Origin of the sequence: Acutalibacter sp. 1XD8-36 (assembly GCF_009917525.1) — a bacterium.
GTDB lineage: Bacteria > Bacillota > Clostridia > Oscillospirales > Acutalibacteraceae > Acutalibacter.
The window spans coordinates 166,739-222,012 of the sequence record NZ_QZDU01000001.1 but is presented as its reverse complement, the minus strand read 5'-3'; the positions used below and the strand labels follow the sequence as shown (position 1 = coordinate 222,012).

Here is a 55,274-nt window from a genome sequence, read left to right as displayed (position 1 = left end):
CCCGGCTCAACTGCGACTACAACTATTGGGGCTTTGAGGCTCCGGACAGTCTCTACAGAGAGCTGACCGACTGCAAAATCTCCTGTACCTACTACGCGGAGGACATCTACCGCAGGCTCTACGCAGTCAACATTCGCGCCTACAATGGGCGCTATGCGGGACATGAGGAACCCGCCGACGAGGAGGCCCCGACTATTGATGGCAGCAAGTACATCGTACACCATAGACCGGAGTACCGGGAGCACGGCTTTGCTGTCTGCCCGTGGCACTACCAACTCGCAAAGCTCCTCGACTGCTGGCTCTACCAGACAGCGGAGGACGCCACCTACAAGGACCCACTTCGGCTTGCTATGAAAGAATTCCGGGATGGCCTCTACTATTTCATTGTGATGAACAGTCCGCAATACGTTGATGTGCAGTGGGGCGAACTCCCGCATTTGGCAGAGAAGGAGGAATAGAAACGTGACCCTGATGGAGCGACTGCTGGCCGCCGGTTATCCGAGAGACCAGATATTCAGCCATGAGTCCGACCTCTACGTTTTCGTGACGCCGCTCACGAAGCGAGTAGTGGACGAGTGGTGCAAGGAAAATGGGTATAGTCTCCATTGGCACTGTCCGATATTCAGAGACCAAGTGACCAATAGGCCAATGTTTGATTGTGCTTTCGCTTACACCCCGTATTTTATAAAAGTCGGGAAGAAGGAGGGGGCGTAACATGGACGAACGCCAAAAGGAAATGTATAACGTGTTGACCAAACTCAATGGTGAGACGGTGGCTCGCCTGTTCACTGACTGGCATGGTGATCAGCTACTTGATGATGGATTCTTCGGACACCTTGTGGACGAAGGGTACATTGAGGAGCCGGATGTGGAAGAAGAGGAAGACAACTGCGAGAATGAAACGTATAATTGCGATTCCTGTTCTTTGAACGGAGATTGTCCTCAGCAGGGAGTTGACGGCAAGCCAAGGTGGATGGAGGATGTGGGCTTCGACGAGTTTTGCGGTCGGTTCCCTCTTTGTGAGGGATGCCCCATTCGAGACATCCCCGGAGAATGTGAGGACGAAAACTGGCCCAAATGGAAGGAGGAACATGCTAATGCATGATAAGTACGATACTCTTCAGAAAGAGTTGCGTCTGTATGGGTTGCAAAACGGCTCATCTATCGGTCGGCATATGGGGCTCATGGATGAGGCTGCTGATGCCATTGAACATCTGAATAACAGCATTCCGATTTTGGCTGAGTTCGAGTTTCTTACCGGCTATGTGGCCGAGAGCTGCTTCGATGAGGAAATCTGCCGGGACCGCCTGCGGATGCTGTGGACGGCGTTCTGCCTGCACCACGACCTTGACGCTGACACCCACGTCTACGACTGCTACTTGATGGAGCTGTGGAAGCGGTTGCAGGAGACCGGCGATGGTACATCTGAGTGGGCCGACTTCGATGATTTTGAGCGGTTCATGTGTAGGTATTTGGTGTGAGGAGGGGAAGAGAATGAGCGGAGCGCAAAGCCTGCTGTGCGAGATGCTGTCCTGCGGCAGCATGGATTTGGAGATTATCGACCGCATCGGCTACGGCTGGGACGAGATTCTGGACCAGATGGATTGGCCCCGTGAGGGCCTCGACTTCAACGATGTGCTGAGGGGCGCTGTCAGCATCGGCATCATCAACCTGAAGAAAGCGGTCAGCGAGAGGATTCTCGTGCTGGAGGCGGAAGAGAGCATCCACGGCAAGCTGGAGCCGGAGGAGGCCGAGGAGCTGGATGCCCTCCGCCTCCTGAATCCAGACGATGACATCGGCGGGGATTTCAACTTCCTTGCCACGCACGTCTGGTTTGAGAAGAACGGCTCCACCTATCGGCGGTATCTGCCGGAAGCGGTGGACGAGTTCGAGGACAACGTGGGTTTCTTCCTGACGGGAGGTGAGGGGGAGTGAACGTAGACGAGGAGAAAAGGTTTGCGGCGGCCTGTGAAGATGGCACCCTTTGCGACCCGCAGTATTGCCCGTATATGCGGGGCGAGACTTCCCGGCTCGGCGCCTGCGAGGGAGATTATTGCGAGGAGGCGTGGAAGGAGTTCTGCGAGCAGAATGAGAGGGATGACCCGTGATTATGATGGAACCCAGAACGCCGTGCAAACTGTGCAGCATCAAGACATCCATCCTCGGAGACGGAAGCTACTACCAGAGCGATAGCCAAACCCTCATCGCTGAGGGTGGATGGTCTGGGCTGTACTTCGGGGCTGAGGCCGATGGACGACTGTTTATGGCGGCGGTTGGAGACGGCGAGACGGACCACTACTACCCGAAGTTTTGTCCTGAGTGCGGTCGCCAGCTCGGTCAAGGGGGTGAGGAGGGATGACCTGCCCGTATGCGGCGAGAAGCTACGCCCGAACAAGGGATGGGCCGCCATGTTCTATGACGGCTACTGCAACACCTGCGATATGCCGGTGGAGAACGGAGAGGAGGATGAAGACTGTGAAGAGAATCAAATCGACTGAGGCTCTGGTAGCTTCTTCCGCCCGTCAGGGCGTGACCATCTGCGGCACGGAGGCCGAGATAGTCCTTGCCTACATCAAAGTCCACGGGTATGAGCTGCTGACGGACGATGACTACAAGCTCTACCTGCACGACGAGAGCGCCGGTGAGGACAATAGCCACGATGAACCTCAGACAGTCCGGGACATCGTGGAGCTGTGCAAGGAGCTGAACGAGAAGATGCTGCTGGACAGCTACTCCGAAGAGTCCCCGGACTATGACGACCAGCTCGAACTTCGGAAGGACACGCTCATTCTGGAGACCCTGCTGACGAAGGCGGAGAGGGTCATCCCTCCCACGGTGCGCCGGTACAACGTGGTCATCGTTGAGCATCGGAAGAAACTGGTGCCGGTGCTGGCGGCGAGCTGGGCTGAGGCCGAGGAGAGAGTGCGGGAGATGTGGGAGAACGGGGAGGTGGTCATCGGCCAGAGCGACTTCACCGGGATTATGATTAGCAGCGGAGGATGATACCATGGCAAAGAACGGCTACCTTGCCCGGCGGAAGGTTCGGGACAGTGTTCTTCAGGACGCCACCCGCCAAACCTACCAGCAGTACATGACGGACACGCTCATCCTAACATTGAATGACCCGGAGGTCATGGGGAAGGATGTGTTCGGATATGAGCGGCTGAAGAAGGTGCTGGAAGCGTGGGGCAGATATTACGATGACTTCTTCGACGCCCTGACGAGGAACCCGGAGGCGGACTACGCACGAGAGAAGATGGACGCAGCCATGAAGCGTATCTGCGGTAAGAGCGGCGACTTCGTGCCGTTTGAGAAGCGGTACGAATGGCTGCCAGAAATCACATACGGGCAGAAGAAGTAAAAATCTTATCAGGCTGTCCCAAAATCTGATTGCATATCGGGCGAAAATCTGATAGAATAAGAATAGAAAGCGGGGTGTTTGATATGCCAGTGTTGAGTATGTTCTTCGGAATCATCGTCCGTATGTATCGGGAGCAGGGCGGGAAACACAATATGCCCCACATCCACGCTGAGTATTCCGGCGAGGAGGTCGTGGTCGCTCTGGATGGGACGGTTCTCGAAGGAGAAAAGAATTTTCCGAGGAATAAGCTGAAGATGCTGGAAGTCTGGATGGATATACACCATGAGGACCTTGAAGCGAACTGGAAGTTGCTGTCCAACGGTGAGCAGTTCTTCCGCATTGACCCGCTGAAGTAAAGGAGGTGGCGTCCATGTTGCAGCCGAGATTGGTGAAAGCGGAGCCGGTAGACCACCTGAAGCTCCGACTCACCTACGAGACTGGGGAGGTCAAGCTATTTGACGTTTCCCCTTATGCCAGCGGCCCTTGGTATGGCGAGCTGAGAGACGAGTCCTACTTTAGAACGGTCCGTATGCTTCCGGGCGGAACGGGCATCGAGTGGAGCAACGGTCAGGACATCGCTCCCCATGAGTTGTATGAGTGCAGCGCCCCGGCCTAACCGACCAAAAGCCCCTATAAGGGGCTTTTTTACTGAGACAATACTTTTCCCACCCGAAGGTATTGGGCGGCGTCCCGCAGCCTTCAGGGGCTTCTAAGCCCTTGATTTGTAGCACTTTTTAGGGTGCTTGCCGGGGTGGTATCGGGTCTCCCGTGGTCATGGGGGATGCAATGTTTATATCCTGACATAAATCGGCCCAGGCTTCACAGCCCGGGTCATAATTTATGCCTTTTTTCTATATACCATCACGGCAACAATAGCCATAATAAGCACCAAAGCACACACTCCAACCATAGCCAATCCGCTTGTGTCAAGCGTGTCGGCCTCGCCCGGATGTCGTTCTTCAACCCCTATCTGCTGTCTGATGTCTGGGGCTTCGCCGCCTTCCGGGATATCTGGCGGCCCGCCCTGGTTCCTGCCTCCAAAGTCGTTGTTCATAGTACCCATATCAGCGATATTGACATTAGAACCATCCACAAGCGCGGACGTATTTTCAGCCTGCTCATCAGAGGTTGACGGTATTGAGCCGTCCAACTGACCGCTGACACTCTGAGCGCGCAGCAAGCAGAAATCCTTGAGTGCCGCCACTCCCTTCTGGAAGTCCTCATAGGTGCAGAAGCTGGTGGGGTCCTTCTCGACATATGGGGCGATAAGAGCTTGGACGCGCTCAAGCTCGCTGGAAAATGTGCCGCTGTCGAAATAGCTTGAGATAAACTCCGCAAAATACTGGTGATACAGCCGTGTATATTCATCATTTGAAAATATCCAGGCCAGCATAGGCCTGCTGTCAACTGTCCCGCCGGAGACAGGCGTGTCAATGGGATAGTTTATCAGAGCAGTTGCGTCTTGGGCGCCCATAAAGCCGCCGAATGCCAGATTGTAATCCCATGGTATCATAGAGAGTTTACCGTCAGCTTCATACAAATAATAGTTGTGTACTATTGAGCCAGTATAACTGTCAAAATTGCATACAAAATTGTGTACAACAAAGTAGCGTATCACGTTCTCAACATCAACTGTACTGTCGATATCCCGGCAAAGATTTAGGCTTTCCAGGGAGGAGATGAGCCGGTCTTTATCCTGGTTTGTGATATCTGTTTTTGCATTATCGAAAATGTTGCTGTAGCTGGAGTAGTCATCATCTGTATAGATAAGCGACACGTCGCTGCTTGCCGAGCCGCCAAAGCCGCCGAAACCATCAAAGTTTCCGGGAACCTTAAAATCCCCCGTGTCAGGAGCATCACCGAATTCCATGTCATCTTCAGGCATGTCGGGTATGCCAAATTCGGCGTTTTCAGGTCGCTGCTTAAAGCCTTCTTTGTTTCCTTGAATATCTCTGCCGCCGAAGTTCTGGCTTTCGGGCTTATAAAGCTCTCCATAGTCAGCGCCGTAATTGCGCTGCAAAAAGGATTCCTCCACGCCCTCAACAGCTAAATATAATCCCCAGTCTTCGCCGTTAACGCGAATATATACATAGCTGCAAAGAGGGGAGACCGCCCCAAACTCGGCCATCATCTGATAGGACAAATAATCCTTCATGTATGTGTTATCTTGAATGATATTGTTAAGGCTAAGCTTATCAAGTCCGTAGTAGCTCTGGCTGTTTTCGTAGTGGTCAAATTCTATTTTAAAGCTGTACCGGTTATTGCCATAGCTCTCAACCTGGGTAAGAGAGGTGTTGCCCTTGGCGCGTATGCCCACGTTCCTGAAGGACTCACCGTCGATAGCGACAGAGCAGGGAGAGTATTCCTCGTTAGTACAGGTGCTGATAAAGCTGTCCCAGTCGTCCATTACGATATCAAGAGTGTGGACTATGCCGGTATCAAAAAGCCGGTTCTCGTAGCCCATAGGTTGAGGGGTATTTTCTGAGCTCATTCCCTTCGCGCTTACAAAGAGGACTGTCAGGATTAGGGTTAGGGCCAGTATGATACAGCATATCCTGTCAATATTTCTATGTGTAGACATGCGGCTTCTCCTTTCTCAGCCCATATAATCCCCGTTATAGCTCACCAGCACCGCATGGTCGATGCCGTTCATCTCGGAGAGAATATTTACAAGTTCGGTGCTTTCATCTTTCATACGGACCTCAAGATTAAGCTCTATGGCCCCTTGCTGCGCGGTCTTGCTCTTTACCACACAGCGCTTGACCTGGCCCTGTATAAAGCTCATGGCCTGCCTCTCACTCTCGTGGTCCCGGCAGTGCAGGACAAGGATGAAGGGGTTCATATGTGGTTTGGCATTGGCAAACACCAGCAGCACCGCACCGATGACAACGCTTCCGAACACCGCCAGAGGTATTAGTCCGGCGGCTAAAACAATACCGGCTCCTATGGCCCAGAACAGGAACGCTATGTCCAGCGGCTCCTTTATAGCCGCTCTAAAGCGCACAATAGACAGCGCGCCAACCATACCCAGGGAAAGAACCACGTTAGAGGTGACCGCGAGTATTACCAGGGTTGTTATCATAGTCATTGCAACAAGGGATACGCCGAAGCTGGAGGAGTACATTACCCCTGCAAAAGTTTTTTTGTAGACTAGAAATATAAGCATACCGATACCAAAGGCAAGTACAAGGGCAAGGGCCATATCGAGAATACTTACGCTGGAGACCTTTTCCAGAAAGCTTGACTTGAATATATCCTGAAACGACATAAATCTGCTCCTTTTTTGAAATTAGTATTTTAACCATATATCCGGCAGGCGGCATATTTTGAAAAAGCTGCGGTACGTGTGCCGGGATTTTGCACCAGGTCCTTGATAATAGAGGGGAGGAAGCTATCCCATTTTACCTCCAGCACTGCCGGATTGTTGGGAATAGGTATCGTACAACAGTCTGGGTTAAGGAATTCGTTGGAGATAGTTCCAGTTCGGATGTGGTAGTCGAGGGTTACCCGCACGTTACCCGGAGCGTACACAAACGGCTCGCGGGTATACTGCACAATAGTCCTGGGCCTCAGCCCATGCATGGCCATCTTTTGGTACAGCTCAAGCAAAAGTGGCGGGCTATTCCTCTCAAAAACCTTGTACTTACCATGTACCAGCGCCAAAGTGTCTTCCAATGTTAATTCAGTTTGGAGCTTTGCGCAGAGACCGCCTGTTTTTAACTTTTTCTCAAGCAGAACCACCGATGTGTCACTGTTATAATACCTGAGCCGAAATTTCTCCCTGCGGCTAATACCGTTGATTTTCTCTCTCAGAGCCCTGTTGTCGGGAGTGTCGAAATACAGACTGTTCACGGTATAGCTTCCATTTTGTGCATATGAATCTATGCACATTACAGCTGACAGCCTTGACCTTAGATACTGCACGTCTCCAAGGGATATTTCATGCTTCCATTCATGACGAAAATCCATTTTGTTTCACCTCTTTCGTGTTTAGTTCCATAAAATAATAACAGCTGAACCTTAGAGCAGATTTAGAAAAAGAGAAGCGCCCAGTGAACATTCCGGGACGCTTCTGTGAAAAATATGTGAATACCCCTGCTAATGTCTAAACTTTACTGTAAAACAGACCTTGTTCGGCATGATATACTTTGCAGAAATAACCGCGCGGCTTGCCTCTGCCAAAGAGCGTGCCACAGCCAGCCCGATACCGTACCCGCCGCTTTTCTGTGTGCGTGCAGTGTCGGCGCGGTAAAAGCGGTCGAAGAGTTTGTCAGGCGGCACGTCTGGCAGTGTGGTGCAGGTATTTTGCAGGCGCAGAATCACCCGGCTCTCAGCTTTTTCTAGAGCTACGGTGATTTCGCCTCCGTCATTTGTATATTTTACGGCGTTGTCAAGTAGAATCGAAATAAGCTGGCGCGTCTGCTTTCGGTCGGCATGAATGGTGATACCTCCAGGAATATTTCTGTTAAGCATGATACTTTTATCATCTATAGGTTGAAAGAAGCCATCAAGCGAGCTCTCAAACAGCTCACTGAGGGAGAAATCGCTGGGCTCTACCTGTACTGTGCCCTCGTCCATTCGGGCCAGCAATAGCAGGTCTTTTACCAGGCCGCTCAGCCTAGAGGTCTGCTCCTTGATATTTCGGCTCCATTTGTTTTCGCCGTTATATAGCTCCATGGCCTCGGTGTTGGACTGTATGATAGCCAGAGGAGTTTTAATCTCGTGTCCCGCGTTTGTTACAAACTGTTTCTGACGTTGAATATTTTCAGCGATTGGTCGGATGGCCCTTTTTGACAGCAGCACCACAAACGCCAGCATCAGTCCCCATCCCGCAAGACCAATACCTGCTGAAAGCAAAAGCACACGCCAGAATGAGCCGCTTTCTCTGGACGTATCAAGAAATACCGCCACAGTATTGTGCATTGGCACATCCTTAATGAGGTAGCGAAACTGTCTGTATTCGCCCCGGCTGCAGCCCCGGTCCAACACTTCGCTGGCAAGCTCCAGGGCTTCATTCTCACTGATAGCATAGAGGCTGCTTACATCCACGAATATAGGCTCCCTATCTGCCCCGAAGCGTACCACAAAGAAGTTTGAGGATATAAAGGCGTTGTAATCGCCATTGCGGTCATTATGCGCTCCGAAGGGGAATGGTCTGCCGTCTGGCGCGGGCTTCGGCATAGGCGGCGGGCTGCCGGTATCGCCGACGGTATCACAGAGCAGCTCCAGGGTGCGGTCTACGCGCTGGCTTATAAGTACCAGGTTTGCGGCGTTTATTGCCCCGAGCAGTAGGAGTATCAGCCCGGTTATGGCAATCATTGCAGCGATTACAAATCTCCTTTGGAGTGACCTTATCATTCCGGCACCTCCAGGGTGTAACCCACGCCGCGCTTGGCGGTTATGGCGACATTTGCGCCCAGAGCTGAAAGCCGCTTGCGCAGGTATGATATATATACCCACACAACGCCCAGCTCTGCGTTGGTATCATAGCCCCATACCCTGCACAATATGTCTTCTGTGGAGAGGTATATGCTTCTGTTCAGCATCAAAAGCTCCATTAATCGGTACTCAAGCTTTGACAATACAAATGACTGTCCGTTGCAGGAAAGCTCGCAGCTTTTCTGATTCAAGGTAATGTTACCGCAGTTTAGCAGGCTTGGAGTATACCCGGCCCTGCGCCGGAGAAGGGCGCGTACCCTGGCTAAAAGCAGCTCCATAGGGAAGGGCTTGGGAAGATAGTCGTCTGCGCCAAGGTCCAGGCCCTGGATTTGGTCCTCTGTCTCGGACTTGGCTGTGAGAAGCAGTACCGGAGTCTGACACCCGGCGCTTCTGAGCTTTTGAAGCACCTCAAGCCCGCTGAGAACAGGCATCATAATATCGAGTATTATGCCGTCATACTGCCCGCTAAGGGCATAGTCCAGGGCAGACTGTCCGTCATATACCGGCTCGACGATGTACTTATGGTAGGTCAGGATATCGACTACGGCCTCGGACATGGCAGGCTCGTCCTCTGCGTAAAGTAGCCTCATAGCTATCACCTCATCCTGTATTATAGGCCATAAAGCTTAATTTTGCCTTAGCTTATTTTATCAGACATATATGCTTATTTCAATAAATAGTTGAAATAAGCTGGAATAACGTGTATAATAGCCAGAGAAAAAACAGATGGAGGTTTCAATGTACCGACTGATAAAAACTGAGGGCGCTGCCCGCCGGGGGGAATTTGTCACTGTGCACGGCACGGTGCAGACCCCTGGATTTATGAATGTTGCAACGGCAGGGGCCATAAAAGGCGCTGTCTCAGCCTGGGATTTAAAGGAGCTGGACTGCCAGGTGCAGCTCTGCAATACCTATCACCTGCACCTGCGCCCGGGAGACGAAACTGTAAAGAAGCTCGGCGGCATAAGGAAGTTTACCGGCTGGGAGGGTCCGGTGCTTACGGACAGCGGAGGGTTCCAGGTGTTTTCCCTTGCCAAACTTCGCAATATCAGGGAGGAGGGAGTTACCTTTGCCTCCCATATCGATGGGCACAAGATATTTATGGGACCGGAAGAAAGTATGCGCATACAGTCTAATCTGGGCTCAACCATTGCAATGGCTTTCGACGAATGTGTGGAAAACCCGGCAGAGTATAGCTATGCAAAGATGTCCTGTGCCAGGACAACCCGGTGGCTGGAAAGATGTAAGGCTGAAATGACAAGGCTCAATGCCCGGGAGGACACGCTTAATCCAAAGCAAATGCTCTTTGGCATAAACCAGGGCTGTACCTACCGCGACCTGCGGGTGGAGCATATGAAACAGATAGCCAGTATGGACCTGGACGGCTACGGCATAGGAGGCCTTGCGGTGGGAGAGCCTGCCCAGGAGATGTACGCGGTTATCGAGGAAATAGAGCCTCATATGCCAAAGGATAAGATACGTTATTTAATGGGCGTGGGCACACCGGCAAACATTCTTGAGGGCGTGCGCCGGGGCGTGGATTTGTTTGACTGTGTTATGCCAACCAGGAATGCCAGGCATGGGCACGCATTTACCATGGAGGGCTGCCGGAATATGCTTAACGCCAAGTATACCCTGGACGAGTCCCCGCTGGACGAACAGTGCGGCTGCCCGGTCTGCCAAAGATTCACCAGGGCTTATATCCACCACTTGTTCAAAGCCGGAGAGATGCTCGCCATGCGCCTTACGGTTATGCACAACCTGTATTTCTACAATAACCTGCTAAAAAAGATACGCGGTGCTTTGGACGAGGACCGTTTTGAGGCGTTTTATGCGGAGAATATCGAGGCGCTCAGCCGAAGGATATAGCCCTAAAAAATAAATGCTTGCAAGTTTGCGGGTTTCCTGATATAATCAGTAGTAATCATTGGAAGGGATGTGTTCACAAACAATGTACAACCTTAATTTACTGGACGCTTCAGCAGCCCAGGGCGGCGGTGGCATGAGCCTTATTGTAATGCTTTTAGTCTACGGCCTTTTCTTCGTGGCGCTGTACTTTATTTTCTTCCGTCCTCAGAGTAAGAAGAAGAAAAAGGAAGCAGAAATGCGCAAGAACGCCCAGGTCGGTGACGAGATTACCACTATCGGCGGTATTTGCGGGCGTATCGTTGCGGTAAAGGACGAGTCCGAGTCGGTCATTATTGAGACAGGCAGCGACAAGTCCAAGCTCCGTGTCAAGCGCTGGGCTATCGGCAGCGTTGACACCGTGCATGAGGACGACGCCTGATTTTTGGCAATATTCTAGAATAAAAAGACTTCGCAGCCCATATTATGTATTACACATACTAAGAGCTGAGAGGTCTTTTTGTTATGAAATGGGTAAGAGCTTTGATACTTTCCACGGTTGTCACCACCGGAGCCAGCCTTGTGCTTCTGTCGGCTATAGCCTTTTTTGTGTGCCGTTCCGGGTCATTGCCCAGAGGCTCAGTTACGATTATCACCACGATTGCCACCTGCGCCGCGGTGTTTTTGGGAGGCTTTCTGTCCACGATATCTGTGCGCGAGAAGGGTCTGCTGCTAGGCCTGGGAGCGGGAGCGGTATTTCTTATATGCGCGGGAGCCGTATCTGTGCTGGTTTTTCAGGTGGAATTAGGCCCTGCCAGCGCGGGAAAAATTGCCGCGCTGCTGCTCAGCGGAGCCATCGGCGGGGTACTTGGGGCAAACAGGAAAAGCAAGGTGAAATTCTGAGGCTTACAATCCTGTAACCACAGGTTACAGTTGCGATATATCCGTTGAAATATACAATATCTCTTGATATAATATAGTAAACTATATTAGAACAGGAGGTCAGGATATGAAGCACACAGGAAAAATAGTTTTAGCCCTCAGCCTTGCAGTAGTAATTTTGCTGAGTCTTGGGGCCTGCGGCGGAGGCAATAAAAGCTACTCAGCCAGCAACTCCACATCTTCTGGTGAGAGTACTTCAGCCGATATGGAGATGTCTGAGGAGGGCTTTGATGAGGCGGCTGAGCCTGGTGGCATAGAGGTGGTACGTCCTCAGGACAGGAAGCTGATAACCACAGTTGACATGCAGGCCGAGACCAGGGAATATGATTCCTTTATGTCCTGGCTGGAGTCCCATGTAGCCGGGACAGGAGGGTATATTGAGTCATCGAATATGTATGCCTATAGCCAGCATGAGCGCAGCAGCGATTTGACCCTGCGCATCCCTGCGGACAAGCTGAGCGGCTTTTTACAGGAGATAGGCGAGACCTGCAATGTCCTCCAGCGCTCAGTACAGGAGGAGGACGTTACCCTCAGCTATGTGGACGCGGAGAGCTATAGAGACGCCTTGCTGGTGGAACAGGAGCGCCTTATGGAGCTCCTGGAGGAAGCTGATAACCTGACGGATATTATGAGCATTGAGGACAGGCTTACGACTGTGCGGTATCAGTTGCAAAACTATGAGTCGACGCTGCGGGTTTTTGATAATCAGATAAACTACAGCACTGTACATCTGTCTGTACATGAAGTGGGTGAGCTCACCGAGCCGGAGCCGGAGAGCTGGGGCAGCAGGGCTATCCGGGGCATGAAGGACAACGCTAAAGATATCGGCAGGTTCTTCCAGGAGCTGGGACTGTTTATTGTGACCCATCTGCCAACGCTCATGCTGCTGGGTTTAATAGTTATTATAATCCTGCTGGCAACGGCTAAAAAGCGCCGTGAGGCTAGGGAACGCCGCAGACAGCAGAAGGAGCTGATACGCACTATGCATGAGCAGAAGAATTCTGGTGAAAATTCAAAAGAGTGAGCTATACTCTATAGGCATATTAACCTATGCGCCAAAGGTATTTGCATTTTTTAGAAAAGTGGAGTATAATGGTAGACATTAGAAAAGCTACCTGCTTTTGGCATAAAGGAGTATAGTAATATGACAGTAATTGAGAACAAAACATTCGACGAGGAGCGCGCATTCTATGGGAGCGCAGAGGTTACGGTAAAACACTGCAGGTTTGACGGACCCGCCGATGGCGAGAGCGCTTTTAAAGAGTGCCGTGATGTTAGGGTGGAAGACTGCTTTTTCAACCTGCGGTATCCGTTCTGGCATGACGAAGGGGCGTCTATTGACAACTGTGAGATGACGGAGCTCTGCCGTGCAGCGCTCTGGTACTCCAATCATGTGGAGATAAACGAAAGCAAGCTCCATGGTATTAAGGCCCTTAGGGAATGCTCAGACATCAAGATGCGGGATTGCCATATTGTCTCGCCGGAATTTGGCTGGTCTGTCAATGGCATTGAGATGAAGGACAGCTTTGCGGAGAGCGAATACTTTATGATGCGTTCAAATAAGCTCCGCTTCGACAACGTGACCCTCAAGGGGAAATATTCTTTCCAGTACATTGAGGATTCAGTTTTTGAGAATTGCAACTTTGACACAAAGGATGCGTTCTGGCACGCGAAAAACGTCACTGTCCGCAACAGCGTTATAAAGGGAGAATACTTGGCCTGGTATTGTGAGAACGTCACCTTTGAGAACTGCAAGATAATCGGGACTCAGCCTCTATGCTACTGCAAGTGCCTGAAGCTAATCGGCTGTGAGATGATAGATACAGACCTGAGCTTCGAGCGTTCCGAAGTAGAAGCGACTCTGACGGCGCCTATCGTCAGCATTAAGAATCCGCTTTCTGGGCATATTTCAGTGCCCGGAGTGGGAGAGATTATCAGAGATAATCCAAATTCCAGGGGTGAGGTCATAGTGACTAAGAACTGCTGCTGCGCGTAAACACTGTATATTTATACTTTGGCTGGCAAGAATACACATAAACTGTGGGGCCACTATGCCCATATGAGTGTGAAAAATGGAGACCTCATATTTTTGGGAAACTGAATACACTTTGCCGCCTGATGCCCCGGGTTTTTCCCACTTCTGCCCGGGGCATATTGTTTGGCTTGGAAGCGCTGTGCTACTTTGCGCAGTCATTTGCGCCGTTTACAGAAGGCTTAGGGAAAATGAGAGGCTGACATTCCGCAAGGTGCTGGCGGTGCTTTTGATATGCGATGAATTGTTCAAATATGGCATAGCCATATATAGCGGGGACTTCCGGCCCTCGTTTCTGCCGCTGCACCTGTGCAGCATTAACATTTTTCTCATAGCAGCTGACGCTATAAAGCCAAACGAACTGCTGCAGGAGGTGCTGTATGCAGTGTGCCTGCCAGGAGCGTTTTTTGCGCTTGCATTTCCTGGCTGGAACTATCTGCCCCTTTGGAACGCACTGTGTATTCATAGCTTTACGGCACATATCCTGCTACTTTTATATCCCCTTCTTCTGATATCAGGCGGATTTCAGCCCAGCTTTAAGAGGTTTATTCGTACACTTCCAGCAGCGCTGGTTGTGACGGTACTTGTAGCCTGTTTTAACATGGCTTTTGGCACAAACTTTATGTTCCTGGCACGGGCGGGGGAGGGCAACCCGCTAAGCTGGTTTGAGCGCTTTCTGGGCAGCCCAGGTTATCTTATTGGAATACCTCTAATAGCGGCTGTCTGCTGGGCGGTGCTGTATGGTGTTCCGAAGCTGAGAGAAAAAACTTGACATAGCCAGCCTATGGTGCTATAATGCAAAAAATCAACATTGAGGAGCTATTGCTGATGATATCACTCACGGCAAAACTGAATGCCATGTTCCAGTGGCCTACCTTCACCTATTGGTGCAGGAGTAGGTCTGTGTTGCTGTGTGTGCTATTGGCCGGGTGATATATTTTCCAGGCAAAGCCAGCAGTGCAGACGGGGTAATACCCACTGCACTGTTTTTTGTTGGTTTAAATTTTATTGGAGGCGCTAATATGCAGACAAAGGACTATCTTGACAGGTACTATGGCGGCTATGACGAAGACAGCAGGCTGGAGCCAAAGCACGGCAGGGTTGAGTTTATTACCACTATGAGGTACATTAATAAGTACCTGCATCCCGGTATGCGCGTGCTGGAAATTGGCGCGGGAACAGGCCGATATAGCCATGCGCTGGCCCGGGATGGGTACGAGGTTGACGCGGTGGAGCTTTTGGAGCGCAATATTGAGGTATTCAAGAACAATACTCAGCCGGGTGAGCCAGTCAAAATTACTCAGGGCGACGCAAGGGAACTGATAAATTATACTGACAGCACCTATGACGTGACCCTGCTGCTGGGGCCGATGTACCATCTGTTCACCCGGGAGGACCAGGAGAAGGCCCTGGCTGAAGCGGTCAGGGTGACAAAGCCTGGAGGAGTGATATTTACGGCATACTGTATGGGCGACCCCAGCATTATTGGTTTTGGATTTATCAAGGGCAATATACGCCAACTCATGGATAAGGGTATGCTGGATATGGAAACCTTTACGCCCCGCTCGGACCCATGGGATATCTTCCAGCTGTACCGAAAGGAGCATATCGACAGCCTGCGTGAAATGCTGCCGGTGGAGCAGATCCATTTCATTGCTGCCGACGGATTTACTGAGCATATGCGCGAAACTGTAGACGCGATGGATGATGAGACCTATGAGCTGTATCTAAGGTATCACCTGACGATATGCGAGCGCCAGGATATGGTGGGCTGGTCGCACCATACGCTGGATGTGTTCCGAAAGAAATGAGTTTGTGATTGACATTACACACCTTTTCCTGTACAATAATAGTGATATATAAAATTTTCCAATAAGGAAAGGAGTTTCCACCACCATGCCAGAAGACCCTGACGGTACTACCGCCATATTACTGATACTGACTATTATTTTTATGTTCCTGTCAGCTTTCTATGCTGCCGGAGCCTCGGCTGTATACAGCTTGTCATTTTCTAGGGTGAAGCGCGACGCCGAATCCGGGGATAAGAAGGTGAAAGCTCTTTTAAAGATTATCGAGGCCCAAGAGACCGTTGTGTCGCCTTTGCAGTCGGGCCTTCTCCTGTGCGGGCTTTTTGGACTTGCCTTTTGTATTACGGCCTTGCAGCGTCCAATAGCCGGACTATTCCCGGATACGATGCAGGCTGGTCTGCGCTGGTGCCTTGGCAGCCTGCTGTCTGCGCTGGGATATATTCTGCTGTTTTTTATGCTGTGCGACCTTCTTCCGAAGAAAATCGCCCGACATTGGGCCCAGAACTTTGCATACCGGCACGCTAAGCTCATCGGCAGGTTGTCATATGCTGCTATGCCGTTCCTTGCGGCGACTAATGTCATTGTAAACGGCATACTGCGACTGCTGCGCATAGACCCACATAGCCTTGACGACGCAGTAACCGAAGAGGAGATACTGCAGATGGTAGGCGAGGGCGAGGAGAAGGGCGTTATTGAGGAGACAGAGAAGGATATGATAGCCAATATCCTGGACTTTAACGATACTGCCGCCGGAGAGATAATGACTCACCGCACAGATATTGCCGCCGTACCTGACGACGCTGACATCACCCAAATTGTAGCTGTGGCCCTGGAGCACGGCTGTTCCCGTGTGCCTGTGTACCATGAGGATATCGACTCGGTAGTGGGCATATGCTATGTGAAGGACCTGCTGCCGTATGTGGGAGTAACGGTGCCCAAGGTGGTTTCCGTTACTAAGCTCATGCGCCCGGCATATTTTATTCCTGAGACGAAAAAGTGCAGCCAGCTCTTTACCGAAATGACTGAGCGCAAGGTGCAGATAGCTATTATAGTGGATGAATATGGCGGTACTGCCGGACTGATAACCCTTGAGGACCTGATGGAGTCCATAGTAGGGAATATCCAGGATGAGTATGACAACGAGGAGGAGGAAATACACCGGGTCAGTGAGACCGAGTTTACTGTGGACGGTACAGCGTCTATTGACGAGATATCGGACCTGACCGATGTAGAGCTTCCTGAAGGAAATTATGACACCATCGGCGGACTTGTAACAGAGCTGCTGGGGTACATCCCCAAAGAGGGGGAGCAGCCCCAGGTGGAGGTGGCCGGACTGAGCATAAAGGTACTGGGAGTAGAGGACAGACGGCTGTCCAGGCTGCTTATTATTAAACTGCCGCCCAAGGATGAAGACGAAAGTGAGGAGGATGAATAGCCTTGAGAGACCAGGCAAAGGTTAAGAGGGAGCAGGACCTTGGCTCTGACAGTATAGGTCGGCTTATGTTCACCCTGGCTGTTCCGGCGATAACCGCCCAGCTGGTGAATATGCTGTATAATATTGTGGACCGCATCTATATCGGGCATATCCCGGAAATAGGCTCAAATGCGCTGACAGGTGTAGGAATCTGCTTTCCGATAATCATTCTGATAATGGCATTCAGCTCGCTGGTGGCAATGGGCGGCGCTCCGCAGGCCGCTATAGCAATGGGCCAGCAGAATAACGAGAAAGCAGAGAGGATACTCGGTAACTGCTTTACAAGTCTGCTTATAGTGGCAGTTGCGCTAACAGCAGTATTTCTTATATTTGGTGAGCCTATCCTGTGGGCTTTTGGAGCCAGTGAAAACACCATAGGCTATGCCAATGATTATCTGCAGATATATATAATCGGAACAGTCTTTGTGCAGATAGCCCTTGGCATGAACATGTTTATCACCACTCAGGGCTTTGCAAAGACAAGTATGCTAACCGTAGTCATAGGCGCGGCGTTGAACATAATCCTGGACCCGGTGTTCATTTTCATGTTTAACATGGGTGTACAGGGTGCGGCTCTGGCGACAATCATCTCCCAGGGAGTTTCAGCGGCCTGGGTCATCAGGTTTTTGACCGGGAAGAGAACCAATCTGCATATAAAAAAGCACTGCATGAGAATAAGCCCGCAGATAATGCTGCCGGTACTGGCGCTGGGGGTATCGCCATTTATTATGCAGAGCACTGAGAGTCTGCTGAGCGTTGTGCTAAATACATCCCTGCTCAAATATGGGGGAGATATTGCAGTAGGGGCGTATACCGTGCTGGGGAGCGTCATACAAATTGTCAATCTGCCGATGCAGGGACTTTTTCAGGGCGCCCAGCCTATTACAAGCTACAACTATGGCGCGCAGAAGTTTGACCGCGTAAAAAAATCAGTCCGCCTGCTGACCATCACCGCCGTTACCTACGGCACTGTGTTCTGGCTGGCGCTTATGCTGGTGCCTCAGGTATTCGTGGGCATGTTTACGAGCGACGCCGCGCTGACAGAGACGACCGTATGGGCAATGCGTATTTTCCTTGCCGGTGTATTTGCTTTCGGGTTTCAGGGGTCATTTCAAAATTCCTTCCTGGCCCTGGGACAGGCCAAGGTCTCGCTATTGATGGCACTGCTTCGGAAAATAGTTCTGCTGATACCGCTGATATTTATAATGCCGGTATTTTTTGAGAACAAGCTGTTTGGCGTTTTCATTGCAGAGCCCATTGCGGATATACTTGCCGCTATCGTCACAACTATAGCCTTCATTACATGGGCCCGCAAGAATCTGAATAAACCTAAAAAGGACACCTGATTGGAAACCTTATTTATTTAATGCTATTCATAAATCTGTCATATGTCTTACAATTTTGTAAGGGCTCTTGCCTAGAGCCCTTTTACTGTGCTAAGATATGGCTTAGATGTCTGTGAATAAGAGAAAGGGGTTTATTTATGCTGTCAATTAGCGGAGTAACAAAAAAGTACGGTAAGAACATAGCAAACGACAATATAAGCTTTGCTGTTGGAGACGGACAGATAGGAATTTTAATGGGGCCTAACGGTGCGGGGAAGTCCACAATTATTAAATGTATAACTGGCCTTCTGCGATTTACCGGGCGTATAGAGATAAACGGCGCGCTGAATAATACAGTTGAGGCCAAGCGTCAGCTGGGATATATCCCGGAAATGCCCGCGGTGTATGACCTTCTCACAGTGTCCGAGCATCTGGAGTTCATCCGCAGGGCATACAAGGTGCAGGATGAGGCCTATTCCCAGCAGCTTCTAGAGCGTCTGGAACTCTGGGACAAGAAGGATAAGCTGGGTAAGGAGCTGTCTAAAGGTATGCAGCAGAAGCTGTCTATCTGCTGTGCCCTCTGCCATAAGCCCCGCGTTGCCGTGTTTGATGAGCCGATGGTTGGCTTGGACCCGCACGCTATAAAGGAGCTGAAGAATATCTTCAGGGAGCTCAAGGATGACGGCGTTTCCGTGCTCATAAGCACCCATATGATAGACAGTGTCGAAGACTATTGGGACGTGGCTAATATCATGATGAACGGCCGCTTCGCCGCAACCATGCTCAACGACGGCAGCGAAGGGGAGAGCCTTGAAGATTTGTTCTTCCAGATAACAGAGGGAGGTGCACAATGAGAAGCCCTCTGGTATATCTCACAGTAGTTAAGCTGAAAAACCAGCTGAAAGAGGCAGTAAAACACCCGGCGAAGCTGTTTTATGTGGTATTTCTGGCGGCAATGCTGGCAATTACAGTTATAGGCGGGCGGGACACTCACATGGAGCCCCGGCCTCTATATGAGCTGACGGCAATTATGGTCCTGTTCTACAGCCTTATGTTCCTTATGACCTTTATTAACGGCCTAAATGGAGGGGCTGGAAATTACCCAATGTTCACACTTTCCGACGTGAGTATGCTGTTTCCGTCGCCGCTAAAACCCAACAAGGTCCTTTTCTATGGCCTCACGCGGCAGCTGGGCCTTTCCCTGCTGCTGGGCTTTTTCCTGCTGTTCCAGTACAGCTGGCTCCATGCGGCCTACGGCCTTGAATACGTGCACCTGATACTGATAGTGCTGGGCTATGCCATGTGCCTGTTTTTGGGACAGGTCTGCGCCATGGCCGCCTATACCCGCACCAGCGGTAATGACAGTGCCCGGCGATTGGTGCGTTATTTCGTTTACGGCGTGACCGTGGGTTTTGTGGCCTGGCTGCTCTACAACTGCGCTCCCCGGGTCACCGTGGGAGCCAACTCCGACGATATGTTCTCGTTTGCGCTGTACGGGGTATTGGAGGCCGGGGCTGACTTCCTCTCCAGCATAGGCGTGTTCTTCCCGGTGTCCGGCTGGGCCGCGGGGGTCATCGGCGGCATCTTTACAGGGGATTACGCCATGGTAGGCATCTGCGCCCTGCTGATGGCAGCCGCCTTTGCCGCAGCACTCCTGCTGGTAATAAAGAACAAAAACAACTATTATGAGGATGTGCTGCAGACCGCAGAGGTAGCCCAGTCAGCCATCACCGCCAAGAAAGAGGGCCAGCCTGCTGAGGTTACCCCCAAGAAGGTGCGCGTAGGCAAGACCGGCCTGGGGAAAGGCAGCGGCTCCAGCGCCTTGTTCTACAAGCATTTGCTGGAAAACCGGCGCTCAGGGGTATTCCTGTTCTCAAAAATGACTATGATATTCATGCTTATAATCATCGGCAGCGCGGTGATGTACAGCTTTATGTTCTCGGACGAGGAGAGCAATACCGCTGCGTTTGTGGCAGTATTCACCATGAGCACATATATGCAGATGTTCTCTGAGAGCATGGGCAGATTTAACTGGGAGATATCCAAGCCGTATATTTATCTCATACCGGAGCCTCCGCTTAAAAAGCTGCTCTGGGCTACAGCCGAGACCCTGGTGTCAGACTGTGTAGAGGCGGTATGCCTGTTTGTGCCCATCGGACTGATTCTAAATATGAGCCCGCTGGAAACAGTTCTGTGCATATTGGCGCGGATATCCTTCTCCCTGCTGTTCACATCTGGAAATATGCTGGTGGAGAGGGTGTTCGGCACGGTGCGCTCCAAGGGGTTGATACTGTTTTTCTATATCATCTCCCTGATGGTGATGGCTGTGCCCGGAATTATTTTGGGTGCGTTTGCCATGGGCATGGAGCTTCTGCCCGGGGCTGTTGGAATGCTGCTGGGTATGATAGCTGCCAATGTACCCATCGCGCTATTAGTGATGTTCCTTTGCCGCAATGTCTTGCAGTATGCGGAGCTGAACGGAAAATAACATACCTATTATAGAGGAGGGGTATTATGTTTGAAAATGAGGAGGCTATGGAGCGGGCACTGCTGGTGGCCCTGGATACTGGGGAGTATGACGCGGAGGCCTCTCTCGCAGAGCTTGGGGAGCTCACTGAGAGCGCCGGAGCTGACCCGGCCTTCACCCTGATGCAGAAGCGTCCGGCCCCGGATTCAGCTACATGTATCGGCTCCGGCATGGCTCAGGAGGCCGCGGAGCTCATAAAGCGGGAAAAACTGGACCTGTGTATCTTCGACAGAGAACTGAGCCCCACCCAGATACGCAACCTGGAGGAGCTTTTTGGTGTGCGGGTGATTGACCGCACAATGCTGATTCTGGACATCTTCGCCCAGCGGGCAAGAAGCCGTGAGGGCAAGCTCCAAGTTGAGCTTGCCCAGCTTCGCTATATGCTGCCAAGGCTCACGGGCCGGGGTACTGCCCTCTCAAGGCTAGGCGGAGGCATTGGCACCAGAGGCCCTGGTGAGACCAAGCTTGAGACAGACAGAAGGCATATACGGCGCAGGATAGGCAGCCTAAAGGAGCAGCTCGACGAGGCCGAGGCAGCCCGGGTCGTTACCGGGAAGCGGAGAAAGAAAAATTCAGTGGTATCTGTAGCGCTGGTGGGCTATACCAACGCGGGTAAGAGCACCCTTATGAACAGGCTTACACAGGCTGGGGTGTTGGCAGAGAATAAGCTGTTCGCCACGCTGGACCCGACTGCCAGGGCCCTAAAGCTGCCCTGCGGCAAGACAGTGATGCTCATTGACACGGTTGGGCTTATACGCCGGCTGCCGCACCACCTGGTTGAGGCGTTTAAGTCAACTCTTGAGCAGGCGGCAACGGCGGATATACTCCTGAACATCTGTGATGCGTCCAGCCCCGAGGCTAGGGAGCATTTACAAGTGACCGAGGACCTTCTGCGCAGCCTGGGCTCTGGGGAGCGTCCTGTTGTACCGGTGCTGAACAAGTGGGACGCGGTGAAGGACGAGGAACTGGCACCGCGCCTGCCCGGGGCGGTGCGTATAAGTGCGCTGAACGGCGACGGTATTGACAGGCTTCTACAAGCTGTTGAAGATAGCCTGCCCGAGAAGACCTTCGAGGTGGAGTTGCTGTTGCCCTTCGCAAAAAGCGGCCTTGCGGCAAGGCTCCGGGAGGAGGGAGCTGTGCTAAGCGAGGAATATGTGGAGGACGGCCTAAGGCTGACAGCTAGGGTGGATGAGCGGCTGTACGGTCCTGTAAAGGAGTATGACCTGAACTTAAGAGAGGAGGAGTAGCCATGTTCTATCACGCCAGCCCTGTTCACTGTATTGAGGTGCTGGAACCCAGGGTCTCAAATCATGGAAAACCGTTGGTGTATCTGTCAAAAAAGAGAGAAAATGTGCTGCCATACCTCTCCAACGCCATCGAGAAGTACTGCAAGGAGACGGGCTTTCCGATAGAAGGAACCATGCGCAAGTGGGGCAGCTACGGCTTTTATAACGGCCTTGTGCGCATGGACGAATACTGGCCGGGGGCTCTGGAGGACACCTATAAGGGGGTTCCTGGCTATATCTACGCCGCGGGCGAGGTGTCCGGCATGGAGGAGCTCCCGGACATCCCGGACGCTGTGATTACCTCAGAGTCCGTGCCGGTCCTTGGCTGCGAATACGTGCCGGACGCCTATGAGGCCATACTTACCGCCGCCGGGGAGGGGCGGATACTTATACGCCGGTATGAGGAGCTTCCGGAGAAAACGCTCGCCTGGATAGACAGCTGCATCAAGGAGCAGTATGAGGAGGCTCGGGATATCCCCACATACAGGCATTTCCTTAGGGGCAAGTTTCCCGAAATTACCGCCGGACTTGAATAAGTGTATGTCAAAAGGGCCAAAATGAATAATTATTCATTTTGGCCCTTGATTTTTTGGAATTTCGTTGTATAATAATGTAAGAAAGAAAACTACGAGAAAGGGATTTTAACTATGGCTAAGGAAATAAAAAAAGTTGTGCTGGCATACTCAGGCGGTCTCGATACATCTATCATCATTCCATGGCTAAAGGAGAACTATAACAACTGTGAGGTTATTGCAGTTTCAGGTGACGTAGGGCAGGGTACCGAGCTGGACGGCCTGGAGGAAAAGGCTAAGAAGACCGGTGCTTCAAAGCTCTATGTACTGGACCTGAAAGAGGAGTTTATACAGGATTATGTATATCCCACGGTAAAGGCCGGAGCTGTATATGAAAACAAGTATCTGCTTGGTACGTCTTTTGCAAGGCCAATTATAGCCAAGGGTATTGTAGAAATAGCCAAGAAGGAGGGCGCCGACGCCATCTGCCATGGCTGCACCGGCAAGGGCAACGACCAGGTGCGTTTCGAGCTGGCAATAAAAGCCTATGCGCCGGACATGACTGTTATCGCCCCCTGGCGTATCTGGGACATCAAGTCCCGCGAGGAGGAGATAGAGTACGCCGAGGCCCACAATATTCCCTTAAAGATAAACCGTGAGACCAACTACTCTAAGGACAAGAACCTCTGGCACCTGTCCCATGAGGGCCTGGACCTTGAGGACCCCTCCAATGAGCCTCAGTATAATAAGCCTGGATTCCTGGAGCTGGGAGTATCTCCCGAACAGGCCCCGGACGAGCCCACCTACATCACTCTCCACTTTGAGAAGGGCGTGCCCACCTCGCTTGACGGCGAGACCCTCTCCTGCACTGATATGGTGACGAAGCTCAACGAGTTGGGCGGTAAGAACGGTATTGGTCTTGCGGATATTATAGAAAACCGCTTAGTAGGTATGAAATCCCGCGGTGTTTATGAAACTCCCGGGGGCACTATACTCTACCATGCCCACAATAAGCTTGAGGAGCTCTGCCTTGATAAGGAGACATATCACTATAAGCAGCAGATTGCTCTGAAATTTGCCGACTTGGTATATAACGGCCAGTGGTACACGCCATTGCGTCAGGCCCTGTCTGCTTTTGTAGACAGCACCCAGGAAACTGTTACCGGTGACGTAAAGCTAAAGCTATATAAGGGCAATATCATTGACGCTGGCGTGACCTCAGCTTATTCTCTTTATGATGAAGATATTGCTACCTTTGACGAGGACGAGGTATATAATCAGGCCGACTCCGCAGGTTTCATCAACCTGTTTGGACTGCCCATCAAGGTACAGGCAAAGAAGGGTTTGACATACGATAAGTAAAGGGTATTGCAAATGGAACTGATAGACATATATGATAAAGATGGAAGGGCTACTGGCATAGTAAAGGATAAGAAAGCACCTCTAGGGCCTGAAGAATACCGCATGGCTGTGGGCATTTGGATAATGGACAGCAGCGGGCATATATTCCTCACCAAGCGCAGCATGGACAAAAGCTATGCCCCCGGCAAATGGGAAAATCCCGCCGGGCACGTGCAGGCCGGAGAGGGCCCTGAGCACGCGGTTATTCGTGAGCTCTTTGAGGAGACCGGCCTGACGGTATCTGAGGAGCAGATAACCCTGCTGGGCTGCTCCTGCAGCTGGCCTTATATAGGCCGGGATTTTGGTGTGCGCATGGATGTGGATTTGAGCAATGTACGGTTCCAGCAGGGCGAGACTTGTGACGCCAAGTGGGTGACCTTTGACGAGTTCATCACGATGGCCCGGGATGGAGAGTTCGCCCCCTCTCTTACGGACCATATGCGCGACTACCGGGAAGCGTTTTTAGACTTTGCCGGATGCTCAGGCAGCAGGGAACTTGATTTCTTGACGGTGGAGGAACAGAGATGAAGCTATGGAAAGGGCGCTTCAAAAAGGAAGCTGACCCAAGGACCAACGATTTCAACTCCAGTATCGCCTTTGACAGCCGCATGTACAGGCATGACATAGAGGGCAGTATAGCCCATGCCACAATGCTTGGGCGGCAGGGTATTATCGGCGCTGAGGAGAGCGAAAAAATATGTGCTGAGCTGAAGAAAATACGGAATGATATAGACAGCGGAGCGCTTGCTATTGACCCGGACGCTGAGGATATCCATACCTTTGTTGAACAGGAGCTCACCGCAAGGCTCGGCGACACCGGCAAGCGCCTGCACACCGGCCGAAGCCGCAACGACCAGGTGGCTCTGGATATCCGGCTGACTCTGCGGGAGGACTGTTTGTCACTAATAGAGCAGCTTCGAGGACTGCTCCGGGTGCTCTGCAAAAAAGCCGGGAAGTACAGTGCGGCAGTTATGCCCGGCTATACCCACATGCAGCGCGCCCAGCCGGTCACCTTTGGGCACCATCTGCTGGCCTATGCCGAGATGCTGATACGGGACATTTCCAGATTTGAGGACGCATTGAAGCGTATGAACAAGTGTCCCCTTGGCAGCGGCGCCCTGGCAGGGACAACGTACCCCCTGGACCGTGAGCTGACTGCGGAGCTGTTGGGTTTCCCGGCGCCCACAAAGAACAGTTTGGACGGCGTGTCTGACCGGGATTTCTGCGCGGAGATTGCCTTTGCAGTATCTTTATGTATGGTGCACCTGTCCAGGCTCTGTGAGGAGCTGGTACTCTGGAGCTCATGGGAGTTTAAGTTCATCGAGCTGGATGACGCTTACTGCACCGGCTCAAGCATTATGCCACAGAAGAAAAACCCGGATTTAGCCGAGTTAATCCGGGGGAAATCAGGGCGTGTGATTGGCGACCTGACTGCGCTACTGACTATGATGAAGGGGCTGCCATTGGCCTATAACAAGGACATGCAGGAGGACAAGGAGGCCGTGTTCGACGCGGTGGACACGCTGAAGCTGTGCCTTACGCCCCTTATACCGATGCTCGATACAATGACAGTCCTAGAGCAGAATATGCGTAAGGCAGCAGCCGGAGGCTTTATAAACGCTACAGACTGCGCGGACTGGCTGGTGGCTGCAAAGGGCTTGCCATTTAGAGACGCATACAAAATAACCGGAGAATTGGTAGCCCTGTGCATTGAGCGGGGAGAGACACTTGAGAGCCTGCCTCTTGAGGAGTACAAGCGTGTACATCCGGCCTTCGATGAAGGCGTATATGAAGCTATATCCCTGGATAAGTGCGTGGGCGACCGTAAGGTGCTTGGCGGGCCTGCACCGGAGAATGTGAGGGCCCAGGCGGCATGTGTGTTGGATCTGCTGGATAAGGAGGAAAAAGGGCATGGATAAGATAAAGGCCGGGGTGGTCGGCGCTACCGGCTACGCGGGAGCGGAGCTCTGTCGGCTGATAATTGGTCATCCTGAGGCGGAACTGTCAGCAATAAGCTCCGTGAGCTTTGAGGGCAAGGCGCTCTCTGAGGTCTACCCGGCATACTTTCATATGTGTGACATGATATGCGGGACACAGGAGCAGGTGGTAGAGCAAAGTGACGTTATTTTCGCAGCGCTGCCCCACGGACTTTCCCAGGAGCTGGCGGCTGAATGTATGAGAGCCGGGAAGGTCTTTATCGACCTGGGAGCAGATTTCAGGCTGGAGAGTGAGGACGAATATCTGGAGTGGTACGGCGGCGGCTTTACCGATAAGGCTCTGCACAATGAGGCAGTATACGGCCTGCCAGAGCTGTTCCGGGAGCAAATCAAAGGGAAAAGGCTTATCGCCAATCCCGGCTGCTATACTACGGCAGTACCGTTGGCTATAGCGCCAGCTCTGGAGGCAGGATTTATTCAGCCGGAGGGCATAATTGCCGACTGCAAGTCCGGTGTGACCGGCGCGGGGCGCAAGCCAACTCAGGGCAACCATTACCCTGAGTTGAACGAGGGCTTTACAGCCTATAAGGTAGCCAGCCACCGGCATACCCCGGAGATGGAGCAGACCCTGTCAAAAATAGCTGGGCAAGGGCTGAAGCTGACATTTGTGCCGCACCTGCTGCCAATTAACCGCGGTATACTGGCTACCTGCTATGCAAAGCTTACCCCGGGCGCGACGCTTGAAAAGATACGTGAGGCCTATGAAAAAAGGTATAGTGGAGAGTTCTTTTTACGGCTGCTGCCAGAGGGACAAGCTGCTAACGTGAAGAATGTGCGCTATACGAATTTCTGTGATATCTCACTTTTTGCCGACCCGCGCACCGGGACATTTGTAGCTGTTTCAGCCATAGACAATATGGTTAAGGGTGCAGCAGGACAGGCGATACAGAATATGAACCTTGCATTTGGCATAGACGAAACTGCCGGTCTGCGGCTTATACCCCCGGCATTTTAAATTATCAGTTTAGGAGAATAGGAAATGGAATTTATAAAAGGCGGCGTAACTGCCGCTAAAGGATTCTCTGCGAGCGGCATACACTGCGGCATCCGCAGGAACAAGACCAAGCCTGATTTGGCCCTGATACTCAGCGACCGCACGTGTTCCGCCGCCGGGGTCTATACCCGCAACCTGGTGAAGGGCGCACCCATTACTGTAACCCGGAAGAATATAGCTGACGGCAGAGCCCAGGCTATCATCTGCAACTCGGGCATTGCAAATACCTGCGCCCAGGATGGCATTGAAAAGGCAGAGGCGATGTGCCGCGTAGCAGCTTCGGCGCTGGATTTAAAGCCGGAGGACATAGTTGTTGCGTCAACGGGGGTTATTGGCCCGTCGCTGCCTATTGAGCCCATTGCCGAGGGTATGGCTGAGCTGAAGGCGTCACTGAAGGAGGACGGCTCTCATTCTGCTGCCACAGCCATAATGACTACGGATACGGTGCCAAAGGAAGCCGCAGTTAAATTCACGATAGGCGGCAAGACAGTAAACATAGGCGGCATATCAAAAGGCAGCGGCATGATACACCCAAACATGGCAACTATGCTATGCTTTGTGACTACTGACTGTGCTATTGCGCCTGATATGCTGCAAAAGGCGGTCAAGACTGCCGCAGACGCAACCTTCAACATGATAGATGTGGACGGTGACACCTCCACTAACGACACCTTTGTGGTACTGGCAAATGGAGCTGCCGGAAATGATGAAATAGTTTTAGAGGGAACAGACTATGACGCATTTGTAGCTGCTCTGGAGGCTGTGGGCCGCAAGCTTGCCATGATGATGGCAAAGGACGGTGAGGGTGCCTCAAGGCTCATAGTCTACCGTGTAGACGGCGCTCCTGACTTGGAAACCGCCCGCACTGTTGCCCGCTCTGTGAGCAGCTCCACCCTTGTGAAGGCCGCTTTCTTCGGTGCTGACGCCAATGCCGGAGGCCGTGCTATGTGCGCCATAGGCTATTCTGGAGCGGATTTGGACGTGGAAAAGATAGACATAGCCTTTAAGTCTGCAAAGGGGAGAGTGGAGGTAGTCAGGGCAGGTATGGGGATAGAGTTTTCCGAGGAGCTTGCCCTTGAAGTCCTCAAGGAGTCTGAAATAGAGGCACAGATAGACCTGCATATGGGCAGCATATCCGCTGAGGCCTATGGATGCGACCTGACCTATGACTATGTAAAGATAAACGCCGACTACCGCACCTAAGGAGGGTCATATGTTAGAAAAGCTGGGCATTAAAGGCCGGTGGGATATAGCCCCGGCGGTGTTTTCAGTGCTGCTGTATCTTAATTTTATTGTCATGCTTATGCTGTTCTTTACAGCTACAGGGGTGCTACTGCTATATGCCGTGCCATCTATGCTTACAGCAGGACTGCTTATCGCTGGCATAATAACCCACCTGATTACCCGGCACAGGGCCTGTAAGCTCTGGCGCAGGCTGTTGTTGGGCGGTATCGGGGCAAATTTTCTTCTGATTATTTTCTTTGTGCTGGTCGTATTTATGATGATTTCAGCATGGGGAGATATCCAGTCCATAAACTAAAAAGGGTGAATCAAAATGCAGGTATCCAACAGTGAGCGGGCCAATATACTTGTACAGGCCCTGCCATATATCAAAAAATACGCGGGAGCTACGGTAGTGGTGAAGTACGGCGGCAATGCCATGCTGGACGGCGAGCTGAAGTCGGCTGTTATGAGCGACATAGTGCTTATGCAGCTTGTGGGTATAAATGTTGTGCTGGTCCACGGCGGCGGGCCTGAGATAAACGCCATGCTGAATAAGATTGGCAAGGAGAGCAGGTTCATTGGCGGAATGCGCTATACAGACGAGGAGACCATCGGTATTGTGCAGCAGATACTGGCAGGGAAGGTGAATAAGGACCTGGTGCAGCTTCTGGAGAGTGCCGGAGGAAAAGCCATCGGCCTTTGCGGTTTAGACGGCTCCCTATTAAAGGCTGATAAACTGGAGGAGGACCTGGGGTTTGTGGGAGAGATTAGAGAGGTCAACGTGGATATCCTGCGTAATGCCGCGCAAAACGGCTATATCCCCATTGTCTCAACCGTTGCGGCTGGCTATCACGGAGAGGTGTACAATATCAACGCAGACATTGCCGCTGCCCGCATTGCCGCTGAGCTGGGGGCAATGAAGCTGATACTCATGACAGATGTTTGCGGCCTGCTTCGGGATAGGGACGACGAGAGCACGCTTATACCGGTGGTGAACGTCAGTGATGTGCGGCGCCTGAAAAAGGAGGGCGTAATAAACGGTGGGATGATACCGAAGATAGACTGCTGTGTAGACGCGGTACGCAGGGGAGTGGGCCGGGCACATATCATCGACGGGCGCATTGCCCACTCCATACTGGTGGAGCTGTTCACCGACGAGGGCATTGGCACCATGTTCTATTAAAGGAGATATCTTATGACTTTTCAGCAAATTAAAGAGCAGGAGCAGAAATACATCATCCACACCTATGGCAGAGTTGATGTTGCCCTGACAAAGGGAAGGAATGCCACAGCCTGGGATATAGATGGCAGGGAGTATATTGATTTTACCTCAGGGATAGGGGTAAACAGCCTTGGCTACAGTGACCCCGGTTGGGCAGAGGCAGTTTCTAAGCAGGCGGGGGAGATACAGCATATTTGCAACTACTATTACTCTCCGCAAAATACTGCTCTGGCAGAGGAACTCTGTGAGGCCGCCGGTATGGCCCAGGCATTTTTTTGCAACTCTGGGGCTGAGGCCAACGAGTGCGCCATCAAGATAGCGCGTAAATACGGTGAGAAACGCGGTGCGCATAAGATAGTCACTCTGGAAAATTCCTTTCACGGCCGAACGCTGACCACTCTTGCCGCAACCGGTCAGGAGGGATTTCATAAGGATTTTCTTCCGCTGACCGAGGGGTTTGTGTACGCCCAGTCTGGAGAAATTGAAGCAATAGATGCTCTTCTTGACGGAAGCGTCTGCGCCATTATGATAGAGACTGTACAGGGCGAGGGAGGGGTTGTACCCATTGCCCCAGAGTTTCTCAGCGGCCTGAGGCGGCTTTGTGATGAGCGAGATGTACTGCTAATAATCGACGAGGTACAGACCGGTGTTGGCCGCACAGGGCATTTCTACAGCTATCAGGGCTACGGAGTCTGCCCGGATGTTGTTACCAGCGCAAAAGGCTTGGCCGGTGGCCTGCCTATAGGCGCATGTTTAGTTACGGAAAAGCTCAGAAACATATTAAATCCCGGACAGCAGGGCTCTACCTTCGGCGGCAACCCGGTGGCCTGTGCAGGAGCAAGAGAGGTTGTCAGACGGGTGCGTTGCCCGGAGTTTTTGCAGAGTGTGCAGGAAAAGGGGCGCATTTTGACTGAGAGACTGGAAGCTCTGCCTCAGGTAGACTTTGTACGGGGCATGGGGCTTATGCTGGGCATAAAGCTCAAATCCGGCGATGCACATGACGTATTAATAAAATGCGCCCAACATGGACTTTTGGTGCTCACAGCAAAGGAGCTGGTTCGGTTCCTGCCTCCGCTGACTATAAGCGAGGATGAGATAAACCGTGGACTGGAGATATTCGCAAAGGTCCTTGAATCTATATAACAACTGAAACCAGAAAGGATAATCTGAAATGAAGCATTTACTGAAACTTTTGGATATGAGCGGCGAGGAGATAATCGAGGTACTAAACCTTGCCGACCAGCTGAAATACGAGACAAAGCATGGCATTGAGCACCATCACCTTAAGGGCAAGTGCTTAGGCATGATATTTGAAAAATCCTCGACTCGTACAAGGGTGTCCTTTGAAGTTGGCATAAACCAGCTTGGGGGCTATGCGGTGGTGCTGGCGTCGGAGGGCTCACAGATAGGCCGTGGCGAGCCGGTGCAGGACACCGCCCGAGTGCTGTCCAGATATGTTGACGGCATTATGATACGTACCTTTGAGCAGCAGGAGGTGGAGGACCTGGCGAAGTACGGCAGCGTGCCGGTAATAAATGGCCTTACTGACTTCTGCCATCCCTGCCAGGTGCTGGCAGACCTTATGACTATTAGAGAGTCCAAGGGCTCTTTTGAGGGCCTGAAAATGTGCTTTATCGGAGACGGCAACAATATGATGAACTCTCTTATTGTAGGTGGGCTGAAGGTCGGCATGAGTGTTTCTGTGGCTTGTCCTGAAGGCTACCGCCCACCTCAGGAGATATTGGATTTTGCAAATAGTTATGACTGCTTTGAGTTGACTGATGACCCCATGCAGGCGGCAAAAAACGCTGATGTTGTCATTACCGATGTGTGGACCTCCATGGGCCAGGAGGACGAGCGCCAGAAACGTGAGGCTGCCTTTGAGGGCTACTGCATTGACAAAAACCTTATGGCCCAGGCCAAGCCCGACGCTATGGTCCAGCACTGCCTGCCTGCCCACAGAGGCGAGGAGATTACCGAGGAGATATTTGAGGCAAATGCCCAGTATATCTTTGAGGAGGCCGAAAACCGCTTGCATGCGCAGAAGGCGGTCATGGTGAAGACGATGGCGAAATAAGACCTGGCAGGATTCCAGCATTACGAAAGAGTGAGTATAGCATAAATAATCCGGCAGTATATATCAGCACCCACAGGCTTCCCGCTGTCAGCGAGAAATACACCGCTGCCAGCATAGTCAGTGGGTGCAGCTTTGCAGTTGAGGCCACCAGCTTTGGCTCTACAACCTGGCGTACGCTGCCCATTACCATCCAGCCCACCAGTACCCCCAGCGCTCTGCCATAGGAGCCGGTCAGCGCCTGCCATACTGCCACAGGACCGAGGACTATTCCAGGTCCAAGCACCGGCAGTATATCTGCAAAACAGGTGATTACCGCTGTTATCAGAGGGTATGGTACGTTTAAAATTGAAAGAATTATAAAAGCTTCGCAGAAGCCGAGGAAATATATGAATACGTAGGAGAGCAGGTACTTTTTCCCTGTGCCGGAGGAGTGTGCGGCAGCAAGCCGGAGCTTACCAGCGGCTTTGTCGCTTATAAACCCTCTGGCCCAGCTCCGCAGGACATCAAAATCTTTGGCGATGAAGAACGCTGAAAAGCCTGTAACCAGTGCCATTGTCAAAAGCAGCGGCAGTGACGCAAGCACCGCTAAAACTCCGTTTATAGCTGCCATAGCAAGACCGGCGCTATTTTTCAGAAATTCTATCAACTGTTCTCTATTACGCTCCAGGAAATCTGCGTCTATCTGCCGAAAGGTGTCTCCGAGCCAGCTAAAAAAACTTCTAACAGGTGGGGAAAACTCCGGGAACCCGTCATTTGTGGCCTTAATAAGAAAGCCTGCAAGCTCCCGCACACCAAGCACGGTAATAAATATGAGCCCGGCAAACAGCAGTATCAGCGCTGTCACTGTGATGACACCCGAGGCGGCAGCGCGGCTGAGATGTAGTTTTTCCTCTGCCCATTTTATGACAGGCTGAAGCACCGCAGCTATCAGCAGGCCTAACAGGAAGGGGAGGGAGTAGAGGAATGTGGCCTTCCATAGCAGAAAAATTAGACTGTATGCCGCAAAAAACACCACCAGTGGGGCAAGACGTTTTAGTTCTTTGATTTGAAACATTTGCGCCTCCAAAACCGTTCTAATTGGTAATATGGAGGTATTTGAGCAAAATATGCGGTGAAAATGCATCCACGAAAAAGAAGCCCAGCCAGATAGTGCATGGGCTGGACTTCAATGCTATTATGCTATAGATAAAATTATTACAGCCTCTCCTCACCAGTGAGCAGCCACATGACGGAGACATTTAGTATTCTGGACAGAGCCAAAAGTTCCGTGTCTGTAACGTACCGAATCTGCCCCTCCAGCTTCGAGAGGCCTGAGGCATTTAAATCCACACCTCTTACCTGCAGCTGAGCCAGCAGCTCCTTTTGCTTCATACCCTGGCTCCTGCGAGCAGCCTCCACCCGCGCGCCAATCAAATTTTTCGTACCCAATGGTTGCCCTCGCAGTCTCATTAATATTCACTCCCCTGAATATGTTAGTTTTAACTTCAAATTCTACGTAAGATATTTTCTTTTATTTCATATTATAATAGCGCATTTGTAAAAAATCAACCCCTTTTAAGAAATAAATTTGTTAATATGCTAAAATGGAAAAATAAGACTGTACTTTTTTCAAGTTGCCTGCTATAATAAGGCAAAAATAGATGTGGAATCAGAGAGGGCGATTCAATTGAGCAAAAGCTTTTCCCAGCGTGAGCTGACAATGCTTACGGATTTTTATGAGATTACCATGGCGAACGGATATTTTCTGGAGGGATTCAAAGACACCGTATGCTATTTCGATATGTTTTTCCGCAAACTGCCAGATAACGGCGGATTTGCTATAATGGCCGGCGTTGAGCAGCTGGTCGAATACCTGAAGGGGCTGCATTTCTCCCCTGAGGATATTGCGTATCTCTCCGGCCGGAATATGTTCAGCGAGGAGTTTCTGGATTATCTGCAGAATTTCAAGTTTTCCTGCGATGTGTGGGCCATTCCGGAGGGAACGCCGATTTTTCCCGGTGAGCCTATTGTTACCGTTCGGGGCCCGGTAATACAGGCCCAGTTTATCGAGACCATGGTGCTGCTCTGTATCAACCATCAGAGCCTTATTGCAACAAAGGCAAACCGCATAGTACGTGCCTCCCATGGCAGGGCGGTGATGGAGTTCGGCTCCCGCCGGGCTCAAGGCTTCGACGGCGCTGTGCACGGGGCTAGGGCAGCATATATCGGCGGCTGTGCCGGCACCGCCTGTACTATTAGCGACCAGCTTTTCGGGGTTCCCGCTCTGGGTACCATGGCCCACAGCTGGGTGCAGTTGTTCGATAGTGAGTACGAGGCCTTTAAAGCTTACGCAAAGGCTTACCCAAATAACTGTGTACTGCTGGTTGACACCTATAATGTGCTGAAGTCCGGCGTGCCCAACGCTATAAAGGTCTTCAACGAGGTGCTTGTACCCAACGGATACCGTCCGTCGGGTATACGGATAGACAGCGGCGACATTACCTACCTGTCCCGAAAGGCCCGCAAGCTTCTGGATGACGCAGGATTTGAGGACTGCCAGATATGCGCCTCAAACTCTCTGGATGAATATATTATAAGAGACATGCTTATACAGGGCGCAAAGGTGGACTCCTTCGGTGTTGGCGAGCGTCTGATAACATCTTCATCCGAGCCGGTTTTTGGCGGTGTGTATAAGCTGGTGGGAGTAGAGAATCCTGATGGCACGGTCAAACCTAAGATTAAGATAAGCGAAAACGTGGTAAAGATTACAACTCCGTGTTTTAAAAATGTGTGGAGGCTCTTTGATAAGGAGACAGACAAGGCCATTGCGGATGTTGTTACTATGCACGATGAGATAATCGATGAAGAACAGCCCTACGTGCTCTTTGACCCAAACCACACCTGGAAGCGTAAGACAGTTGAAAACTTTCACGCGGTGCCGCTGCTGACGCAAATATTCAAGAATGGCGAGTGTGTCTATACCCCCAGGGCCCTTAACGCCATTAAAGCCTACTGCGCTGCCCAGGTAGACACCCTATGGGAGGAGGTCACACGCTTTGAAAACCCACATAGCTACTATGTTGACCTGTCCCAGGAGCTCTGGAACGAGAAGAACCGTATGCTCTCGGAAAAAAACTATTGACAGAGAGCACGCTTTACTCTAAAATAGGACTGTGAGCAAGCCGGGCAGTTGCGGGCGCGAGGCGAAAGCGCGTGTCTGAGGAAAGTCCGAGCTTCATAGGGCAAGGATAACGGCTAACCGCCGCCGGGGGCGACCCCAGGGAAAGTGCAACAGAGATATACCGCCAAAGGCCTGCGTTAGCGAAGTTTTTGGTAAGGATGGAAAGGCGAGGTAAGAGCTCACCGGCGCAGGGGGAACCCTGCGGCCCTGTAAACCCTATCCGAAGCAACACCGTGGAGGAGCGTCCCTTTAGTGGGAAAGCGTGGCCCGCGCGCTCTGTGGAGGTGGCGTGAGCCTGCTGGTAACGGCAGGCCAAGATAGATGACTGCTCAAGACAGAACTCGGCTTATAGACTTGGTCACATTAAAATGAGGAGCGCATTATGCGCTCCTCATTTTGTACCCCGTCACATGGACAGGTTTTTCTCATAGGCCGCTATGACAGCCTCCATCACTGCGCTCCTAAACCCAAGGCTCTCCAGCTTCCTCACTCCCTGGATGGTGACCCCGCCGGGGGAGCAAACTTCATCCTTTAGCTGTCCCGGATGCTTTCCGCTTTCCAGCACCAGCCGTGCCGAGCCAGCCACCATCTGTGCCGCAAGCTCCACAGCCTGTGCTCTTGGCAGCCCGCAGACCACGCCGCCGTCTGCAAGAGCCTCTATGAACATGTCTACAAACGCCGGCCCGCAGCCCGCCAGTACGCCGCCTATATCCATAAGTTTTTCCGGCAATGGGGACAGCAGCCCTGAGGCCTCAAGCGCCTCCAGAAATACAGCTTCTTCCTCTGCTTCAACCTCAGGGCTGCTGAGATACAGGCTCATGCCCTCGCCAATACCTGCAGGCGTATTAGGCTTTAGCTGTATCACCGGATAATTAGCGCCAGACATCACCTGTATTTTAGCAATATCCAGCCCGGCGGCAATATTAACAAGGATAAAACGGTCCTCACGGGCTTTGAAAATAGGGGAGAGGCCTTCAAGCAATTCAGGCATACCCTGGGGTTTTACTCCAAGAAATATGTACTTTGCCTTGTGAGCCACGGTGCTATTATCTGTCTCAGCTACGCAGCCAAGCTCCGAAGCCAGTGCTTCCGCTTTCGAGTATGTGCAGTTGGATAAAAATACCTTTTCACCCGGCACCTTGCGGCAGACAGCTCTCGCCAGAGCACCCCCCATATTTCCGGTGCCAATAAAACCGAATGTGGGCCAATCTCTTTGATTTAACATAATTTTCTCCTTTTCTAACGAACCTGTCCCTGCCCATATACTACATATTTACTGCTTGTCAGTTCTTCAAGGCCCAGGGGCCCCCGGGCGTGCATTTTTTGAGTGGATATACCTATCTCCGCGCCCAGACCAAACTCGCCGCCGTCGGTGAATCTGGTAGAGGCATTTACATAAACTGCAGCGGCATCTACAAGGTCAAGGAAATGCTTGGCGGTAGAGTGGTTGTTTGTTATGATACTCTCTGAGTGCCCTGTAGAATGAGCGTTTATAAATTCAATGGCCTCCTGAACGCTGCCAACGATTTTAACTGCCAGGGTATAGTCCCCATACTCAGTGTCCCAGTCGCTATCATAGGCAGGAACACCTCTGCAGTCTAATATAGCAAGAGCCTCGCTGTCGCAGCGCAGTTCAACATTATGCTTGTCCAGCAGCGGCACAGCTTTGCTTAAAAATTCCTCCGCGGCTTCCCGGTGGATAACCACACACTCAGCGGCATTACATACAGACGGGCGGGAGCACTTAGCATTCTCCAGAATAGCAGCACCCATATCAAGGTCTGCCTCACGGTCAATGTACACATGACAGACCCCCTCGCCAGTACGGATTACCGGTACACTGGAGTTTTTTGTAACAGCCCTGATAAGTCCCGCGCCGCCTCTGGGAATCAGCACATCAATATATTGGTTCAGGTGCATCAATTCATTTACAGTTTCCCTGTCAGTGTCCTGTACTAAAGAGATACTGTCTTCAGGCAGTTCCGCGCCCACGAGGACTTCTCTCATTATCTCCACTGCCGCACGGTTTGAGTTTATAGCCTCGCTGCCGCCCCGCAGAACACAGGCATTGCCGGATTTTAGGCAAAGCGCAGCGGCGTCTACGGTCACGTTTGGCCTGGCCTCATATACCATAGCCACCACGCCCAGGGGTACCCTCCGCCTGCCTATAATAAGTCCGTTTGGCCTGGTCTCCATACGGTCTACCTCGCCGATGGGGTCGGGGAGGGCGGCGACTTGACGCAGGCTGTCAACAACTCCGGCAATACGCTCAGGCGTGAGAGTCAATCTATCCAACAGGGAGGAGCGCATACCGCATTCTTTCGCCGCAGCCAAATCATTTTCATTTGCCATCAGCCACCGCTCCTGCTGCTTGGTCAGAGTCTCAGCCATAGTCTCTAAAACCATGTTTTTCTTGGAGGTCTCTGCAGTGGACAGTATATAAGCCGCCCGCTTAGCCGCCGCGCATTGAGCTTCAAGTTTTGTCATCAGTGACACCTGCCTTTCCTTTTGCAATAAACCTTGTTCCAATATTCTCACCCTCAACTATTCCATATAGCGTCTCAGGCCGCCCACCGTTCGCAATCACCATATCGCACCCGGCATCCATCGCTATCTCTGCCGCGGAGAGCTTAGTTGCCATCCCGCCGGTCCCCTGCCAGGTACCGGCACCGCCCGCCATACCCAGTATATCCGGGGTTAGTTCTGTTACCCTGTGCAGAAGCACAGCCTGAGGATTTGTGCGCGGGTCGGCGCTATACAGGCCGTCGATATCGCTGAACAGCACCAACAGGTCCGCACCGCAGAGTGACGCGACTATAGCCGAGAGGGTGTCGTTATCGCCCAGCACCTTATGCCGCCCAGTCTCTATCTCCGCGGAAGACACAGAGTCGTTTTCGTTTACCACAGGGATGACTCCAAGCTCCAGCAGCGCAGAGAAAGTCCTGCGCAGGTGCTCTGCCCGGGAAGGGTCCTCCACGTCCTCGCCGGTGAGCAGTATCTGTGCCATGGTACGGTTATACTCAGAAAAAAGCTTATCGTATATATGCATCATCCGGCACTGTCCAACTGCAGCGGCAGCCTGCTTCATCCTGAGAGATGAAGGGCGTTCAGGCAGCCCGATACGAGCTGTGCCCACGGCTATGGCCCCTGAGGTTACAAGTATCACCTCACGCCCAGCCCCAGACAGGTCGCTGAGCACACGCACCAGCCGTTCCATGCTCCGCAGGTCAAGACTGCCGGAGGTGTGGGTCAAAGTGGATGTTCCCACCTTGACGACTATCCTCTTCATTTTCATTATATCTGTTTCCCCAATCGTTTCAAAGTGTTAGCATAATAAAGTATAGCAGATTTTCATTCAAAAGGGAATGAGTAGAAGCAAAACAAAGCAGCCAAGCATATCCGGCTTGACTGCTATATTTTAGGCTATATTGACAATTTCCTCACTTATCCAGCAACTCCAGTATGTCTGGGAATGCCTCCAGGCTCCGGTGCAGTATGCCATGCATATGGGCGATGGCAACGCCATAGTTCACTATAGGCACACCGGCCTTTTTAGCTCTGGCTACCCGGCTCTTCATCTCAGTTTCATTAAGCATACATCCGCCGCAATGAACGATTAGCTTATATCCATCAGGATTTTCCGGGAACTCCCCGCCTGATGTAAAGGTATAGTCCGGCTTCACGCCGGTAAAGTTCTCTATCCATCCTGGTAGTTTTACTGTGCCTATATCCCCGCACTGCCTGTGGTGGGTGCAGCCCTCGGAGATAAGCACTGGGTCATTATCCTTTAAATGCGATAGCTGTACCGCGCATTGTACTAGCATGGGCAGGCTGCCCTTATATCTGGCGAACAGTATTGAGAACGAGGTGAGCAGTATATCCTTTGGCGTGACTTTAGCGACCTTCTGAAAGGCCTGTGAATCGGTTATCACGATTTTTGGCCTCTTTGCAAGCATTCCAAGAGTTGCAGCCAGCTCCTCAGTCTGACAGGTTACAAAAGCACAGTGTGCATCGAGAATATCCCGCATGGTCTGCTGCTGAGGGAGAATCAGCCGCCCTTTGGGCGCGGCAGCGTCTATAGGCGTTACCAGCACAGCCAAATCCCCGGGGCTCAGCAGGTCGGCTACGATACGGCGCTCGTTACCAGTTTTGCCGGCAAAGGTCCCAAGCTTTTCCTTGAGAGCGGTTACACCGTCACCTGTCTTTGCGCTCACATACAATGAGTCCTCGCCAAGCTGTGTATGCTCTGGCAAAAGGTCGGCTTTGTTATACGCGACGCAGTAGGGGAGGCCTCTTTCTTTAAACAGCTTCAGCAGTTCTTTATCAAGCCCGCTAAGTCCCTGCAACGCGTCCACTACCAGTACGGCGATATCAGTTTTAGCCAATATCTGCCGCGCCCTCTCTACACGCAGTTTGCCCAGCTCACCCTCGTCGTCCAGCCCTGGAGTATCAATTATCACGACCGGGCCAATAGGCAGCAGCTCCATGGCTTTCTGCACGGGATCAGTAGTGGTACCCTTTACATCGGATACCACCGCCAACTGCTGTCCGGTTACGGCATTTACAAGGCTGGATTTTCCGGCATTGCGCATACCAAAGAAAGCAATATGGGGCCGCTCCGCGGAGACAGTCTCGTTTAGGCTCATATTATCCCTCCGTTACTCAAAAATCCGTATCACATATCCGTCTATAGTTGTGGCCCGGCAGACCTTGCCGCCCCAGGGCTGGTCCTCCACCGGGGTTATTTTGTCCCAGCCGCTTTTGGTGACATGCTCATACAGGCTATCAATGCCCTGCACCTGCATAAAGGATATTTCGCCGCCGTCGGGCTCGCCCGCGAACACCTGAAAGCCGGTGAAGGGAGCAAGGTGAGTGGCCTCAATTTCCGGCGGAGTATCGAACACTACTCCGTATTGTCCCCGGCCGTTGCTGTCACGCTCCACAATATTGCTGTACCAGCCCATGACTTCCTCAAACCACTTAGCGGTCCTATCCATGTCGGGAGTAAGATAAATCGCGGCGTTTTCCCTCACATAGTAGCCCTTTTCACTGAATCTGCTCAAATTATTTCCTCCTTCTCATCAGCAATTTTTCGTCAATAGCGGCAATTTTCTCTTTACTCTTGACCTGGCTGCAAAAAGCCAGCTTACCTATTTCCTCCCGGTCGGTGCGGTTCCTTTCGATGGTATCTAAAGCCTCAGCCGGCAGGGTGACTCCGTATATCCCGCCGTACTCATAGTGCCACTCCGGGTCAAAATAGTCGGGAGCCATCCTGCAGTACACGAGCCACAGAAATGTTCAGTCAAGGCATGATTAGAACCTAAAGTCCCTTCTGTTTGAGTTCTTGATATCCTTTATATTCTGCTGCGCGATTTCCCGGACCTTGTCCTTGGGGATGCGCTTTAGCTCCTCCTCCACCATCTTATAGCCAACCTCCTTGGTCTCCTGGCTGGCATAATCTTCCAGGTACTCGCTGAGGGTCATAAGCGCGTTGGGATGGCAGCAGTTGAGTATCTGGCCGTTTTTGCAAAGACTCATAAAGCGGTCACCTGTGCGGCCCTCCCGGTAGCAGGCGGTACAGAAGGAGGGGATATGTCCGTTCTCCATGAGCCAGCGGACAACCTCGTCAAGGGTGCGCTGGTCGGACACGTCAAACTGCTCGGTGTCATGGGGGCGCTCCTCATGAGTGTAGCCGCCCACAGATGTGCGGGAGCCGCCGCTGACCTGGGAGATACCCAGGCGCAGAAGCTTTGAGCGCACGGCCTCTGTCTCACGGGTGGAGATTATCATGCCGGTATATGGCACGGCAAGGCGTATGCAGGCAGTTATATGGGCAAATGTCTCGTCATCAATGCCGTTGTCAAACTGAGTGGGGTCGATATCGTCCGCCTTTTTCAGTCTGGGCACACTGATAGTGTGTGGGCCCACGCCGTGGACAGCCTCAAGGTGCTCTGCGTGCATAATAAGTCCGGCAAACTCATATTTATACAGCTCCAGGCCAAACAACACGCCCAGGCCTACGTCATCAATACCGCCCTCCATGGCGCGGTCCATAGCTTCGGTGTGGTAGTTGTAGTTGTGCTTGGGGCCTGTGGGGTGGAGCTCCTCATATGACTTCTTGTGGTAGGTCTCCTGGAACAGGATATATGTGCCAATGCCGGCTTCCTTCAGCTTACGGTAGTTCTCTACAGTGGTGGCGGCAATATTTACATTCACCCGGCGGATATCTCCGTTTTTGTGATGGACGCTGTATATAGTCTTTATGCAGTCAAGTATATACTCAATAGGACTGTTCACCGGGTCCTCGCCGGACTCTATAGCCAGCCGCTTGTGGCCCATATCCTGCAGAGCAATGACCTCAGCTTTGACCTCCTCCTGGGTAAGCTTCTTCCGTGGGATATGCTTGTTTACCGCGTGATAGGGACAGTAGACACATCCGTTCACACAGTAATTTGACAGATACAGCGGGGCAAAAATGACTATGCGGTTACCATAGAAGGCCAGCTTTATCTCCTCGGCAATTTTGTACATCTCCTCAATCTTCTCCGGAATATCGCACGCCAAAAGCACTGAGGCTTCACGGTGCGTAAGCCCTGCGCAGACATAGCCAGTTTCGGTCTTCTTGGGCCTTGCCTTTTCCAGAATCTGGTCGATGAGCTCGGTATTGTGCTTGTTTTCCTCAGCATAGCTGAGCGTCTCACGGATTTCCTCGTCGTTGATGAACTCCTCCGCGTGCAGGGATTTGGGGTCGTACTTTGCCATAATAAATTACTTCCTTTCTTTGGGGCAGATTGCTCTTAGCCTCAGATTATATTTTTAAGCTTACTGCTTTTTGGCAGCTACACAGTACCAGGGCAGTTTGTCTATCGGAGTATCCAACGCATCGGCTTTTGAAGGATATGGAAGCAATTGTATATCCAGATAGCCCATTTCCTCAAGCTTCCCTAGAAGTACATCTCTCTTTATGGGTATATAATGCTCCTCAAACACTTCCATCTGCAAAAATCTGCTATCCCTTTCAAATACATAGAGAATATTAAACGTGATGGAGCCGTCGCTGTTATAATCCCATATCTGTGTCAGATTGATACGGGTATCACCATCAAAGAATGGGGCATAGGGGAAAAGCCGCTTTTTATCTTCGAGTATCTTGTCCCAGTTTCTTATCTCGAAGTAGATGTACCCGCCGGGCTTTACCAGCGAGTCCATCTGCTCAAGAGTCTTGAGCAAGTCATCGTTGCTCACATAGGGCAGTGAATTACCGGTGCTGGCAACGCAGTCGAAGGGACCTTCAAAATGCTCGGACACATTTCTGAAATCGCAGCATTTCAGTTCTATGGGGAAATCCCTCGCCTCGGCCTTACGCTTGCAGTTTGCCAGCATCTTCTCGCTCAGGTCCGAACCCGACAGGTTCACCCCAAGGTCTGCCAAAGGCAAAGTCGCGCTGCCAGAACCGATGCTCACGTCAAGCAGGCTCTTGATGTCCTTGCCGCGCAGGACATTTGCCCAATGGTCTTTAAAAATTTTATAGCGGTCTTCGCTTTCGATTAAGTCATAAATATCCGCTCTGTCATACAAACTTGGCATACCGTAAACTCCTTTACTTTTTAATATCCCCTCTATCAGTCACAATACGATACCCCACCGACTCCATCCGCGCGCTCAGACAGTCTTTACACTGTGCAGACTCCTCTCCTGTACAAATCTTGTTGTCATAAAGCTCATATTTCTTCCGCACCGAAACCGGTGAAAGGTTTGGCATTACCACGTTTGCGCCGGACTGTATACCCATCTCCCGGCCCTCAGGATGAATGGTGCCAAGAGCCGTGGTGGCGGGCAGAAGCACCGGCGGGTGAATCAGGCGAATGATAGATAGTAGGTAACAGGTCAGCTCAACTGTTCCGGCAGGGTGGTCCCTGAAGGGGGTATCCTTGTGGGGGACAAAGGGGCCAATACCGCACATATCGGGCTTGAACTCCTCAATAAACTTCAAGTCCTCTGCCAGAGTCTCAGCAGTCTGATTCGGGGAGCCGACCATAACCCCACAACCCACCTGATAGCCAAGCTCACGCAGGTCATGCAGGCAGCGCATACGGTTGTCAAAGGACATCTCCACGGGGTGGAGACTCTCATAGTGGACCTTATCTGCGGTCTCATGGCGGAGAAGATATCTGTCCGCACCAGCCATGCGCAGGCTGGCATAGCTCTCGCGGCTGCGCTCACCCATTGATAGGGTGACGGCGCAGTCAGGGTACTGGGACTTAATATCAGTCACAATATCACACAGCACATCGTCGGTATAATACGTGTCCTCGCCGCCCTGGAGCACAAAGGTGCGGAATCCCAGGCGGTATCCCTCGGCGGCGCACTCCATTATCTGCTCCTTACTGAGCCGGTAGCGGTCGCAATTCCTGTTGCTCCGCCTTATGCCACAGTAGAGACAGTCATTTTTGCATATATTACTTACCTCGATAAGCCCACGGACATACACGTTGTTTCCGTAGATACTCTTGCGCACTGCTGCGGCTTTCTCGGCTAAAAGCGCGGCAGTAGCAACACAGCGGGCGTCAATCAGCGCTCTGTACTGTTCCAGGGTCATGCTATGGGACTCAAACAAGGTATTTATAAGTGATAAAATATATTCATTCATGGCTGGTTACCCCCGACAGAGCAGTTTTGACGCTGACTCCACGCAGATTGCCTATCTTGCCTGCCATACTTGAGATTGTATCCTGCGGAGCGTCCAATGCGATACTGATGATATTGATGCCGCGGGCCCTATAGGGTATACCCATACGGCCGATAATATACTCACCGTACTCATGCAGTACACCGTTTAGCTTTTCCACCGTCTCTGCGTCCTCAACAATTATGCTCATGACCGCAACTCTTGTTTCCATGCTTTACCTCCGTCTGCCGTAAAAAGAACGCCGTACCCACAAAAAGGCACGGCGAAGCAAGCACAATATATGCCGTACCTTTCACGCAGGATAGCCATCCTTTGGGTCAGGTATCGAATGTTTTTCTTAACTTGTACAAGTATATTTTAACTTGCCTGGAGCGAAAAGTCAAGAAAAACAATTTGCCAGCGGGGATTTATACTTCTCTCCGTTCAAATCACTTGCAGTTTCCTGTTTTTTATGATAAAATATAACAATTACATTTTTAATGAAATAGTGTCCAGGAGAGGAAAAGACTCTATGAATGAGGATATGACCGCATATATTTCAGGCGTGCGTGAGATGATGTATACTCGTGCCGGAGGCGTGCCTATGGCATATGTGCGCACCTATGGCTGCCAGCAGAACGTAGCGGACGGCGAAAAGATAAAGGGGCTCTTGGCTCAGATGGGGTTTGAGTTTACCAGCTCCGACCAGGAGGCAGACCTTATTATCTTCAATACCTGTGCTGTGCGGGAGCATGCTGAAGACAGGGTATTCGGAAATGTTGGGGCATTGAAGAATCTGAAACGCCGCAAGCCCAGCCTTATTATCGGTGTCTGCGGCTGTATGACTGAGCAGCAGCAGGTGGCGGAACGCCTGCAAAAAACCTTCCCGTTTGTAAATATGGTTTTCGGCACACATGTGCTGCACCGCTTGCCTGAGATGCTGCACCAGATACTTGCGGAATCTCAGCGAGTAATGCTTCTGGGCCATGAGGAGAAGGCTATCCGCGAGGACATTCCTATCCGGCGTGACGGACGCTCCAGGGCGTGGGTCACGGCTATGTATGGCTGTGACAATTTCTGCTCTTACTGTATTGTACCGTATGTGCGCGGGCGGGAAAAAAGCCGCAGGCCAGAGGATATCTATAACGAGTGCAGGTCCCTGGTGGAGTCTGGCTATAAAGAGATAACTCTACTTGGCCAGAATGTGAACTCATACGGAAAGGGACTTACAGAGCAGGTCAATTTTGCCCAACTCCTAGCACGCCTCGACAGCATTGACGGCGACTTCCGCCTGCGCTTTATGACTTCACACCCTAAGGACGCATCTAAAGAGCTATTTGACGTAATGGCTGCAAGCAGGCATATCCCACACCATATTCATCTGCCGTTTCAGTCCGGGAACGACAGAGTGCTCAGCGAGATGAACCGCCGGTATGACAGGGAAAAGTATCTATCACTTACAGCCTATGCAAGGAAAGTCATGCCGGACGTGAGCTTTACCTCAGACGTGATAGTTGGCTTCCCCGGAGAGACCTATGAGGAGTTTTTGGACACTCTAAGCCTGATAAAGGAAGTGAAGTTTGTGAATCTTTTCACCTTTATCTACTCCCCCAGGCCCGGCACAAAAGCGGCGGGTATGCCGGACCCAATATCCCACGAGGAAAAGACCAGGTGGTTTGCGGAGCTGCTGAAGGTGCAGGAGGGTATAGCTGTCAAGAACTGCAAAAAGCTGTTGGGGAGCTGGCAGCGGGTGCTTGTGGAGGGCAGGGACCAAAAGACCGGGCTGCTCTCGGGCAGGACAGCAAGCAGTTTGGTGGCGCTGTTCCCTGGAGAGGATAGTCTGGTAGGGGAGTTTGCAGATGTGGAGGTTACCGAGGCGAAGGGGTGGAGCCTGCTGGGACGGATGATTTAGGATTGAGAAGGTAAATTATGGAAAAATATATTCTCTTTTTGTCATGTATGCTCTGCGGAGCCATTTTCCTGGGTCTTGGCGCCTATTCCGTGAAAAAAAAGACTCCAATGAATTTTTGGTCCGGCGTGGAGATTCCCAGCGAGAGTATTTCAGATATCCCCGCCTATAACCGGGCCGTGGGCAGACTGTGGGGCGGGTATAGTGCAGTCTGGTTTATTTCAGGGCTGGCTGCACTGTGGCGGCCGGTGGAGGCGACCATCCTGATGTGCGTGCTGGGAGCAGTCGGCGCGGTAGTGCTGGTACTGGTCTACAAGCGGATTGAGAAAAAATATCGGGTGAAGTGAGGAAAGCAGGAAAATGGAGATATTTGCCAAATGCGGTATGCGCTGTGATTTATGCCTTATATATAGGCCTAATGTGGAGCGAGAGGACCGGCGTAAAGAAATCTGCGCTGTTTGGAAGAAACAGAATCTAAATTTTGACGGCGACCCAGCGACAATAATATGCGACGGCTGCGCCTGTGAGAGGGAGGACGCTGTCTTCTTTGACAAAAACTGCCGCACCAGAAAGTGCGTTTTTGAAAAAGGGTATGAGCACTGCGGCTTCTGCGAAAACTATCCCTGTGGCATTTTTCCGGCAGAGCCCGCTCCCGAGGAGATTGCCCGGATGATAGACGTGGAAAAACTCTGGACCTGGGAGGAGGAAAAGCTGATGGAGGCGTATGCCTGCAAGAGATATATGGATGAATTTAGGGCGGAGCATATTAAGGAGGTGTGACGTGGATTATAATATACATAGGGAGCGCTTGACAGCGGAAGAATACATTGACTTCCTAAAGAATACCGATTTGGGCTCACAGTACCCCAGAGAGCGCTTTAATGAGCGCATACAAATGCTGGTAAAAACCGTGCCTATCAGCCTGACAGCCAGAAATAGCGATGGCCGGTTGCTGGGGGTGTGCTTTGGTATCACGGATTTTGCGTATTGGCTGTTCATCACAGACCTTGGCGTGGTACGTGACTGCACAGGGCACGGTATCGGACATGCACTGGTAAAGAGGGCTCATGAGCTGGCAGGTGGTGAGAAAGACATCGTGATGTACACCTGTGCCAATGAAAATGCGGTACAATTCTATGAAAAGCTGGGTATGACTAAGCCCAATGATGTGATGGTGTACGACCGTATTGACTGGACGGATTTCACTGTAGAATAAAATATTTTTTGGAGGTAATTTCAATGGATATCATAGAGCTGACTAGAGAGCTGGGAAAGGCTATACAGGCTGACCCGAGGTTTGTGGAGATGCAGCTGGCCCGCCAGACGAGCGACGAGGACCAGGAACTGCAGGACGCCATAGGAGAGTTCAACCTAAAGCGCATGGCTATCAGCAACGAGGCTGCAAAGCCCGACAGAAACGACGAGACCATGCAGAGACTCAATAAGGAGCTGCGTGAGGCCTATGCCAAGATAATGGCAAACGAGCATATGGCGCGGTATGACGCGGCAAAGACGGAGTTTGACGCCATGTTCCAGCGAGTTAAGGGGATATTGGATTTATGCGCCGAGGGCGGCGACCCGGAGACCTGCGACTATGACGCTGCCAGCTGCAGCGGCGACTGCGCAAGCTGCGGGGGTGGCTGCCACTGAGGCAGTTTTATGAGAAAAGGAACTGATAAGGGGGCTCGGGCATGGCGGATTTTTCTCCCATGATGAAGCAATATTTTGAGGCAAAAAAAGAAAATCCAGATTCCATCCTGTTTTTTAGGCTAGGTGACTTCTATGAGATGTTTTTTAACGACGCCAAAACTGTCTCCCAGGAGCTGGACCTGACTCTAACGGGCAGGGACTGCGGACAGGGGGAGAGGGCCCCCATGTGCGGCATACCCTTCCACAGCGCCGAGGGCTATATCACTAAGCTGCTTGCTAAGGGTTATAGAGTCACCATCTGTGACCAGGTTGAGGACCCTAAGGCGGTGAAGGGCCTTGTGAAGCGTGAGGTAGTGCGGGTCATCACCCCGGGCACTGTGCTGGAAGGGAGTATGCTTGACGAATCCCGGAACAACTATATCTGTTCAGTCTGCCGCAGCGAAGATGGAGTCGGGTTGTGCTTTGCAGATGTGTCAACAGGTGAGCTCCATGTGGGCCAGGTTGAGTCCATAGACGATACCAAGGAGCTTACAAGAGAGCTTGTAAACCGCATAAGCAGGTTTTCCCCCAGGGAAATTCTGGCGGACTCGAGGGTAATGGAGCTGACAGAGCTGGCTGATTTTTTCCGCGATAAACTCCAGGCATCGGTACAATGCTTGGACGACGGGGCATATCTTTTGCCGCAGGCAGAGGAAACTGTATCGAAGCAGTTTGGCGGGAAGAGCCTAGACGAGCTTGGCCTAGCCAACAATCCTGTGGCTGTAATGTCCCTTGGCGCGCTGCTGGACTATCTTGGCCGCACGCAGATAACAGGCATGGAGCGGCTGACTGAAATAGAGCTTGAGTCCAATTCAGCCTATATGACACTTGATTTGAACACGGTGCGCAATCTTGAGCTTATAGAGACTATGCGAAACAAGGAGCGCAAGGGCTCCTTGCTATGGGTGCTGGACCGCACCAAGACCCCGATGGGCAAGCGGCTTATACGAGCGTGGCTTGAACGCCCACTGATGAGCCCGGCAAAGATAACCCTGCGGCTGAACTCTGTGGAAGAGCTGGTGAATAACAGGCAGCTCCTTGACGAGCTTATAGAACAGCTAACCGGTATACATGACCTGGAGCGCATTATGACTCGGATAGTGTACGGTTCCGCCAATGGGCGCGAGCTGCGGGCGCTTTGTGCTGCTTTGCAAAAGCTGCCGGGGCTTAAATATGTTTTGGACCGCTGTGAGGCTACAATGCTCTGCGGGCTGAATGGACAGATAGACAGCCTTGAGGATGTATCCGGGCTTATTGACAATGCCATAGACGAGAACCCGCCATTTACTATCCGGGAGGGCGGAATAATCAAAAAGGGCTTTAATGCCCAGCTGGACGAGATAAGAAGTGATATGTCAGGTGGCAAGAGCCTTATCGCCTCAGTAGAAGCTCGGGAGCGGGAGCGCACAGGTATTCCCAAGCTAAAGGTCGGCTATAATAAGGTGTTTGGCTATTACATAGAGATAACTAACTCTTATAAGAATCAGGTACCAGAAGACTATATACGCAAGCAAACCCTTACAGGCAGCGAGCGGTATATCACTCCGGAACTCAAGGAGCTTGAGAACAGGATATTGGGAGCTCATGACCGCTCAATCGAGATGGAGAGTAAAATCTTTGAGGATATACGCCGCAGGGTGGCGGCTGAGCTGAACCGCATCCAACAGAGCGCAAAGGCTGTGGCGGCACTTGATGTGCTGGCGTCCTTCGCAATTGTCTCGGTTAAAAACGACTACACCAGGCCCACGGTAAACGTCAGCGGAAAGCTGTATCTGAAGGACTGCCGGCATCCTGTGGTAGAGGCATTGCTGCACGATACGCCGTTTGTGCCGAACGATGTGGATATGGACATGAACGACACCAGGGTGGCTGTTATCACCGGGCCAAATATGGCAGGCAAGTCTACCTTTATGCGCCAGACGGCAATTATAGCTATTATGGCACAGATAGGCTGCTTTGTTCCGGCGGCTGTAGCGGAGCTTGGAATTGTTGACGGCATATATACCCGCGTGGGGGCCTCGGACGACCTATCTGCAGGGCAGTCTACATTTATGATAGAGATGAGTGAGGTAGCCGAAATATTGCGCAATGCCACGCCAGAAAGCCTTATTATATTCGATGAAATAGGGCGTGGTACATCAACATTTGACGGCATGAGCATAGCCCGCGCCGTACTGGAGTTTGTCCATGACCCGAAGCTTGTTGGGGCAAAAACTTTGTTCGCCACACATTATCACGAGCTGACTGAGATGGAGAGCCTGCTGCCTGGTGTGAAAAATTTTAACATTGCGGTAAAGAAACGCGGGGACGATATCACCTTCCTGCGGCGAATAGTTCGCGGCGGCGCCGACGACAGCTTCGGCATTGAGGTAGCAAAGCTGGCTGGGGTGCCGGACAAGGTGATAAAGCGGGCAAAGCAGGTGCTAAACGATTTGGAGAGCTCCAGCGGCGGCGAGGTGACTGCCCGCAGGTCTGCCATTCGGCGCAGAGAGGAGCCTGTGCAGCTGACTATTGACAGCACCGACGGTCAGGTGCTACAAAAGCTTCGGGACATGGATGTGAACGCCATGACTCCTATGCAGTGCATGAATACGCTGTTTGAGCTTAACAGTATGCTTAAAAACTAATATTACACATATAAAGGAGTCCCTATGAAAAACTATCAGGATATAAATGCCGAAACTATCGACAGGTGGGTAGAAGAGGGCTGGGAGTGGGGCAAGGCTATCTCTCATGAGGAATATGTGAACGCATGTAACGGACAGTGGGATGTTCTCCTGACGCCAACAAAGCCGGTCCCGAAGGAGTGGTTTGGCAGTTTGAAGGGTAAGCGCCTGCTGGGGCTTGCCAGCGGAGGCGGGCAGCAGATGCCTATATTCACTGCGGCCGGGGCAGTATGTACGGTGCTGGACTATTCACCAAAGCAGCTCGAAAGTGAGCGCATGGTAGCGGACCGTGAGGGATATGACATAAATATCATTCGTGGCGATATGACTAAACCCCTGCCTTTTGAAGATGATAGCTTTGACCTGATATTTCATCCGGTCTCTAACTGCTATGTGCAGGAGGTAAAGCCCATTTTCAAGGAGTGTTATCGGGTATTGAAGCACGGTGGAGTCCTGCTTTGCGGGCTGGACAACGGAATAAATTTCCTCTTTGTAAATGAGGACGACCGCTCCGAGCTATGCGTCTTTCCCTTTGACCCGCTGAAAAATCCGGAGCAGCGGGCTCAGCTGGAAAAAGACGATGATGGAATGCAGTTCTCCCATACTATGGAGGAGCAGATAGGAGGCCAGCTGGAAGCGGGTTTCCGTTTGACGCACCTATATGAAGATACCAACGGCGCAGGAACGCTTCATGAACACAATATCCCATGCTATCTTGCGACAAGAGCAATAAAGGAGTAATGGGATGGAGACAGATATCCAGCGTATAGACATGTATGATGACGGGAGGTTTTCCAAAAATGTGCTGTATCAGCACGGAGCTTTCTTAGTAAACGGCAAGCCTTACGAGATAGAGGTTATTGACAGGTGCTCGGCAGTAGTGCGTGGGGAAGATGTCAGTCTTTATCCTGAGCTTATTGATATGTTTAGGTTTTATGCAGGCCATATTACTCGTTTTGTTGACAAGAATGGAGCAATGCTGCTGGAGCTCCCGCCGGTAGACATATTCATGGTTGGGCTTGACAAAATACAACCCTCTCAGTTCTATGTAGACGAGTCCAAGCTGAAGGCCGTCAAAACCTTCATCCATAGACCGGAGGACATAGTCATACCAGTTATATCAGATGGGGACAGATTCATCTCACTGGATGGACATACAAGACTTGCGGCTGCTATGGATTTCAGATATAAAGAAGTTTGCGCGTTTATTAGCGAAGACTCTGGGAATATACACGGCTTTGTATCGGAGGCGAGAAAGCGCGGGATTGGTACTCCATATGACATGAAACGTGTGGGCCACGATGAGTATGAAGTGCTTTGGAACAAATTTTGCGACGACTATTTTGAGAAGGAAGAGCAAATATGATAAGATATGCCACGGAAAACGACTTTGATACCCTTGTATCTTTGGACCACCATATTTCTCCCACTGAACTAAAAAACGCTATCGAATCACAGAAAATTATTGTGGCTGATGACGGCGGCCTTGCCGGATGGTTGAGGTATAGCCTTTTCTGGGGCAATATGCCTTTTATGGACATGCTCTACATGTTAGATGGAAAACGAGGCCAAGGTATAGGTGGTAATTTAGTGGAATACTGGGAGTCTGAGATGAAGCGCATGGGCTATGAGGTGGTACTGACCTCAACACTGAGCAGTGAGCGGGCCCAGTTCTTCTACCGTAAGCATGGCTATGTGGACTGTGGGTCACTTATTCTGCCGGGAGAGCCGCTAGAGATAATTCTGCGCAAGAGTCTTTAAACGCTGTAGGGGAGGTGCAAAATGCCGAGAATTCATGTGCTGGAGAAGCAGGTTGCCGAGCTTATCGCCGCCGGCGAGGTGGTGGAGAGGCCGTCTGCTGTGATAAAGGAATTGGTAGAGAACTCTGTAGACGCAGGCGCTACCGTTATCACCGTGGAGATACGCCGTGGCGGCGTTACATATATGCGTGTCACAGATAATGGTTGTGGCATATCAGCGGAGGACGTGCCTGTGGCTTTCCTGCGCCACGCTACCAGCAAGGTGTCTGGGCAGGAGGATTTGGATGCTATTGGCACCCTAGGATTTAGGGGGGAGGCTCTGGCGTCTATCTCTGCCGTATCCCATGTGGAGCTGTTCACCAGGGCTGAGGGCCAGGAGGTTGGCGTTAGATATGCCTGCGGCGGTGACGAGGAGCCGTTACTTACAGAGGCTGGCTGTCCCCAGGGGACCACCATTGTGGTGCGGGACCTGTTCTTTAATACTCCGGCACGGATGAAATTTTTGAAAAAAGATGTGACAGAGGGAAACTCTGTGGCGGGGATTCTGGACAAGCTGGCGATGTCACATCCCGAGATATCAATACGCTTCATCCGTGACGGAAGGGAACAGCTTCACAGCCCCGGTGATAATAAGCTGTCTTCTGCGGTATACGCGGTCTGTGGAAAGGAATTCTCCTCAACGCTAATACCTGTAGATTATCTTTTGGGCCACGTTAAAGTCCACGGCTTTATCAGCACTCCCGCCGGCTGCCGGCCCAACCGCAGTATGCAGAATTTCTTCATAAACGGCCGGTTTATACGCAGCCGTACAGCTATGGCGGCGCTGGAGGAGGCATATAAAGGGTCTGTCATGGCAGGCAAATTCCCCGCATGTGTGCTGCACATGCAGGTAGCATGTGAGGCGGTGGACGTGAACGTACACCCCGCTAAGCTTGAAGTGCGGTTTGTGAATGAGCGGCCAATATTTGACGCTGTATACCATGGTGTGCGCTCAGCTTTGAATGCAGGCGACCGTCCAAAGATTATGGAACTGAAAAAACCATCACCATACGCTCCTGTGTTAGAAAAAAAGGAGCAGTTAACATTAGACAAGCCCGGAAGTTCTAATCAACCCCTTTTCCTGCACGATAGCGGGGCACAGAAGCCTAAGGAGCCGGAGCTTCCGAAGGTTATTAAGCAGGCGCTTGATACAGTACCAAAACCGGTATTTAAGCCAAACCAGCCGAATTTAGATACAGCCCCGCCTCAAAAAGCCGTACCAAAACCAGCATTGGTGCAGGAGTCAAAGCTGGTCATGACCCAAATGCCAGAGCCTGAGAAACCTCCGGAGGAAAAGCCAAGGCAAATTGTCAGTGACTTTTCATCGCGTATATTAGGAGAAGCATTTGGCACCTATATTATTGTGGAGTACAGCAAAGACCAGCTAATGTTCATTGACAAGCATGCCGCTCATGAGCGGCTGCTGTATGAGAGGCTAAAAGCCAGCCGCAGCGGATGTGAGGCGCAGGCCCTTCTGGAGCCGGTAACTGTGAATCTGGATATGGAGGAATACACCGCTGTGATAGCACATGAACAGGAGCTTTCTCGGGCTGGGTTTGAAGTATCTGATTTTGGGGCCGGTACGGTTTTAGTACGCACGGCTCCGATGCTGCTGGATGGTCAGGACGCGGCGTTGGCAGTGATGGAGATAGCCGGGTACTTGGCAAGCTTCAAAACGGAGATTACCACAGAGCATATGGACTGGGTCTATCACAACGTGGCCTGCAGGGCTGCAATAAAAGCTGGGGACCACACTAGCCGTCAGGAGCTTATTTCACTGGCGGTGAAACTGGAGCACAACCCGCAGGTGCGTTACTGTCCTCACGGAAGGCCGGTATATATCCTGTTGGGACGGCGTGAGATTGAGAAGCAATTTGGGAGAGTATGATGAAACAGAGGGTAGTTGCGATAACAGGCCCCACGGCAACAGGAAAGACAGCGCTTGGTATTGCTCTTGCCAGAGAGTTGGACGGAGAGATTGTCTCCTGTGACTCTATGCAGGTGTATAAGGGCCTTGCTGTTGGTACCGCCCAGCCTGACGCAGAGGAGCTTAACCAGGCGAGACACCATCTTATAGGGTTTCTTGACTGGGACAAGGAGTTTAGTGTCTCTGATTATGTGAAGCTGGCAGGGGAGACCATAGCCTGCATAAACAGGCGGGGTAAGCTGCCAATATTGGTAGGCGGCACGGGGCTATACGCACGGTCGCTGCTTAGGGGCTTCACGTTTAAGGACCAGTGCAGGGATGACGTACTGCGGGACAGGCTGTACACCGAAGCCCAAGAGCTTGGACCGGAGAAAATGCACCAGAAATTAAGCATAATGGACCTGGTTGCAGCCCGGGAGATACACCCCAATAATGTCAAGAGGGTATTACGCGCCATAGAGTATTGTATTTTATCCGGCGAGCCGTTTTCTCAGCAGACAGCAAGGTCGAGGCAAGCTGAATCACCTTACAGATATACGATGTTCTGTCCGGTATTCCGTGACAGGCAGGAGCTTTATAGGCGTATAGATATCAGAGTGGAAAGAATGCTAAAGAATGGGTTGCTCTGTGAAGCAGAAAAGCTTTACGACTTTTGCAAAAGCAGTGTTAAGTGTCCTACTGCGGCACAATCTATTGGGTATAAGGAGCTTTTCCCATACTTTAACAGTGAAATAAGCTTAGCGGAAGCAGTGGATAATATCAAGCGCGAGAGCCGCCGGTATGCTAAGCGGCAGCTAACTTGGTTTGCCAGGGAGCCCGATATTCACTATCTGTATATGGATGAACTTTACAGCATTGATAATGCTCTGGAGGAGTGCATTAATACACTGAAAAGCCATGGGTTTTACACCGATGCCGGCTTTAATGAAGGAGGTAATGCTATTGAATAACAGAAAGCTCTATGCTGCCGCAATGATAATAATGTCATTGCTTGTCATTGTCTCAGTGGCATTTAGTGCGATAAACCGGCGGGCGGATTCTTTCACCAATAATAACCTAATTACAGAGGAGGCCCTATACGGCGAGGTCGTAGACTCTATCCAGACACAGGGCTTTGCCATACGAATGGAGAGTGTTATTAATCCCAATTATACCGGAGTGCTGAATTATCGTGTGGCAAACGGGTCACGCGTATCTAGCGGCGGGGTGATAGCAGACATATTTATGAGTGAAAGTGACGCTGCTGCGCAGAACATGGCAGACCGTATGGAGCGGGAAATACAGAGCCTATCCGCACTGTCCAGGCCCATGGACGCATATGTATCTGCAAGCACGGCTCTTGGGGAGCAGATTTACGATGATTTGAGCGATGTAATGCTGGACATACAGCAGGGTGATTTTTCAGGTGTAACTCAGACTAAGGAAGCGCTGCTGTTGTCCCTCAGCCGCAAACAGGTACTCTCCGGCCAGGAGAGCGCTGAGGACTATGCACAGCGGGTCAGCGAGCTTAAAAGGGAGAAAGATTCAATAACGAACGGCACGGGACAGTCCATGAACTCCATCAAGGCGCCTAAGGCAGGATATTTTATCACCTATGCAGACGGCCTTGAAAGAGCGGTATCCATTGATGAGGTGGAGAATTTAACGCCCAAGAAGCTTGAACAGCTTCTTGCTGAGGAGAAGGGTACAGTTTCTCAGCAGTGTATTGGCAAGATATGCGAAGATTTCAAGTGGTACATGGCCTGCCTATTTGACGATGACGCCATGATAAAGTTTGAAGGTGTCGAGGAGGTCACGCTGGACATCCCCTTTGCCAGCACAGCTACAATCCCGGCAAAGGTAGTTGCCAGGAACCGGGACGCTAATTCCGGCAAGACCGCAGTGGTCTTTGAGTGCACCTATATGGACGCAGACCTTGCCACCGTGCGTAATGAAAATGTTCAGGTTAATGTTAAGACATATTCGGGCGTGCTTGTCAATGAGAAAGCAC

Annotated in this window: 63 protein-coding genes and 1 other RNA gene (2 of these 64 running past the window's edge); 47 read left to right on the top strand and 17 right to left on the bottom strand. The window is 51.5% G+C overall.

The features are described 5' to 3' along the window. The 11 genes from D5270_RS01325 to D5270_RS01275 form a co-directional block, all read left to right on the top strand. Positions 1-458 carry the 3' portion of a hypothetical protein gene (locus D5270_RS01325; protein ID WP_166542395.1) on the top strand. Its footprint begins 58 nt before the window's first position, so 458 of the gene's 516 nt are visible here — the last part of the coding sequence; its start codon lies beyond the left edge, outside the window; the stop codon is at positions 456-458. Positions 459-462: 4 nt separating this feature from the next. Beyond that, on the top strand, positions 463-714 hold the full coding sequence (locus D5270_RS01320; RefSeq protein ID WP_166542394.1) for a hypothetical protein: 252 nt from the start codon (positions 463-465) through the stop codon (positions 712-714). Between the two features lies 1 nt (position 715). Continuing rightward, positions 716-1,105, top strand: coding sequence for a hypothetical protein (locus D5270_RS01315; RefSeq protein ID WP_166542175.1), 390 nt, complete (start codon positions 716-718; stop codon positions 1,103-1,105). Continuing rightward, positions 1,098-1,481: a hypothetical protein gene (locus D5270_RS01310; protein ID WP_166542393.1), complete on the top strand. Its 384-nt coding sequence runs from the start codon at positions 1,098-1,100 to the stop codon at positions 1,479-1,481. The genes D5270_RS01315 and D5270_RS01310 overlap by 8 nt, the downstream gene beginning before the upstream one ends. Positions 1,482-1,494: 13 nt before the next feature. Further along, positions 1,495-1,935: a hypothetical protein gene (locus tag D5270_RS01305; protein ID WP_166542392.1), complete on the top strand. Its 441-nt coding sequence runs from the start codon at positions 1,495-1,497 to the stop codon at positions 1,933-1,935. Continuing rightward, positions 1,932-2,108, top strand: a complete 177-nt coding sequence (locus D5270_RS01300) for a hypothetical protein (RefSeq protein WP_166542391.1) — start codon at positions 1,932-1,934, stop codon at positions 2,106-2,108. The genes D5270_RS01305 and D5270_RS01300 overlap by 4 nt, the downstream gene beginning before the upstream one ends. Before the next feature lie 141 nt (positions 2,109-2,249). Continuing rightward, positions 2,250-2,498: a hypothetical protein gene (locus tag D5270_RS01295; protein ID WP_166542390.1), complete on the top strand. Its 249-nt coding sequence runs from the start codon at positions 2,250-2,252 to the stop codon at positions 2,496-2,498. Then, entirely contained in the window at positions 2,476-3,003 is a 528-nt protein-coding gene (locus D5270_RS17100) for a DpnD/PcfM family protein (protein WP_166542389.1), read from the top strand. Before D5270_RS01295 ends, D5270_RS17100 begins: the two co-directional genes overlap by 23 nt. 4 nt (positions 3,004-3,007) lie before the next feature. Continuing rightward, complete coding sequence (locus D5270_RS01285) at positions 3,008-3,361, top strand: hypothetical protein (RefSeq protein ID WP_166542388.1); 354 nt, start codon at positions 3,008-3,010, stop codon at positions 3,359-3,361. Between the two features lie 83 nt (positions 3,362-3,444). Beyond that, entirely contained in the window at positions 3,445-3,717 is a 273-nt protein-coding gene (locus D5270_RS01280) for a DUF4160 domain-containing protein (protein ID WP_166542387.1), read from the top strand. 14 nt (positions 3,718-3,731) lie between these two features. After that, a complete protein-coding gene (locus D5270_RS01275) occupies positions 3,732-3,977 on the top strand; it encodes a DUF2442 domain-containing protein (protein ID WP_166542386.1) in 246 nt (81 codons plus the stop codon). A gap of 222 nt (positions 3,978-4,199) precedes the next feature. Here the strand turns inward: D5270_RS01275 and D5270_RS01270 are convergent, their stop codons facing one another. From D5270_RS01270 to D5270_RS01250, 5 genes are all read right to left on the bottom strand, one after another. Continuing rightward, positions 4,200-5,942, bottom strand: a complete 1,743-nt coding sequence (locus tag D5270_RS01270) for a CotH kinase family protein (RefSeq protein WP_166542385.1) — start codon at positions 5,940-5,942, stop codon at positions 4,200-4,202. Positions 5,943-5,957: 15 nt separating this feature from the next. After that, entirely contained in the window at positions 5,958-6,629 is a 672-nt protein-coding gene (locus D5270_RS01265) for a DUF4956 domain-containing protein (protein WP_166542384.1), read from the bottom strand. 29 nt (positions 6,630-6,658) lie between these two features. After that, entirely contained in the window at positions 6,659-7,330 is a 672-nt protein-coding gene (locus D5270_RS01260) for a polyphosphate polymerase domain-containing protein (protein ID WP_166542383.1), read from the bottom strand. Positions 7,331-7,459: 129 nt separating this feature from the next. Beyond that, positions 7,460-8,719 carry a sensor histidine kinase gene (locus tag D5270_RS01255; protein ID WP_166542382.1) on the bottom strand — a complete coding sequence of 420 codons (1,260 nt, stop codon included), beginning with the start codon at positions 8,717-8,719 and terminating at the stop codon, positions 7,460-7,462. After that, entirely contained in the window at positions 8,716-9,390 is a 675-nt protein-coding gene (locus D5270_RS01250; RefSeq protein ID WP_166542381.1) for a response regulator transcription factor, read from the bottom strand. The genes D5270_RS01255 and D5270_RS01250 overlap by 4 nt, the downstream gene beginning before the upstream one ends. A 148-nt stretch (positions 9,391-9,538) precedes the next feature. Here D5270_RS01250 and tgt point away from each other — a divergent pair, with 148 nt between their 5' ends. The 22 genes from tgt (at position 9,539) to argF (ending at position 31,466) form a co-directional block, all read left to right on the top strand. Beyond that, the gene (tgt, locus tag D5270_RS01245; RefSeq protein WP_166542380.1) at positions 9,539-10,669 is read left to right on the top strand and encodes a tRNA guanosine(34) transglycosylase Tgt; all 1,131 of its coding nucleotides are present in this window, start codon (positions 9,539-9,541) and stop codon (positions 10,667-10,669) included. A gap of 82 nt (positions 10,670-10,751) precedes the next feature. Further along, positions 10,752-11,087, top strand: a complete 336-nt coding sequence (gene yajC, locus D5270_RS01240; RefSeq protein WP_166542379.1) for a preprotein translocase subunit YajC — start codon at positions 10,752-10,754, stop codon at positions 11,085-11,087. Positions 11,088-11,170: 83 nt separating this feature from the next. After that, positions 11,171-11,548: a TIGR04086 family membrane protein gene (locus D5270_RS01235; protein WP_166542378.1), complete on the top strand. Its 378-nt coding sequence runs from the start codon at positions 11,171-11,173 to the stop codon at positions 11,546-11,548. A gap of 106 nt (positions 11,549-11,654) precedes the next feature. Next, a complete protein-coding gene (locus D5270_RS01230; RefSeq protein ID WP_166542377.1) occupies positions 11,655-12,611 on the top strand; it encodes a DUF4349 domain-containing protein in 957 nt (318 codons plus the stop codon). A gap of 120 nt (positions 12,612-12,731) precedes the next feature. Next, entirely contained in the window at positions 12,732-13,583 is an 852-nt protein-coding gene (locus D5270_RS01225; RefSeq protein WP_166542376.1) for a DUF3737 family protein, read from the top strand. Between the two features lie 76 nt (positions 13,584-13,659). Further along, positions 13,660-14,391: a YwaF family protein gene (locus D5270_RS01220; RefSeq protein WP_243150040.1), complete on the top strand. Its 732-nt coding sequence runs from the start codon at positions 13,660-13,662 to the stop codon at positions 14,389-14,391. A gap of 250 nt (positions 14,392-14,641) precedes the next feature. Further along, complete coding sequence (locus D5270_RS01215; protein ID WP_166542374.1) at positions 14,642-15,430, top strand: class I SAM-dependent methyltransferase; 789 nt, start codon at positions 14,642-14,644, stop codon at positions 15,428-15,430. A gap of 85 nt (positions 15,431-15,515) precedes the next feature. Continuing rightward, positions 15,516-16,862: a hemolysin family protein gene (locus tag D5270_RS01210; RefSeq protein WP_166542373.1), complete on the top strand. Its 1,347-nt coding sequence runs from the start codon at positions 15,516-15,518 to the stop codon at positions 16,860-16,862. Between the two features lie 65 nt (positions 16,863-16,927). Next, complete coding sequence (locus D5270_RS01205) at positions 16,928-18,247, top strand: MATE family efflux transporter (protein WP_166542756.1); 1,320 nt, start codon at positions 16,928-16,930, stop codon at positions 18,245-18,247. Positions 18,248-18,384: 137 nt separating this feature from the next. Beyond that, a complete protein-coding gene (locus D5270_RS01200; RefSeq protein WP_166542372.1) occupies positions 18,385-19,080 on the top strand; it encodes an ABC transporter ATP-binding protein in 696 nt (231 codons plus the stop codon). After that, on the top strand, positions 19,077-20,714 hold the full coding sequence (locus tag D5270_RS01195) for a putative ABC exporter domain-containing protein (protein ID WP_166542371.1): 1,638 nt from the start codon (positions 19,077-19,079) through the stop codon (positions 20,712-20,714). Before D5270_RS01200 ends, D5270_RS01195 begins: the two co-directional genes overlap by 4 nt. Positions 20,715-20,740: 26 nt before the next feature. After that, a complete protein-coding gene (gene hflX / locus D5270_RS01190; RefSeq protein ID WP_166542370.1) occupies positions 20,741-22,000 on the top strand; it encodes a GTPase HflX in 1,260 nt (419 codons plus the stop codon). Positions 22,001-22,002: 2 nt separating this feature from the next. Continuing rightward, complete coding sequence (locus D5270_RS01185; RefSeq protein ID WP_166542369.1) at positions 22,003-22,575, top strand: hypothetical protein; 573 nt, start codon at positions 22,003-22,005, stop codon at positions 22,573-22,575. A gap of 111 nt (positions 22,576-22,686) precedes the next feature. After that, positions 22,687-23,913, top strand: a complete 1,227-nt coding sequence (locus D5270_RS01180; protein WP_166542368.1) for an argininosuccinate synthase — start codon at positions 22,687-22,689, stop codon at positions 23,911-23,913. A gap of 12 nt (positions 23,914-23,925) precedes the next feature. Beyond that, positions 23,926-24,480, top strand: a complete 555-nt coding sequence (locus tag D5270_RS01175) for an NUDIX hydrolase (protein ID WP_166542367.1) — start codon at positions 23,926-23,928, stop codon at positions 24,478-24,480. Next, complete coding sequence (gene argH, locus D5270_RS01170) at positions 24,477-25,871, top strand: argininosuccinate lyase (RefSeq protein WP_166542366.1); 1,395 nt, start codon at positions 24,477-24,479, stop codon at positions 25,869-25,871. Before D5270_RS01175 ends, argH begins: the two co-directional genes overlap by 4 nt. Beyond that, positions 25,864-26,904, top strand: a complete 1,041-nt coding sequence (argC, locus tag D5270_RS01165) for an N-acetyl-gamma-glutamyl-phosphate reductase (RefSeq protein ID WP_166542365.1) — start codon at positions 25,864-25,866, stop codon at positions 26,902-26,904. Before argH ends, argC begins: the two co-directional genes overlap by 8 nt. A gap of 24 nt (positions 26,905-26,928) precedes the next feature. Next, positions 26,929-28,146, top strand: coding sequence for a bifunctional glutamate N-acetyltransferase/amino-acid acetyltransferase ArgJ (gene argJ, locus D5270_RS01160; RefSeq protein WP_166542364.1), 1,218 nt, complete (start codon positions 26,929-26,931; stop codon positions 28,144-28,146). Positions 28,147-28,156: 10 nt separating this feature from the next. Next, a complete protein-coding gene (locus D5270_RS01155; protein WP_166542363.1) occupies positions 28,157-28,483 on the top strand; it encodes a hypothetical protein in 327 nt (108 codons plus the stop codon). A 15-nt stretch (positions 28,484-28,498) separates the two neighbouring features. Continuing rightward, positions 28,499-29,350: an acetylglutamate kinase gene (gene argB / locus D5270_RS01150; RefSeq protein ID WP_166542362.1), complete on the top strand. Its 852-nt coding sequence runs from the start codon at positions 28,499-28,501 to the stop codon at positions 29,348-29,350. Between the two features lie 12 nt (positions 29,351-29,362). After that, positions 29,363-30,532 (top strand): aspartate aminotransferase family protein, encoded by a 1,170-nt coding sequence (locus D5270_RS01145; RefSeq protein ID WP_166542361.1) that lies wholly within the window; start codon positions 29,363-29,365, stop codon positions 30,530-30,532. A 28-nt stretch (positions 30,533-30,560) separates the two neighbouring features. Continuing rightward, complete coding sequence (gene argF / locus D5270_RS01140) at positions 30,561-31,466, top strand: ornithine carbamoyltransferase (RefSeq protein ID WP_166542360.1); 906 nt, start codon at positions 30,561-30,563, stop codon at positions 31,464-31,466. Here argF and D5270_RS01135 read toward each other — a convergent pair. Both D5270_RS01135 and D5270_RS01130 read right to left on the bottom strand, forming a co-directional pair. After that, a complete protein-coding gene (locus tag D5270_RS01135; RefSeq protein ID WP_166542359.1) occupies positions 31,441-32,520 on the bottom strand; it encodes an AI-2E family transporter in 1,080 nt (359 codons plus the stop codon). The two genes, argF and D5270_RS01135, sit on opposite strands and share 26 nt — an antisense overlap. 140 nt (positions 32,521-32,660) lie before the next feature. Further along, complete coding sequence (locus D5270_RS01130; RefSeq protein ID WP_330587311.1) at positions 32,661-32,837, bottom strand: hypothetical protein; 177 nt, start codon at positions 32,835-32,837, stop codon at positions 32,661-32,663. A 295-nt stretch (positions 32,838-33,132) separates the two neighbouring features. On the opposite strand from D5270_RS01130, the gene D5270_RS01125 reads away from it, so the two are divergent. Both D5270_RS01125 and rnpB read left to right on the top strand, forming a co-directional pair. Then, entirely contained in the window at positions 33,133-34,587 is a 1,455-nt protein-coding gene (locus D5270_RS01125; RefSeq protein WP_279286457.1) for a nicotinate phosphoribosyltransferase, read from the top strand. A gap of 32 nt (positions 34,588-34,619) precedes the next feature. Next, positions 34,620-34,991: RNase P RNA component class A (gene rnpB, locus D5270_RS01120), an RNA gene on the top strand. A 41-nt stretch (positions 34,992-35,032) separates the two neighbouring features. Here rnpB and proC read toward each other — a convergent pair. The 10 genes from proC to D5270_RS01070 all read right to left on the bottom strand — a co-directional run bounded on the left by proC (position 35,033) and on the right by D5270_RS01070 (position 43,526). Next, a complete protein-coding gene (gene proC / locus D5270_RS01115) occupies positions 35,033-35,851 on the bottom strand; it encodes a pyrroline-5-carboxylate reductase (protein ID WP_166542358.1) in 819 nt (272 codons plus the stop codon). 14 nt (positions 35,852-35,865) lie between these two features. Next, entirely contained in the window at positions 35,866-37,113 is a 1,248-nt protein-coding gene (locus D5270_RS01110) for a glutamate-5-semialdehyde dehydrogenase (protein WP_166542357.1), read from the bottom strand. Further along, a complete protein-coding gene (gene proB / locus D5270_RS01105; RefSeq protein ID WP_166542356.1) occupies positions 37,100-37,921 on the bottom strand; it encodes a glutamate 5-kinase in 822 nt (273 codons plus the stop codon). Before proB ends, D5270_RS01110 begins: the two co-directional genes overlap by 14 nt. A 145-nt stretch (positions 37,922-38,066) precedes the next feature. Next, complete coding sequence (gene hydF, locus D5270_RS01100) at positions 38,067-39,272, bottom strand: [FeFe] hydrogenase H-cluster maturation GTPase HydF (protein WP_166542355.1); 1,206 nt, start codon at positions 39,270-39,272, stop codon at positions 38,067-38,069. Between the two features lie 12 nt (positions 39,273-39,284). Continuing rightward, positions 39,285-39,689 carry a VOC family protein gene (locus D5270_RS01095; protein ID WP_166542354.1) on the bottom strand — a complete coding sequence of 135 codons (405 nt, stop codon included), beginning with the start codon at positions 39,687-39,689 and terminating at the stop codon, positions 39,285-39,287. 1 nt (position 39,690) lies between these two features. Next, positions 39,691-39,909 (bottom strand): hypothetical protein, encoded by a 219-nt coding sequence (locus D5270_RS01090; RefSeq protein WP_166542353.1) that lies wholly within the window; start codon positions 39,907-39,909, stop codon positions 39,691-39,693. Positions 39,910-39,939: 30 nt separating this feature from the next. Continuing rightward, positions 39,940-41,388: a [FeFe] hydrogenase H-cluster radical SAM maturase HydG gene (gene hydG, locus D5270_RS01085; protein ID WP_166542352.1), complete on the bottom strand. Its 1,449-nt coding sequence runs from the start codon at positions 41,386-41,388 to the stop codon at positions 39,940-39,942. A 60-nt stretch (positions 41,389-41,448) separates the two neighbouring features. Further along, positions 41,449-42,213: a class I SAM-dependent methyltransferase gene (locus D5270_RS01080; protein ID WP_166542351.1), complete on the bottom strand. Its 765-nt coding sequence runs from the start codon at positions 42,211-42,213 to the stop codon at positions 41,449-41,451. 13 nt (positions 42,214-42,226) lie between these two features. Continuing rightward, positions 42,227-43,276: a [FeFe] hydrogenase H-cluster radical SAM maturase HydE gene (gene hydE, locus D5270_RS01075; RefSeq protein ID WP_166542350.1), complete on the bottom strand. Its 1,050-nt coding sequence runs from the start codon at positions 43,274-43,276 to the stop codon at positions 42,227-42,229. Beyond that, on the bottom strand, positions 43,269-43,526 hold the full coding sequence (locus D5270_RS01070; protein WP_166542349.1) for a TM1266 family iron-only hydrogenase system putative regulator: 258 nt from the start codon (positions 43,524-43,526) through the stop codon (positions 43,269-43,271). The genes hydE and D5270_RS01070 overlap by 8 nt, the downstream gene beginning before the upstream one ends. Before the next feature lie 300 nt (positions 43,527-43,826). On the opposite strand from D5270_RS01070, the gene miaB reads away from it, so the two are divergent. The 12 genes in view from miaB to D5270_RS01010 are tightly spaced (at most 41 nt apart) and all read left to right on the top strand, a layout consistent with a single transcriptional unit that may run on beyond the window. Next, positions 43,827-45,206 (top strand): tRNA (N6-isopentenyl adenosine(37)-C2)-methylthiotransferase MiaB, encoded by a 1,380-nt coding sequence (gene miaB / locus D5270_RS01065; RefSeq protein ID WP_166542348.1) that lies wholly within the window; start codon positions 43,827-43,829, stop codon positions 45,204-45,206. A 17-nt stretch (positions 45,207-45,223) separates the two neighbouring features. After that, complete coding sequence (locus D5270_RS01060; RefSeq protein WP_166542347.1) at positions 45,224-45,550, top strand: hypothetical protein; 327 nt, start codon at positions 45,224-45,226, stop codon at positions 45,548-45,550. 13 nt (positions 45,551-45,563) lie between these two features. Next, entirely contained in the window at positions 45,564-45,983 is a 420-nt protein-coding gene (locus D5270_RS01055; protein WP_166542346.1) for a DUF3795 domain-containing protein, read from the top strand. Position 45,984: 1 nt separating this feature from the next. Beyond that, entirely contained in the window at positions 45,985-46,419 is a 435-nt protein-coding gene (locus D5270_RS01050; protein ID WP_207709268.1) for a GNAT family N-acetyltransferase, read from the top strand. Between the two features lie 23 nt (positions 46,420-46,442). Next, positions 46,443-46,853: a YlbF family regulator gene (locus tag D5270_RS01045; protein ID WP_166542344.1), complete on the top strand. Its 411-nt coding sequence runs from the start codon at positions 46,443-46,445 to the stop codon at positions 46,851-46,853. A 41-nt stretch (positions 46,854-46,894) separates the two neighbouring features. Beyond that, entirely contained in the window at positions 46,895-49,519 is a 2,625-nt protein-coding gene (gene mutS, locus D5270_RS01040) for a DNA mismatch repair protein MutS (RefSeq protein WP_166542343.1), read from the top strand. Positions 49,520-49,543: 24 nt separating this feature from the next. Then, entirely contained in the window at positions 49,544-50,299 is a 756-nt protein-coding gene (locus D5270_RS01035) for a class I SAM-dependent methyltransferase (protein WP_166542342.1), read from the top strand. 4 nt (positions 50,300-50,303) lie between these two features. Continuing rightward, the gene (locus tag D5270_RS01030; RefSeq protein ID WP_166542341.1) at positions 50,304-50,924 is read left to right on the top strand and encodes a hypothetical protein; all 621 of its coding nucleotides are present in this window, start codon (positions 50,304-50,306) and stop codon (positions 50,922-50,924) included. Next, entirely contained in the window at positions 50,921-51,319 is a 399-nt protein-coding gene (locus D5270_RS01025; protein WP_166542340.1) for a GNAT family N-acetyltransferase, read from the top strand. The genes D5270_RS01030 and D5270_RS01025 overlap by 4 nt, the downstream gene beginning before the upstream one ends. Positions 51,320-51,340: 21 nt before the next feature. Further along, on the top strand, positions 51,341-53,245 hold the full coding sequence (mutL, locus tag D5270_RS01020) for a DNA mismatch repair endonuclease MutL (RefSeq protein ID WP_166542339.1): 1,905 nt from the start codon (positions 51,341-51,343) through the stop codon (positions 53,243-53,245). Further along, entirely contained in the window at positions 53,242-54,234 is a 993-nt protein-coding gene (gene miaA, locus D5270_RS01015) for a tRNA (adenosine(37)-N6)-dimethylallyltransferase MiaA (RefSeq protein ID WP_166542338.1), read from the top strand. Before mutL ends, miaA begins: the two co-directional genes overlap by 4 nt. Next, positions 54,227-55,274, top strand: the 5' portion of a protein-coding gene (locus D5270_RS01010) for an HlyD family efflux transporter periplasmic adaptor subunit (protein WP_166542337.1). It continues 275 nt past the right edge of the window; only the first 1,048 of its 1,323 coding nucleotides appear in the window; the start codon lies at positions 54,227-54,229; the stop codon falls past the right edge of the window. Before miaA ends, D5270_RS01010 begins: the two co-directional genes overlap by 8 nt.

What these genes read in the sequence shown, in the direction of transcription:
- D5270_RS01285 (WP_166542388.1), top strand. Translation starts at nt 3,008, where the DNA reads ATGGCAAAGAACGGCTACCTTGCCCGGCGGAAGGTTCGGGACAGTGTT.
- D5270_RS01280 (WP_166542387.1), top strand. Translation starts at nt 3,445, where the DNA reads ATGCCAGTGTTGAGTATGTTCTTCGGAATCATCGTCCGTATGTATCGG.
- D5270_RS01265 (WP_166542384.1), bottom strand. Translation starts at nt 6,629, where the DNA reads ATGTCGTTTCAGGATATATTCAAGTCAAGCTTTCTGGAAAAGGTCTCC.
- argF (WP_166542360.1), top strand. Translation starts at nt 30,561, where the DNA reads ATGAAGCATTTACTGAAACTTTTGGATATGAGCGGCGAGGAGATAATC.
- D5270_RS01200 (WP_166542372.1), top strand. Translation starts at nt 18,385, where the DNA reads ATGCTGTCAATTAGCGGAGTAACAAAAAAGTACGGTAAGAACATAGCA.
- D5270_RS01230 (WP_166542377.1), top strand. Translation starts at nt 11,655, where the DNA reads ATGAAGCACACAGGAAAAATAGTTTTAGCCCTCAGCCTTGCAGTAGTA.
- proB (WP_166542356.1), bottom strand. Translation starts at nt 37,921, where the DNA reads ATGAAAATGAAGAGGATAGTCGTCAAGGTGGGAACATCCACTTTGACC.
- D5270_RS01215 (WP_166542374.1), top strand. Translation starts at nt 14,642, where the DNA reads ATGCAGACAAAGGACTATCTTGACAGGTACTATGGCGGCTATGACGAA.
- hydE (WP_166542350.1), bottom strand. Translation starts at nt 43,276, where the DNA reads ATGAATGAATATATTTTATCACTTATAAATACCTTGTTTGAGTCCCAT.
- miaB (WP_166542348.1), top strand. Translation starts at nt 43,827, where the DNA reads ATGAATGAGGATATGACCGCATATATTTCAGGCGTGCGTGAGATGATG.
- miaA (WP_166542338.1), top strand. Translation starts at nt 53,242, where the DNA reads ATGATGAAACAGAGGGTAGTTGCGATAACAGGCCCCACGGCAACAGGA.
- tgt (WP_166542380.1), top strand. Translation starts at nt 9,539, where the DNA reads ATGTACCGACTGATAAAAACTGAGGGCGCTGCCCGCCGGGGGGAATTT.
- D5270_RS01250 (WP_166542381.1), bottom strand. Translation starts at nt 9,390, where the DNA reads ATGAGGCTACTTTACGCAGAGGACGAGCCTGCCATGTCCGAGGCCGTA.
- D5270_RS01305 (WP_166542392.1), top strand. Translation starts at nt 1,495, where the DNA reads ATGAGCGGAGCGCAAAGCCTGCTGTGCGAGATGCTGTCCTGCGGCAGC.
- D5270_RS01275 (WP_166542386.1), top strand. Translation starts at nt 3,732, where the DNA reads ATGTTGCAGCCGAGATTGGTGAAAGCGGAGCCGGTAGACCACCTGAAG.
- mutL (WP_166542339.1), top strand. Translation starts at nt 51,341, where the DNA reads ATGCCGAGAATTCATGTGCTGGAGAAGCAGGTTGCCGAGCTTATCGCC.
- D5270_RS01270 (WP_166542385.1), bottom strand. Translation starts at nt 5,942, where the DNA reads ATGTCTACACATAGAAATATTGACAGGATATGCTGTATCATACTGGCC.
- D5270_RS01070 (WP_166542349.1), bottom strand. Translation starts at nt 43,526, where the DNA reads ATGGAAACAAGAGTTGCGGTCATGAGCATAATTGTTGAGGACGCAGAG.
- D5270_RS01180 (WP_166542368.1), top strand. Translation starts at nt 22,687, where the DNA reads ATGGCTAAGGAAATAAAAAAAGTTGTGCTGGCATACTCAGGCGGTCTC.
- proC (WP_166542358.1), bottom strand. Translation starts at nt 35,851, where the DNA reads ATGTTAAATCAAAGAGATTGGCCCACATTCGGTTTTATTGGCACCGGA.
- D5270_RS01060 (WP_166542347.1), top strand. Translation starts at nt 45,224, where the DNA reads ATGGAAAAATATATTCTCTTTTTGTCATGTATGCTCTGCGGAGCCATT.
- D5270_RS01205 (WP_166542756.1), top strand. Translation starts at nt 16,928, where the DNA reads ATGTTCACCCTGGCTGTTCCGGCGATAACCGCCCAGCTGGTGAATATG.
- argH (WP_166542366.1), top strand. Translation starts at nt 24,477, where the DNA reads ATGAAGCTATGGAAAGGGCGCTTCAAAAAGGAAGCTGACCCAAGGACC.
- D5270_RS01295 (WP_166542390.1), top strand. Translation starts at nt 2,250, where the DNA reads ATGGACGACTGTTTATGGCGGCGGTTGGAGACGGCGAGACGGACCACT.
- D5270_RS01080 (WP_166542351.1), bottom strand. Translation starts at nt 42,213, where the DNA reads ATGCCAAGTTTGTATGACAGAGCGGATATTTATGACTTAATCGAAAGC.
- yajC (WP_166542379.1), top strand. Translation starts at nt 10,752, where the DNA reads ATGTACAACCTTAATTTACTGGACGCTTCAGCAGCCCAGGGCGGCGGT.
- D5270_RS01235 (WP_166542378.1), top strand. Translation starts at nt 11,171, where the DNA reads ATGAAATGGGTAAGAGCTTTGATACTTTCCACGGTTGTCACCACCGGA.
- D5270_RS01045 (WP_166542344.1), top strand. Translation starts at nt 46,443, where the DNA reads ATGGATATCATAGAGCTGACTAGAGAGCTGGGAAAGGCTATACAGGCT.
- D5270_RS01195 (WP_166542371.1), top strand. Translation starts at nt 19,077, where the DNA reads ATGAGAAGCCCTCTGGTATATCTCACAGTAGTTAAGCTGAAAAACCAG.
- D5270_RS01110 (WP_166542357.1), bottom strand. Translation starts at nt 37,113, where the DNA reads ATGACAAAACTTGAAGCTCAATGCGCGGCGGCTAAGCGGGCGGCTTAT.
- argB (WP_166542362.1), top strand. Translation starts at nt 28,499, where the DNA reads ATGCAGGTATCCAACAGTGAGCGGGCCAATATACTTGTACAGGCCCTG.
- hydG (WP_166542352.1), bottom strand. Translation starts at nt 41,388, where the DNA reads ATGGCAAAGTACGACCCCAAATCCCTGCACGCGGAGGAGTTCATCAAC.
- hydF (WP_166542355.1), bottom strand. Translation starts at nt 39,272, where the DNA reads ATGAGCCTAAACGAGACTGTCTCCGCGGAGCGGCCCCATATTGCTTTC.
- D5270_RS01155 (WP_166542363.1), top strand. Translation starts at nt 28,157, where the DNA reads ATGTTAGAAAAGCTGGGCATTAAAGGCCGGTGGGATATAGCCCCGGCG.
- D5270_RS01315 (WP_166542175.1), top strand. Translation starts at nt 716, where the DNA reads ATGGACGAACGCCAAAAGGAAATGTATAACGTGTTGACCAAACTCAAT.
- D5270_RS01175 (WP_166542367.1), top strand. Translation starts at nt 23,926, where the DNA reads ATGGAACTGATAGACATATATGATAAAGATGGAAGGGCTACTGGCATA.
- D5270_RS01185 (WP_166542369.1), top strand. Translation starts at nt 22,003, where the DNA reads ATGTTCTATCACGCCAGCCCTGTTCACTGTATTGAGGTGCTGGAACCC.
- D5270_RS01255 (WP_166542382.1), bottom strand. Translation starts at nt 8,719, where the DNA reads ATGATAAGGTCACTCCAAAGGAGATTTGTAATCGCTGCAATGATTGCC.
- argJ (WP_166542364.1), top strand. Translation starts at nt 26,929, where the DNA reads ATGGAATTTATAAAAGGCGGCGTAACTGCCGCTAAAGGATTCTCTGCG.
- D5270_RS01225 (WP_166542376.1), top strand. Translation starts at nt 12,732, where the DNA reads ATGACAGTAATTGAGAACAAAACATTCGACGAGGAGCGCGCATTCTAT.
- D5270_RS01220 (WP_243150040.1), top strand. Translation starts at nt 13,660, where the DNA reads ATGGAGACCTCATATTTTTGGGAAACTGAATACACTTTGCCGCCTGAT.
- mutS (WP_166542343.1), top strand. Translation starts at nt 46,895, where the DNA reads ATGGCGGATTTTTCTCCCATGATGAAGCAATATTTTGAGGCAAAAAAA.
- D5270_RS01055 (WP_166542346.1), top strand. Translation starts at nt 45,564, where the DNA reads ATGGAGATATTTGCCAAATGCGGTATGCGCTGTGATTTATGCCTTATA.
- D5270_RS01130 (WP_330587311.1), bottom strand. Translation starts at nt 32,837, where the DNA reads ATGAAGCAAAAGGAGCTGCTGGCTCAGCTGCAGGTAAGAGGTGTGGAT.
- D5270_RS01030 (WP_166542341.1), top strand. Translation starts at nt 50,304, where the DNA reads ATGGAGACAGATATCCAGCGTATAGACATGTATGATGACGGGAGGTTT.
- D5270_RS01260 (WP_166542383.1), bottom strand. Translation starts at nt 7,330, where the DNA reads ATGGATTTTCGTCATGAATGGAAGCATGAAATATCCCTTGGAGACGTG.
- hflX (WP_166542370.1), top strand. Translation starts at nt 20,741, where the DNA reads ATGTTTGAAAATGAGGAGGCTATGGAGCGGGCACTGCTGGTGGCCCTG.
- D5270_RS01135 (WP_166542359.1), bottom strand. Translation starts at nt 32,520, where the DNA reads ATGTTTCAAATCAAAGAACTAAAACGTCTTGCCCCACTGGTGGTGTTT.
- D5270_RS01025 (WP_166542340.1), top strand. Translation starts at nt 50,921, where the DNA reads ATGATAAGATATGCCACGGAAAACGACTTTGATACCCTTGTATCTTTG.
- D5270_RS01035 (WP_166542342.1), top strand. Translation starts at nt 49,544, where the DNA reads ATGAAAAACTATCAGGATATAAATGCCGAAACTATCGACAGGTGGGTA.
- D5270_RS01145 (WP_166542361.1), top strand. Translation starts at nt 29,363, where the DNA reads ATGACTTTTCAGCAAATTAAAGAGCAGGAGCAGAAATACATCATCCAC.
- D5270_RS01310 (WP_166542393.1), top strand. Translation starts at nt 1,098, where the DNA reads ATGCATGATAAGTACGATACTCTTCAGAAAGAGTTGCGTCTGTATGGG.
- argC (WP_166542365.1), top strand. Translation starts at nt 25,864, where the DNA reads ATGGATAAGATAAAGGCCGGGGTGGTCGGCGCTACCGGCTACGCGGGA.
- D5270_RS01210 (WP_166542373.1), top strand. Translation starts at nt 15,516, where the DNA reads ATGCCAGAAGACCCTGACGGTACTACCGCCATATTACTGATACTGACT.